The following is a 57251-nucleotide window of genomic DNA, read 5'->3' as shown; positions in this document are numbered from 1 at the left end:
AGGATTGCCCAACCAGATAACCAGGTCCTGAATGCCGTTACGATCGAGGTCAGCGCGATAAAATTGCGCATTACCCGCCAAATTAATCAGCCTTCCCACCGGGACAACCCACGAATTACCGGCTCTGTCTTTTCCGCTAATCCGCCATTCGTTATCTTTTTTCGGCTCCGGCAGTAGCGTCACGCCACTGACTCCGACCTGGCGAAAATGCCAGGTCTGGTCGGGCGATACAGAATAAGGCAGGGTCAACAGCGGCTTCAGCGCACGCTTTTGCGCATATTCACCGTCGCTCATCGGCAGGTAACCGACAAAACCGGTGGCCAGTGCGCGCGCGGCGAGGCAGAGAAATAGCAGTCCGCTCCATACGATAATCTTCACGTCCTTCTTACAACCTTTGCCGTGTAACACAAATTCTCCCTAAATATGTGCGCATTTTACGCCTCCGGCGCTTCCAGCGCGGCAAATCCGCCGTTTCCCAGCCAGCCTTCCAGGCGCTGATAGACGATGTTTACCGCGTCCTTAATCGGTTGAGTCATCGGATAATAAAACCCGACGATATCCGGCTGGATACCAACAAAAATCACCTCGCCGACATCCTCTTTCAGCTGATCGATAAGGTAGTTGAGCGGCATATTGTGGGTGGTCATCATAAACATTTCGGCGATATCATCCGGATCGATAATGCGGATCTCGCCCGGATTAAGTCCCATGTCGGTGGCGTCGACAATCAACAGACGCTGCGGGCGCAGTTCGCGAATCGCCACAATGTCGTTTTCCGGCGCGCTGCCGCCATCAATCACCACCCAATTCCCCTTCGGCTGCGCCGCGCACATTTCCGCCAGTAATGGGCCTGCGCCGTCGTCGCCCATCATGCTGTTGCCGACACAGAGTAAAACGTCAGTCACGAAGCCTCCTCACCATCAGGTAGATGGCGCTTTCCTGATGAATGTCATGCAGCATACTGAGCATCAGTTTGCTCCATTCTTGCTGCTGCGGGGTCTGCGCGGCGCGCGCCTCATCAAACGCGCGCGCCAGCATTTGCACATGGTTGAAATCGATAACGATCTCGCCATACTTCGGCACGCCTTCCATTTTACGCCGGGCATCGCTACCGGCTTCCAAGGTGGCGATCCACGCCAGATACTCATCCCATGGGCAGGTGAGCGCGGCCTCCAGACAATCGATAACCCCCAAGTGGTGACCAATCGCCAGGCTGTAATAGACAACCTGCTGCGCCTCGGCAGGCGTCGCATCGTTCTCATCAATAAACTTACGGCTCAGTTGACTGAACACCACCTGTTCGCTCATCGGATACGCGCCTCTTCAACAACATGATTGAGATGGGTGACAATTTCGGTTAAACGCGGATCGTTTTCCGCTTCCAGCCAACGCGCCACTTGCTGCTCGCCCTGCCCCAACTGTGTCAGGTAATCATCGGCGATCTGACGACCATAGCGATAACCCGCCAGCCGGCGCGCCGCGCGATCCACCTTCACGCGCAGCGGCTGCACCATATCCGGATGCAGGATCTCTGCGGGCTGATCGTCCAGCTCACCCGGCGCGCGGGCGTGGATTTTCTGCTCCAGCAGGCCAAGCGCCATCGCAAAGCCATACAGCGTCGCCGCAGGCGTTGGCGGGCAGCCTGGAATATACACATCCACCGGGACGATTTTGTCGGTACCGCCCCAGACGCAGTACAGATCATGGAAGATGCCGCCGCTGTTGCCGCAGGCGCCGTAAGAGATACAGATTTTCGGGTCCGGTGCCGACTGCCAGGCGCGCAGCGCCGGAGAGCGCATGGCGCGGGTCACCGCGCCGGTAAACAGCAGAATATCGGCATGACGCGGCGACGGTACTACTTTGATGCCGAAACGCTCGGCATCAAACAACGGCGAAAGCGTCGCAAAGATTTCGATTTCACAGCCGTTACAGCCGCCGCAGTCCACGCGGTAAACGTATGCCGAACGCTTAATATTTTTCAGTAAAGACGCCTTCATGCTGGCGATGGATTCATCCACCGTCATCGGTACCGGAATGCCGTTGGCGTCACGCGGGCCTAATAAATTGCTCATTAGCTGACCTCTTTCATATGGCGAGTCAGTTCAATACGATCGGACGGCACCAGGCATTTCTGACGCTTACAGTCCGGGCAGGTCTCAAAGCTTTCGCGGTGGTTTTCCGCGCGGCTGTCGCCGTTGTGCGCAAGCAGCGCAATGGCGTAGTCGATCTCTTTCTGTACCGCGAAAGGACGATTACACACGCGACAGTTGCACAGCGCGAAGCGGGACTGTTGCAGGAAATCTTCTTTCTTCCACACTGCCAGTTCGTACTCTTGCGACAGCTTGATCGCCGCCGTCGGGCAAACCTCTTCGCAGCGACCGCAGAAAATGCAGCGGCCAAGATTGAACTGCCACGCCAGCTCATTGGTCGCAAGATCGGTTTCCACCGTCAGCGCGTTCGACGGGCAGGCATTAACGCAGGCGGCGCAACCGATGCACTGCTGCGGATTATGTTCCGGCTTGCCGCGGAAGTTTTTATCAACCGCAATCGGCTCCAGCGGATAAGACGAGGTCGCCGTGCCGGTTTTGATAACTTTTTTGATAAAGGTAAACATGGCGATTCCTTATTTCAGCGGCGAGTTTTTACGCTCAATGCTGTAGCGCTCAAGTTCTTTGTACGGCACGACTTTGCTCTTCTTCTTACGCACATCGACCACGGTCATCCGGTCGGTACAGGAGTAGCACGGGTCGAGGCTGCCGATGATCAGCGGCGCATCAGAAACGGTGTTGCCGCGCAGCATATAGCGCAGCGTTGGCCAGTTGGCGTAGGTCGCCGCACGGCAGCGCCAGCGGTACAGCTTCTGGTTGTCGCCAGTCATGCTCCAGTGGATATCGTCACCACGCGGCGCTTCAGCGAAGCCGAGCGCAAAACGGTGCGGAATATAGGTAAAGCCTTCCACCATCAGCGGGCCGCCCGGCAGATTATCCAGACCGAAATCGATCATATTCAGCGAGGTGTAGACTTCGTTGATACGGACTTTCAGACGAGAAATCACGTCACAACCCTGCTCGCTATGTACTTCCATCGGCAGCAGACCGTAGCCGACAAACGGGTGGTCGGCGCGGGTGTCGCGGGCGTGACCGCTGGCACGCACCATCGGGCCGACATTACTGAAGTCGCGGGCAATTTCCGGGTCCAGACGGCCGATACCCACGGTACGCTGTTCCATATTCGGCGTGCTCAGCAGCATGTCCACCAGCTCCTGCACGTCACGACGCATCTGCTGCGCCAGTTGACGGGTCTGGATCATGTCCTCTTTGAGCAGATCGCGGCGAATCCCGCCGATCAGGTTCAGTCCGTAAGTTTTGCGCGCGCCGGTAAGGATCTCTGCCATTTTCATGGAGGTTTCACGCACGCGGAAGAACTGCATAAAGCCGGAGTCAAAACCGGTAAAGTGGCAGGCGAGGCCTAGGTTCAGCAGGTGCGAGTGCAGACGCTCCACTTCCAGCAGAATGGCGCGGATCATCTGCGCACGCTCCGGCACCTGAATGCCCATCGCGTTTTCCACGGAAGTGGTGTAGGCAGTGCTGTGCGCGAAGCCGCAGATACCACACACGCGATCCGACAGGAAGGTGACTTCGTTATAACCCATGCGGGTTTCCGCCAGTTTTTCCATACCACGGTGGACGTAGAACAGGCGGTAGTCGGCGTCGATAATGTTTTCGCCATCGACGAACAGACGGAAGTGGCCCGGTTCATCGGAGGTGACATGCAGCGGGCCAATCGGCACCACGTTATTTTTCTTGTCACCCAGCTCGTTAATGAACTCGTAGGTTTCCGCATCGGTGGTCGGCGCCGGGCGCTGACGATAATCCATACTGTCTTTACGCAGCGGATAGAGTTCATCCGGCCAGTCGTCCGGCAGCACCAGACGGCGCTCGTCCGGCAGACCGACCGGGATTAAACCGTACATGTCGCGTACTTCGCGCTCACCCCACACGGCAGCCGGCACGCGCGGCGTAACGGATGGGAATTCCAGCTTATTGGCATCCACTTCAACGCGAACGGTAATCCAGCACTTCGTGCCCTGCTCCATCGACAGCACGTAATAAACGGCATAGTGGCCGCACAACTGGCGTTCGTCATTACCGAACAGCACCGACAACCACCCACCCTGCTGGTAGTAAAGAAACTCCACCACTTCCGGCAGATAGTTCACTTTTACCGTAATAGTCAGCTGATCTTTGGTCTGCCAGGCTTCGTCCAGCACGACGCCCGGAAACGCCTGGTGCAGCGCCGCAAGGTATTGTTGACCTAATTTTTCTTCAGACATGCTCAAACTCTCTTAAATCACGCCGCCAGCAAGGAGACGAAGGCTAAAAACGCAAACCCAAAACCGGCCCAGGTCACGCGTGAAGTGGCGCAAAAACGCAGTCGCGCCATGCTGTTTTCAAACAGGGCGATCACCAGTACGCCGACAATCAGCTTGACGACGGCAATCACCAGCGCCAGCAACAGTCCGCCTGCGCTGAAGGTTTCCATCTGTCCCCACGGCAAAAACACGCCGACGAACATTTGCAGCACCACCAGTTGCTTAAGGCTGATGCCCCATTTCAGCACCGCAAAGCCGCTACCGCTGTATTCGGTCAACGGCCCTTCCTGCAACTCCTGCTCCGCTTCCGCCAGGTCGAACGGCAGCTTGCCCATTTCGATAAAGGTGGCGAAGGCGCAGGCGCACAGCGCCAGAATCAGCGGAATACTACGCGCGACAGGCCAGTGATAAATGGTATCGGCGATATTGCTGATATGAGTTGAACCCGCCACCTGCGCGGCGACCCACAGACCCAGCAGCAGAATCGGCTCCACCAGCACGCCGAGCATCGCTTCACGGCTGGCGCCGATCGCGGTGAACGGGCTGCCGGTATCCAGGCCTGCAATAGAGAAGAAGAAGCGCGCGATGGCGAACAGGTAAATCAGGGTGATTAAATCACCCAGTTGCGGCAACGGAGATCCAACGGTGACAACCGGCAGCGCGGTGGCGATAGTCAGCATCACGCCGACCATCACAAACGGCGTCAGGCGAAAAACCCAGCTGGAATCCGCAGGCGCAATACTCTGACGACCGAGCAGTTTGATAATGTCGCGGTACTCCTGCAACACGCCCGGCCCACGGCGATTGTGTAGACGGGCGCGCGCCACGCGAGTAATACCGGACAGCAATGGCGCAACGGCAAATAGCACCAGCGCCTGAATTAACGGATAAAACACACTCATTTTCAGGCTCCTCGTGAAACCACAATCACCACCAGCACCGCCAGCTCAATCAGCGCCAGACGACGGAACAGCACCGCGGCCGCCGCGTTCTGCCAGCCCGGCACCAGCGATACCGGGTTCAGCCATTTACGCAATTTGAGTACCGGGGCAAAGGCCTCTTTCACCGGCATGGCGAAACCGTGCGCGGTAATCACCATCGACTGCTCATGGTCGTAGCCGCACACCCAGGCCGCGCCGCGAGAACGCGACGGCAGACGGTTGCCTTTGAATATCGCCATAATGATGAACGGCAGTAGCGGACAGGCGACCAACAGCAGCGTGATCATCGGCTGCGATACGGTGGTGTGCGCGGTTTCCAGCAGCAACGGTACCGCAGTGGAAATCATCGGCAGTAGCCACGGCGCGGCAACCCCACCAATCACGCAGCAGATAGCCAGCGCAACCACGCTGACGCCCATCAGGATCGGCGCGCAGCTGGCGTTTTCAGCTTCCTTCGTGCGCGGCGCGCCAAGGAACGTCACGCCGTAAACTTTCGCCATACACATCACCGCCAACGCGCCGGTAATCGCCAGGCCAACCGCCAGCAGCGGTCCTAACAGACGACCAACAAACGCGCCGCTGTTGCCCAGTTTGAAGAAGGACTGGTAAATCACCCACTCGCCGGCAAAGCCGTTCAGCGGCGGCAACGCAGCCATCGCCATCAGACCGACCAGCATGGCGATAGAAATAACCGGCATCCGTTTACCAATACCGCCCAGTTTTTCGATATCGCGATGACCGGTACGGAACCAGATGCTGCCCGCGCCCAGAAACAGCACGCTTTTGAACAGGCTATGGTTCAGCAGGTGATAGAGCCCGCCGGTCAGACCCAGCGCGATCAGTACCGGCTGATTGAGAGCAATCCCGGTAACGCCTGCGCCCAGACCGAGCAAAATGATGCCGATATTTTCCAGCGTGTGATAGGCCAGCAGGCGCTGAATGTTATGCTCCATCAGCGCGTACAAACCACCGACAAAGGCGGTGATCATCCCAAGCACCAACAGCGCCACGCCCCACCACAGCGGCGCATTGCCGCCAAGCAGAGATAGCGTGAGAATGCCCAGCAGCCCGATTTTCATCACCACGGTCGAGAACAGCGCGGCGGCGGGAGCGCTGGCGTTGGCGTGCGCCTGCGGCACCCAACCGTGTAGCGGGATAATCCCGGCCAGCAGACCAAAGCCGATAACACCGAGCAGCCAGATATCGGAGCCCAGCGGCAGTTGCTGAGCGCGTTGATCCAGCAGCCCCAGATCCAGCGTGCCGTAGCGCTGCCACACCAGCCAGCAGGCGATTGCCAGCAGCAGCGTACCGAGACGGCCCAGCGCAAACCACAGTTTGCCCTCTTTGCTACCGCCGGTAAGGAACACGGCGCAGAGCGCCATGATTTCCGCCATCACCACCATCGTCCCCAGGTTACTGGCGACCACAGCGCAGACGGCTGCCGCCATCAGCAGGTTGATCAACAGTCCGTTGGCTTTTACCTGTGGATGGCGATGCCAGTCGATATTGAACAGGCTGACGAACAGACCGCACAGCCCCAGTGTAATCAGCCAGATAGCATTCAGCGGCGTAATTTGCAGCATGTGGCCGGTAAACGGCATCACGCCGCTCACCGTAACGGCGCTGGTCAGTGCGATGAACCCCGCGCCAGCCGTATACAGGCTGCCGACCGCGCCGCCGATACCGGCAATCCAGCCGCTCAGCGCTTTATGAAACGAAAACAGAAACGCCAGAACGGCGGCGGCGGCAAACCACGCGACGCCGCTAGTAATCAGTGAAAGTGAACTCATTATGCATCCCCACTCTGAGCCTGCTGAAACAAGGAGAGATCGCCAAAATCGGTATTAAACGTCAGCTCACGTTTACGTTTGCTGGCGCGGGCGATATCCGTGTTATCCACCAGGTGTAGCGCTTTAGTCGGGCACATCCGCACACAGGCCGGGCCTTGCTCGTCAAAGCTGCACAGGTCGCATTTCACCGCGATAGCGCGTACGCCCGGCACCCAGTCGAGCAACGTACTGACGCGCGCAGGCGCTGGCGGCGCGGGCGGCGCTTTCGGCGTATTGGCGTTCGCCGGAATATGCAGCGGACGGCTGCCGGAAAACTCAATAGCGCCAAACGGACAGGCAATACCACACAGTTTGCAGCTCACGCACAGGCTTTCATTAAGCTGGACAGCGCCGTCAACGCGATTAATCGCGTTAACCGGGCATACCGTGGCGCATGGCGCATCTTCACAGTGGTGACAAAGCTGCGGCGCAGATTCTTTTTCATTCAGCATCACTTTCAGGCGCGGCATTGACTGCAGGCCATGCTGGCGATGCGTCTCTGAACAGGCGGCCTCACAGGTGTGGCAGCCGATACAGAGAGTGGAGTCAGCAATTACAAAACGATTCACCAGGCATTCCTCAGGTGATTGTCATTTTTGACGAAAACATGCCGTTGAAATGTCATTTTCGACACTTATCGACACGCCCATCCCCAAAACATTCATGACATGGCGCAACGCCACATCGCGAATCAAAGCGGGCAACGCCTCAGGCTTATACCGCCGGGCTGTGTCCCTTTACCAATTGACGCAAATTAACCGGCGAGTTGGTTTCTACAGCGGTATAGAGGCTGTCGTAAACGCTGGCGATTTTTTCCAGATAGTGCTCCAGCACCTGCTCGCGATCGCGGTTGTTAACCCGTTCATCAACCTTGCCGTCGATATCGAGCTGCGCCTGTGCAATCAATTGTTTATCTTCGCCATCTTTGGTTTCAACGTAGTACTCAATGGTGTGGCTGTTAAAACCATCCGCCAACGCGACGTAAATACGAAAGTGCTCAAACAGGACAAAGCAAAGATCCCTTTCCGGCGCGCAGCTCATTGCGTGATGCAGGCGCGCTTTCGAGAGGGTGATCCCCTGAACCAGCGAGTTGCAGTAAATATGCCACTGGTCCTGTAGGCGACGATGCCGTTGCGCGATGTAATCGGCCTTTTCGCTTATTTCCCAAATAGTCATGTCAGGTTACCCGTTTAACAGAGATGCCTGCGTTAAGCATTTTCCATGCCAATTTTTAACTTATTGTTTTTAATGGCAGACGAGCACAGTCACTGCCGTTTCGACGCGGTGACGACATGTCATTTCGTCATCGTCGACATTAACCTGCCAGGGGATAAAAATATTGGCATAAATATTGCTTTACAGGGGCAACCACTACGGGAGGCGATATGCACGAAATCACCCTCTGCCAACGGGCACTGGAATTGATTGAACAACAGGCTTCAGCATACGGTGCAAAACGTGTGACAGCCGTCTGGATCAAAATTGGCGCATTTTCTTGCGTGGAAACCAGCGCTCTTTCCTTTTGTTTTGATCTGGTATGCCGCGGCACGATAGCAGAAGGTTGTAAACTGCACCTCGAAGAACAGGAAGCCGAATGCTGGTGTGAGCATTGTCAACAATATGTCACGTTGTTAACCCACCGTGTACGTCGTTGTCCGCAATGTCATAGCGATACGCTGCGAATTGTGGCCGATGACGGCTTACAAATTCGGCGCATAGAGATTGATGAAACTGAAGATTAATGCCGGATAGACGCTCGCGTCGCCATCCGGCAGAAAGCCTGTAACAAGAAAAAGATCAGGAGTAAGCGATGTGTACGACTTGCGGTTGCGCTGAAGGCAACCTTTATATAGAAGGCGATGAACATAATCCGCACTCAGCGTTTCGTAGCGCGCCCTTTGCCCCAGCGGCTCGCCCGGCGCTGAATATTACCGGCATTAAAACGCCTGACTTTGCCCCAAGTCAGACCGCAGAAGGCGATCTGCATTACGGCCACGGCGAAGCCGGAACCCACGCGCCTGGTATGAGTCAGCGGCGGATGCTGGAGGTTGAAATCGACGTGCTGGACAAAAATAATCGTCTGGCTGAGCGCAACCGCGCCCGTTTCGCCGCCCGCCAGCAACTGGTGCTCAACCTGGTGTCCAGCCCCGGGTCCGGTAAAACCACCCTGCTGACTGAAACGCTAATGAAATTGAAAGACCGTGTACCGTGCGCGGTGATTGAAGGCGACCAGCAGACAGTGAACGACGCCGCCCGCATCCGCGCTACCGGCACGCCCGCCATTCAGGTCAACACCGGTAAAGGCTGCCATCTTGACGCGCAAATGATCGCCGACGCCGCGCCGCGCCTGCCGCTGGATGACCACGGTATTCTGTTTATCGAAAACGTCGGTAATCTCGTCTGCCCGGCCAGCTTCGATCTGGGCGAAAAGCATAAAGTCGCAGTGCTTTCCGTGACCGAAGGTGAAGATAAGCCGCTGAAGTATCCCCATATGTTTGCCGCTGCGTCGCTCATGCTGCTCAATAAAGTCGATCTGCTGCCCTACCTCAATTTTGACGTTGAGAAGTGCATCGCCAGCGCGCGTGAAGTGAACCCGGAGATTGAAATTATCCTGATTTCCGCCACCAGCGGCGAAGGCATGGATCAGTGGCTGGCCTGGCTGGAGGCGCAGCGATGTGCATAGGCGTTCCGGGTCAAATCCGCGCCATTGACGGCAATCAGGCAAAAGTTGACGTCTGCGGCATTCAGCGCGACGTCGATCTCACATTAGTCGGCAGTTGTGATGAAAACGGTCAGCCGCGTCTGGGTCAGTGGGTGCTGGTTCATGTCGGATTCGCCATGAGCGTCATTAACGAAGCGGAAGCGCGCGACACGCTCGACGCGCTACAAAATATGTTTGATGTTGAGCCGGACGTCGGCGCACTGCTGTATGGTGAGGGGAGATAATGCGTTTTGTTGACGAGTACCGTGCGCCGGAACAGGTAATGCAGCTCATTGAACACCTGCGTGAACGCGCCGCCCTTCTTCCTTACACTGCCGAACGTCCGTTGCGCATTATGGAAGTCTGCGGGGGTCATACCCACGCGATTTTTAAATTTGGTCTCGATCAGTTACTGCCCGAAAACGTGGAGTTTATTCACGGCCCCGGTTGTCCGGTCTGCGTGCTGCCGATGGGACGCATCGACAGTTGCGTGGAAATCGCCAGCCATCCGGAGGTGATTTTCTGCACCTTTGGCGATGCCATGCGCGTGCCGGGGAAACAGGGTTCGCTGTTGCAGGCTAAAGCGCGCGGCGCGGATGTCCGTATTGTTTATTCTCCGATGGACGCGCTGAAACTGGCGCAGGATAACCCGACCCGCAAAGTGGTATTTTTCGGGCTGGGCTTTGAAACCACCATGCCGACTACCGCCATCACGCTACAGCAGGCAAAACAGCGTGACGTGCGAAACTTCTACTTTTTCTGCCAGCACATTACGCTGATCCCGACGCTGCGTAGCCTACTGGAGCAGCCGGACAACGGCATTGACGCCTTTCTTGCGCCAGGCCACGTCAGCATGGTCATCGGCACCGAGGCGTACCAGTTTATCGCCGCCGATTTTCATCGCCCGCTGGTGGTGGCTGGATTCGAACCGCTTGATCTACTGCAAGGCGTGGTCATGCTGGTTGAGCAGAAAATAGCGGCCCTAAGCCAGGTTGAAAATCAATACCGTCGCGTGGTGCCGGATGCCGGAAACATGCTGGCGCAGCAGGCCATTGCCGATGTGTTCTGCGTTAATGGCGATAGCGAGTGGCGCGGTCTGGGCGTGATTGAATCCTCCGGCGTCCACCTGACGCCGGAGTATCAGCGCTTTGACGCCGAAGCGCATTTCCGCCCAGCGCCGCAGCAGGTCTATGACGATCCGCGCGCCCGCTGCGGCGAAGTGCTGACCGGCAGATGCAAGCCGCATCAGTGCCCGCTATTTGGTAAAACATGTAATCCAGAGACCGCGTTCGGCGCGCTGATGGTCTCTTCCGAAGGCGCATGCGCCGCCTGGTATCAGTATCGTCAGCAGGAGTGTGAAGTTTGAACAATATACAACTCGCCCACGGCAGCGGCGGCCAGGCTATGCAACAGTTGATTAATAGCCTGTTTATGGAGGCCTTTGCCAACCCGTGGCTGGCGGAACAAGAAGATCAGGCGCGTCTGGAGCTGGCGCAGCTGACGGCGGAGGGCGACCGTCTGGCGTTTTCTACCGATAGCTATGTGATCGATCCGCTCTTTTTCCCCGGCGGCAATATCGGCAAACTGGCGATTTGCGGTACGGCGAACGACGTTGCGGTGAGCGGCGCGATCCCCCGCTATCTCTCCTGCGGCTTTATCCTTGAAGAAGGGCTGCCGATGGAGACGTTAAAAAGCGTGGTCAATAGCATGGCGGCGACCGCGCGGGAAGCGGATATCGCCATTGTAACCGGCGACACCAAAGTTGTGCAGCGCGGCGCGGCGGATAAATTATTTATCAACACTGCCGGCATGGGGGCGATTCCCGCCGATATTCGCTGGGGCGCGCAAACGCTGAGCGTTGGCGATGTGCTGTTAGTCAGCGGTACGCTTGGCGATCACGGTGCCACTATCCTCAACCTGCGTGAGCAACTGGGACTGGATGGCGAGCTGGCGAGCGACTGCGCAGTATTAACGCCGCTTATTCAGACGCTGCGTCATATTGACGGAGTGAAGGCATTGCGTGACGCCACGCGCGGCGGCGTGAATGCGGTCGCCCATGAGTTTGCAACGTCCTGCGGTTACGGTATTGAATTGTCCGAATCCGCACTGCCGCTCAAACCTGCCGTGCGCGGCGTCTGCGAGCTGTTGGGGCTGGATGCCCTGAACTTTGCCAACGAAGGAAAACTGGTGATTGCCGTTGAACGGCAGGCCGCAGATCGGGCGTTGGCGGCATTACGCGCGCATCCGCTGGGACGTGATGCAGCGCTGATTGGCGAAGTCGTGGAACGCAAAGGCGTTCGCTTAGCCGGACTCTATGGCGTGAAGCGAACCCTTGATTTGCCACACGCCGAACCATTACCTCGTATATGCTAGCAGCCTGTTGGCAGCATACTGTAGGCCGGATAAGACGCATTTGCGTCGACATCCGGCATTAACGCTGCATGAACGCCTGATGGCGCTTTGCTTATCAGGCCTACGGAGTGTGTGACCAGCGAGTTTGCGGTCAGCCATCCGGCAATAACTTACGACTTATACCTATAATTCATTTACCGTTTTCGCACCGTTTTGCGGTATTTTCCTGGAAAAGCAACATGTCGTATACACCCATGAGCGATCTTGGACAGCAAGGCTTGTTCGATATCACTCGTACCTTATTGCAGCAGCCCGATTTGGCGTCGCTCAGTGAAGCGCTTTCGCAACTAGTAAAGCGTTCAGCGCTCGCCGACAGCGCCGGCATTGTGCTATGGCAGGCGCAGTCGCAACGCGCACAATATTATGCGACGCGAGAAAATGGCCGTCCTGTTGAATATGAAGATGAAACCGTACTGGCGCACGGCCCGGTACGTCGCATCCTTTCTCGCCCCGATGCATTGCACTGTAATTTCCATGAGTTTACCGAAACCTGGCCGCAGCTTGCCGCGAGCGGCCTCTACCCTGAATTTGGTCATTACTGTCTGCTTCCTTTAGCCGCGGAGGGCCGTATTTTCGGCGGCTGCGAATTCATCCGTCAGGAAGATCGCCCCTGGAGTGAAAAGGAATATGACCGTCTGCATACGTTTACCCAAATTGTCGGCGTGGTCGCCGAGCAAATTCAAAACCGGGTAAACAATAATGTCGATTATGATCTATTGTGCCGCGAACGCGATAACTTCCGTATTCTGGTTGCGATTACCAACGCCGTCCTGTCGCGTCTGGATATTGATGAGCTGGTAAGCGAAGTCGCAAAAGAGATCCACCACTATTTCAATATCGACGCAATCAGCATCGTGTTGCGCAGCCATCGCAAAAATAAGCTGAATATCTACTCCACCCACTACCTTGATGAGCATCATCCGGCGCACGAACAGAGCGAAGTCGACGAAGCCGGCACGCTCACGGAGCGCGTCTTTAAAAGTAAAGAGATGCTGCTTATCAACCTCAACGAACGCGATCCGCTTGCCCCCTACGAACGCATGCTGTTCGATACCTGGGGCAATCAGATCCAGACGCTTTGCCTGCTGCCGTTGATGTCCGGCAAGACGATGCTTGGCGTGCTCAAACTGGCCCAGTGCGAAGAAAAAGTGTTTACCACTGCCAACCTCAAGCTGCTGCATCAGATTGCCGAACGGGTAGCCATTGCCGTGGATAATGCGCTGGCCTATCAGGAAATCCACCGACTGAAGGAACGCCTGGTCGACGAAAACCTGGCGCTCACAGAGCAGCTTAATAACGTCGACAGCGAGTTTGGCGAGATCATCGGACGCAGCGAAGCGATGTACAACGTGCTAAAGCAGGTTGAGATGGTGGCGCAAAGCGACAGTACCGTGCTAATTCTGGGCGAAACGGGAACCGGTAAAGAGTTGATTGCCCGCGCCATTCACAACCTGAGCGGACGTAGCGGGCGCAGGATGGTAAAGATGAACTGCGCCGCGATGCCGGCGGGGCTGCTGGAAAGCGATTTGTTTGGTCATGAGCGCGGCGCGTTTACCGGCGCCAGCGCGCAGCGGATTGGCCGTTTCGAGCTGGCGGATAAAAGCTCGCTGTTTCTGGATGAAGTGGGCGACATGCCGCTGGAGCTACAGCCTAAGCTGCTGCGCGTCCTTCAGGAGCAAGAGTTTGAACGTCTCGGCAGCAATAAACTGATCCAGACCGACGTGCGGCTGATCGCCGCGACTAACCGCGATCTGAAAAAAATGGTCGCCGATCGCGAATTCCGTAACGATCTCTACTATCGGCTGAATGTTTTTCCGATCCAACTTCCTCCGTTACGCGAACGTCCGGAAGATATTCCACTACTGGTCAAAGCGTTCACTTTCAAAATCGCCCGCCGAATGGGGCGTAATATCGACAGCATTCCCGCCGAAACGCTGCGCACGCTCAGCAGCATGGAATGGCCGGGGAACGTTCGCGAGCTGGAGAATGTCGTCGAGCGCGCCGTGCTGCTGACGCGCGGCAATGTGCTACAACTGTCGCTGCCGGATATTACCGCCGTAACGCCCGATACCTCGCCTGTTGCGACTGAAAGCGCCAAAGAAGGCGAAGATGAATATCAGCTTATTATACGCGTGCTGAAAGAGACCAATGGCGTAGTGGCTGGACCAAAAGGCGCGGCGCAGCGTCTGGGGCTTAAACGAACCACCCTGCTGTCGCGTATGAAGCGATTGGGTATTGATAAAGACGCGTTAGCGTAACGGGTTGCCGGATCTGATCCGGCCTGGAGATGATGCGCGCCGTAGGCCTGGCGCTTCCCCTTCACTTCTTGCGCTGATATTTTTCCGGCAATTCCGGAACGGGGCGCTTATCGTCGATAAGGTGCCGCACGGTCAGGATAGGATGCCGCCAAAGCATTCGCGGACCTGCCCAACGCATAATCTGCTTCATCTCCTCGCGTTTAGCCGGCTGATAGCAGTGCACCGGGCACTGCTTACAGGCGGGTTTTTCCTCGCCAAATACGCATTTATCAAGACGTTTTTGCGCGTAGGCGAACAGCGCCTCGTAATGCCCCTGCACCGCTGACGCCTGTGGGCACTGGCTTTCATACAGCGCGATCATTTTTTTGATCGTCAGTTTTTCACGAGCGATACGTTTACCAGGCATCGTGCTCTCTCCGAACATTAAGGTGTATTTATTTTACACCTTATCCCTCTTTAGCACTATCACTGCATATCGTCGCCATTTCGCAAATAAGAATTATTTTCATTTATTCATGCCTTGTGCTATATAACATAGCAAAGGCTATATTCGATGATTAATTAACCACATTGTTGCGAGGGATACTATGACGAATCTACATCGTCTGAAAACACTCCTGATTGCCGGTATTGTTGCGATACTCGCGCTATCGCCAGCCTATGCAAAAGAGAAATTTAAAGTCATCACCACGTTTACCGTTATTGCCGACATGGCGAAAAACGTGGCGGGCGACGCAGCGGAAGTCAGCTCAATTACCAAGCCCGGCGCTGAAATCCATGAGTATCAGCCAACGCCCGGCGATATTAAACGAGCGCAGGGGGCACAGCTTATCCTCGCGAATGGTCTGAACCTAGAGCGATGGTTCGCCCGCTTTTATCAGCACCTTTCCGGCGTGCCGGAAGTCGTCGTCTCCACCGGTGTCAAACCGATGGGCATTACCGAAGGCCCGTATAACGGTAAACCGAACCCGCACGCCTGGATGTCGGCAGAAAACGCGCTGATTTATGTCGATAACATTCGCGACGCCCTGGTGAAGTACGATCCGGATAATGCGCAGATCTATAAGCAAAATGCCGAACGCTATAAAGCGAAAATTCGCCAGATGGCCGATCCGTTGCGTGCCGAACTGGAAAAAATTCCCGCCGATCAGCGCTGGCTGGTCACCAGTGAAGGCGCGTTCTCTTACCTGGCGCGCGATAACGACATGAAAGAGCTTTATCTCTGGCCAATTAACGCCGATCAACAGGGGACGCCAAAACAGGTGCGTAAAGTGATTGATACCATTAAAAAGCACCATATTCCCGCCATCTTTAGCGAGAGTACGGTTTCCGATAAACCCGCCCGCCAGGTCGCGCGTGAATCCGGCGCGCATTATGGCGGCGTGCTGTATGTCGATTCTCTGAGCGCCGCTGACGGCCCTGTGCCAACCTATCTGGATCTGCTGCGCGTCACGACCGAAACCATCGTCAACGGCATTAACGACGGACTGAGGAGTCAACAATGAGTCAATCTGCGATTACCGTTGATCAAGTCACGGTGACGTATCGCAACGGTCATACCGCCCTACGGGACGCCACTTTTCAGGTGCCTGGCGGTTCAATCGCCGCGCTGGTAGGCGTAAATGGTTCCGGTAAGTCTACGTTATTTAAAGCGTTAATGGGCTTTGTGCATCTTGCGCGGGGCGATATCACTATCCTGCAACAGTCAGTCAACAAGGCGCTGAAAAAAAACCTCATTGCTTATGTTCCGCAATCGGAAGAAGTGGACTGGTCATTTCCGGTGCTGGTAGAAGATGTGGTGATGATGGGACGCTACGGCCATATGGGCTGGCTACGCCGTCCCACTGCGCATGATCACGCCTGTGTTGACGCCGCGCTGGCGCGGGTGGATATGCAGGAGTATCGTCACAGGCAGATTGGCGAGCTGTCCGGCGGGCAGAAAAAACGTGTGTTTCTTGCCAGGGCCATCGCTCAGGATGGACAGGTAATCCTGCTGGATGAACCTTTTACCGGCGTGGATGTAAAAACCGAAGCGCGAATCATCGATCTACTGCGGGAACTGCGCGATGAAGGCCGCACGATGCTGGTCTCAACGCATAATCTCGGCTCCGTCACCGAGTTTTGCGACTATACGGTAATGATTAAAGGAACCGTACTGGCCAGCGGCCCTACCGAAACCACGTTTACCGCCGCGAATCTGGAACAGGCGTTTAGCGGCGTTCTACGTCATATCGCGTTAAGCGGAGGTGAAGAGCACATCATCACCGATGACGAGCGCCCCTTTATTTCCCGGCGCGTGGCCAGCGGAGGAAAATCGTCATGAACTGGCTTGTTGAGCCGTTTGGCTACCAGTATATGCTCAACGCGATGTGGGTCTCCGCGATGGTGGGCGGTCTGTGCGCGTTTCTCTCCTGCTATTTGATGCTCAAAGGCTGGTCGCTCATTGGCGATGCGCTATCTCACTCTATTGTGCCTGGCGTCGCTGGCGCCTGGATGTTAGGGCTGCCCTTCTCGCTCGGCGCGTTTCTTTCCGGCGGACTGGCGGCAGGCAGTATGCTCTTTCTTAACCAACGCTCACGCCTGAAAGAAGACGCGATTATCGGGCTTAACTTCTCCTCTTTTTTTGGCGTCGGCCTTTTTATGGTGTCGCTCAATCCGATGTCGGTGAATATCCAGACGATTATTCTCGGCAACGTGCTGGCGATCGCGCCAGCGGATATTGCGCAACTGGCGATTATCGGCGCAGTCTCGCTGACGATTCTGCTGTTAAAGTGGAAAGATCTGATGGTCGTCTTTTTCGATGAAACCCATGCGCGCTCTATCGGGCTTAATCCGGGTCGACTAAAGCTGTTGTTTTTCACTCTATTGTCCGTCTCTACCGTGGCGGCCCTGCAAACCGTTGGGGCGTTCCTGGTGATCTGTCTCGTCGTCACGCCGGGCGCGACAGCCTGGTTACTCACCGACCGTTTTCCACGTCTGCTCATGATTGCCGTCGTGATTGGCAGCCTGACCAGTTTTCTGGGCGCATGGCTTAGCTACTGGCTGGATGGCGCCACTGGCGGAATTATTGTCGTCATGCAAACCTTACTGTTCATCACGGCCTTTATTTTCGCCCCGAAACACGGTCTGTTAGCCAACCGTCGACGCGCCCGCCTGCAGAAGGAGCCGACATGTTCTTAACAACGTTACTGGAACCCTTTCAGTTTGATTTTATGGTGAACGCCCTTATGGTTTCGGTCATTGTAGCGATTCCCTGCGCCTTACTGTCCGTGTTTTTAGTGTTAAAAGGCTGGGCGTTAATGGGCGACGCAATGAGTCATGCGGTATTCCCCGGGGTCGTGCTGGCATATATTGTGGGGATCCCCCTGGCGATTGGCGCTTTCATTGCCGGATTATTTTGCGCTATCGCCACCGGCTATCTGGACGATAACAGCCGCATCAAACGTGATACGGTGATGGGCATCGTCTTTTCCGGGATGTTTGGCGCAGGTCTGGTGCTCTATGTTTCTATTCAATCGGAAGTGCATCTGGATCACATCCTGTTTGGGGATATGCTGGGCGTATCGCTGGGGGATATCGTACAAACGTCGGTTATTGCACTGGGTATTGCGTTAATCATAGGACTGAAATGGAAAGATCTCCTGCTACACGCTTTTGACCCGCACCAGGCGAAAGCCAGCGGGCTGAATACGACGCTACTGCATTATGGCCTGCTATGTATGATTGCGCTGACTATCGTCGCCACGCTGAAATCGGTGGGCATTATTCTGTCGATCTCACTGCTTATCGCCCCCGGCGCAATTGCCATTTTGCTGACGCGACGCTTTGCGCGCGCGCTGGGATTAGCGGTGAGTCTGTCAGTTATTACCGCTTTTGCGGGCGTCTATCTGTCTTTTTATCTTGATAGCGCGCCAGCGCCGACCATCGTGGTATTATTTGCCATCGTGTTTATTGCGGTATTTATTTACGCAACATGGCGCGACAGGCGTAATGAAATCGTACCAGAGGCGCAAGGTTAACACTTTTTTGTCTGCTATTCAGGAAACATACGGTCATAATATAGAGTAGTCTTATGGCGCTGGAAGGATTTCCTCTGGCAGGCAACCTTATAATTTCATTACGGTTTAAGTAAAGACTTATATTCAGCTATCCTTTTTTTATGAGCGGATATAGAGAGTTTTTTATCGTTTAGCATAACGGCATTGTTATCGAATCGCTCATAAAGCGTTTCATTCTTTTTGTTTACTATACTGCTTCCCGCCGCCGGATTGGCCTCCACATATTCATTTAATCGTTGTACGCCTTGAGTATGTTTGTAAAAACTCACCGGCAGATAGCGGTCTGCTTTATCGGACGGGAGAAAAGGTTCTTCACCACACAGACGTTCACAAATATTATCTTCATGAATTTTTACTAAGTTCATAAATTCAAGCTGAAGTTTTTTGGCGAGCGCCAGGCTAAAAATACCGCATTCAGAAGAGCTTCGTTGAATGTCCAGCTCGACCATAGCAAAATAACAATCAGGCAGTTGTTCACGTTCAAGAGCTGCTTTGGTCCTCAACGCCAGTAAAGCAGGTCCAAAAGCGCTACACGCTGCTGGTTCGAACAAAATCACCGATGTCTTTCCGTCCATAACTCTAAAATCGACGACTGAAATATGGATACCTGAACTTCCCATATTTACGAGAAATCGGGCAGATTCAACGCCTTCCATTCTGGTCTCCTTTATAGAGGAAACAAGCTCATGGACTGACATAACAAATTTAAGATTTAACTCTGGATACTTCTTATTGGCCTGTGCAACAAGAAAAGGCATCATTTCGAGATCGGTTTCCTCGTAACTGATATGAATCCAGCTGCCATCTATAATTTCACTTTCCAGACGCTCAACAATACAGGTCAATGCTTCGGTGTTTAGCTCCCCGCTGACGTCAGGCTGAGGCGATAAACTCGCCCCCATATTACGAGTCGTAGGACTTAGCATACTTTTCCCTCCACATGATAGCTCCTGCACCGAAAATATCATCTTTAACTTTTCAGATTCAATATATTGCCTGCAAAAATATGCCTCAATGATTGAGCCAGGCTACCAACCACCTCCGGATGATTATATATAAGAATTACTACTCAAAAAATCTTTTTTATAATAAAAGCTCAACACATGGTCATAAATGATAAAAAATATTTTAATTCATTCCTACCGCAATCGGTAACGCGCAATTATCGTCAGGTACAGCAGGGTTATGTGCAAAAGCAGTGCGCTGTAAATGCGCGTCTAGTTTCAGTCCCCGGAACAGCGATAGCGGTGAAGAGTCCATCCCCAAACGATACATAACCTTCTTACGATAAATACTGACGGTTTTTGTTCCCAGACCAAATTTTTTCGCCAGTTCAATTGCCGGATGTCCGGAGGATAATAATATCAGCAGCGCATATTTCGCCTGCGTGACACCGGGAGGTAGATTCCACCAGGCGTATTGATTGATATTAAACAATACCTCTTCCGGCGTCTCGCCGGCATTAAAAGCATACGTAGCAGCCACGGTTTTCTTTTGTGGCCTGTGGCAGAAACGCAGCCAGGCTTCCGGAAGACGGAGCTTCTCTCGCTCCGAGCGGATAGCGCAGGATAGTTCGTCTTTTAAAACATAATCCATAACGCCAAAATATTGCAGCACACAGCGATCGATATAATACAAGCGATCTGCCACTACCAAAACTTTACGGTTCTGCAACCGCGTCAGCAACGCATGAAAAAGATAAACATGCTCATGCGGGTTCAAAGCTAAAATCAGCCCGGCGTCCGGCATATCGGATAGGGAATGCAAAAGTGCAGTTAATGAGTTACACGTTTTAACGCACTTTTCCGGATATTTTTGCTTAAAAATAGACTGTAGGGCATAACAATTAGTCCAGTTAATACCGTATATAATTACATTTCTCATTTATTTATCCTTTTTTGAAAACTGACCACAGCTTCGGTAATGATTTTTCTTCCTGGGCGACTACTGCGCAAGTAGATAACGCCTTCTTACTACAAAGGTAATAAGACCAGATACGTTATTACATGCGCAATGTCGTTACCGAAATGAATTCCTTTTACAAATCTGATAATGATTAAATTTGCTGTTTTACTTTACTGTAATCTCTTAGAGTACAACGATTGCCCGGCGCCTGGTGGCCATGTATGTCTGACAATGAACGCTTTCGATTCCCTTTCATTAACTACATATCACTGGTGTAGCGATACTGAAATATACACTACGATTAAAAAAATATTTGGTATCTGTAACGCAAACAGATAGTAACGTTTAAAATAATTTCACAAATCAATGGTTCATTGTACGCATAAAGCTAAGCGGTGTAATCTTAAAATGCCGTTTAAAAATAGCGATAAAATAAGAAGGCGTATCATAGCCACACATCGTCGCGACTTGTGAAATATTTCCAGCCCCCATACGTAATAATTTTATAGCCTGATTCATACGAGCATCCAGGTATATTTTGCTAAAACTCACCTCTTCAGCGGCCAGTTTTCGCTTCAGACTTGATACGCTCATAAACAGCTTTCCTGCCACCTCAGCCTGTGACCATTTGCGGGTGAGATCGCTGATAATAATGTTATAAACTTTCTCTTTTGTCGTAATTTTTATTGCTCGCTCAAGGAAATCAAACCCACCGGGCTTACGTACAAATGCCGATATAAGATACATCAATGAGAAATATGAATAATCATGATCATCAATACTCACATTACTACAAACCCGTGGACATGCCACACCATGCAAAATAGAGTCAAAAGTATCACTCATCCCTGGCAACAAGTCCGCATGAAAAAAATACTTTGGTTTCGTTTTTAATGATAGCTCTCGATCATTATAGTTTCTTGTACTGCAAAAAACTTTGTAGAATTTTTGCATTAAGTCATAGGAAACTTCCAGTGAAGAAAAATCAATATGCCCTTCTATTTCGCTCATACTAAGCGTGATTGTTTGATCTTTTTCCAATAAAAATAAACACGGCGCAGATTGTTCGATGAACTCCCCAAATTCGTTTTCAATTCGCAAACTGCCTTTATTAAGTTTAAACAATAAGCAGTTTGCGACATAATAGTCTCTTACGTCAGCTAATCCATTTATTAATGGAAATTTGTTCGGCTGTTGAAGGTGATTATTGCTAATGGCCTCAACTGATTTATTCATTGAAGGCAATACCATATTTTATCCTGTGTGCTATAAGGAACTCAAAATCGTTATATTCTTATAAACAAATAATTAAAACTCACAGAGATGATTTAAATCCGATTTTTTTATTATTATAGCCAATAATTACATTCCAACGCGCGTTCATTTCGTCACAAAAAGATACCCTTACAAACTTTATGCACAATTTTGTAATGAAAGCTTACAATATTAATATAATCATTTCAGAATAAAACGGCTGGCAGACATCTTAATAATCCATATACATCAATAAGATAGACACACTGGCATGGTGCATTTTCTGCATTATTTGCTGATATATACACCATACCTTATCACAAATCGCCAGCAATGGGGGTTCACCAGTCAATTGCCTCTTTGTTTTCCCCGCCCGATAAAATAATCTCCTGCATCCAGGAGGTCATTTGTGACTGTGCATTCATTGTACCAACTAATACCCCGTTTAAAGCCTCATATAAATGGGTGCCCGGTTCAACTTTTGCTAACATGTTTTGTAGCATAGCCGTTTGCTGCTCAAAAGAAACAAAAGCCGAATCACCACTGTTAGGATCTTTGAAGGCATTCATCTCTTGATAAATGCTATCTTTAAGCGTTTCAGAAGAGGCTGACTCAGGAAGCGCCAAAAGTCGTTGGTAGAATGCATCATAAAGATCAACGTCGCCGCCATTGCTTAAAGGCGCGCTATCCACATTATTCAGCATAGCGGCCCTGGCACTCAACGAAACCACACCCGTCGCTTCAGTATCTGCTGTCGGGACCAAATAAGAAGTCGGAATCGTACCCGGTATCACCTTATAACCTCCGCTTGCGTTTTTGTCTTCCATTCATCAATAAGTGCGTTAATGGCGTTATCAGAAATTGTCCGGCAGTCTTGTGGAAGTTCATCAAGATGATGCTTAATGACGCCTACTGCCGTTTCAACAAATTGTTCAGGTGAAAATTCTGCGATCTGATCGCCGCAACTCATGATAAAGCGCTGTTCCTGATGATATTTAAGATTAAAAGTGCCTGGCCAGTTCTCCATAAGCAACACCATCAGTTTTTGGTGATCTTTTTTCGCATTAACTGGCAGTGTTAAAAAAAGTTGCCCCTCAGGCTTATCGAAATCCCTTAGCCACTCATCCAGGACGGTTAAAAGCGTTTCGGGATGGTCGACCGCAGCTGAAAATAACTCGCGGGCATAAATCTGTATTTTTTCCATCCACTTCCAGGCCATTGTCTGATTATCAGTAAGATAAGCGGCGACCTGCTGTAACGCGTCTATCATTCCCTGCTCGTAACCTTCCTGATAGGCGTACATCCGCAAGGTCTTTGCCTCTTCTTCCGCCTCTCGCAAAATACGCTTAGCCCGTTGATGCGCCTGCTGTTCTAATCTTTCAATAGAGAAATAACGTTCCAGCGTTTTACGCTTTATCAGTATCCCCTCAACAGGCGAAAGCGGGGACGGTATTGGGATATTTTTGAGCATATTGTAAGGCCAGTAGCAAAATTGACATTTCTACAGCATCCTGCTTCAATGCCTCCTCAATAAATGGAGGAAAAAGCAAAGGAAAACGCTGTGCTAAAGATTCAGGTAAAAATTCATTTAGGGCATTTAACTGTGCATACCCGACGCTAAGTAAAAACCGGTGATTCGGCGCCTTATTGCAGACAGATAAACTTGTTCCCTGATGCATTGCCAAAAATGCTTGCGCCCAATCCGGCAGGCCAAGCAAGGCTCCCTGCCTTGCCAGATCGGCTCTCAGTTTATGGCAACCGAGTAAATACGCTACTTGCGGCAGTCGGCGCCACTGACGCAGCCACAGCTGCGTCAGTGAGTTTTGAATACACTCCTTTTCTCCGTTCTTAAGCCGCCATGCCGCCAGTATTAACTCATTTGCCGCCGCCCTGGCGGCGGGTCTGACAATCATTTCCGGCGCTATCTGCAACCGCTGAGGATGGATATACGATAACGGATCAAAAATGATTCTTTGCCAGATAATGGGTAATGGCTGCCTATTCATTTGACGATTTCGCCTTATCATCAGCCGTTATGCCTTTCTTATTGCGGGCATAATGGTTTTTGTAATACCAGACGCCAAAGCCTGCTGACATCACGGATAACAAAATAATCAACACAATCCAACTGGTTGCAAAAGAATTACGTTTTACTGGTGTGCCGGGAGCCTGTAATTGGGCATCAGAACGTTCTGACAACACAACAGAAATGTTGTCATAATCCACATCGGCAAAACTATTCTTTAAGAAACGCTTGATATCGCTGATCTGATGCGCAAGCGGCGAACCTCGTTCATATACGGCTAATGCCGACAGATGAACAGGTTTTGGCGGGCGGCCATTTTCACCAGCATCAATATCATAACTAATATGGACCCTGGCGGAGAGCACGCCCTCCATCGTCTGTAATGACTGTTCCAGTCGCTGTTCAATAGCCGAATATAACCTGGCCTTTTCAGCTCGCGGAGACGATACCAGCGAATCCGCCGGGAACATCTGCGCTATTTCCACCCGTGGCCGGGGAGGAAGCTGATAAGTTTTAACCCAGTACACCGCAGCGGTAAAATCAGGCTCAGCAACGGTAATGCTATAGCCCAATTTTCCGCTATCAATTTTATTCGCCTCTATATTGTGCATTTGCAGAACGGCAATGACCTCATTAGCCTGTTCCTGGTCCAGTCCTTTTAAAAGATCCTTATCCTTACAGCCGGCAAGGGTCATTACCAGCAGAAAAGTATATAGATATCGACGAATCATGAGCGTAATAGCGTTTCAACAGCCCCGACTCCTTTACGAGTAAGGGTACTGACCATAGAAACATACAGGTTATAATCTGAAATCATCTCTTGCGAAATAGCCAGCTCTTTAGGATCCGTCACCAAATTAGGGTCCTCAATCCTGTTGGTAATCGTCTGTTTATCCACAGCCGTGGCAATCGCCGAACCAGAAAAAGCCTGGAGTAGCCGGTCATCCAGCGAGACAATGTCCGTTTCCATAGACCTGATATTGACCGCCTGCCCTATAACGGCATTCTCAGGGACAATAGTTGCAATCGACATAATCCACCTTATAACTGATTAACGGAAGTTCTGAATAATGGCAGCATCAATATCCTTAAAGACTTTTACCGTGTTCGATTGCGCGTTACGGTACAAGTTATATTCCGAGAGCTTACTCTGATACGCCGCCAGTAGCGCCGGATCGGAGGGTTTTGCTGCTAATTTATCCAGCGCCTCTGTTACCTGCGTTTGTAGATTATCAACGCCCGTATCAAATTTTGCTGAGACGTCATCCAGATAGCCTGACCAAGGTGTTGCCATAATGACTTCCTTATTTGCGTTAAATTAAAGTGGGCTTGGGAAATACCAATGGCCTGGGCTCATTTTGATATAACCTTCCGCCCCGTACTGAAATGAGCGCCCCTTGAGCCAGTCATCTTTTAATTCGATCGCAAACTGCACATAGCGTCCTCCCCATGTGCGGTAATAGCTATCGACAAATTGACGGGCTCTGAGTATTTCTACATCATCGAGCGCCCCCTGAATAACAAACGTTACGCCCCCCTTATGATTCCTGCGGGAATAAGGTAACGCCTGCTGTTTTAGCCCCGCTTCCGCCTGGCCTGCTGCGGTAACATCGTCCATCAACGTGATGTTAACCGAATCCGCGTAAGGCATTAGCGCTCTCAGCTTTTGACTTAACACCTCGAGCTCTTTCTTGCTCATCGTGTTTCGCTGGCGGCTTAGCCAGAAAACGGGTTTACGCGGCTCATCGAAATGAATCCGATAATAAGCCAGCTGCGGATAATAGGTATCCAGCCAGATAGAGATACGCTTATTTTCTTCGTTTTCGTTAATCACTCGCGCATTTTTATCATAATCGCCCCTCGCTAAAACCTGACGAGCCCACAACGTATCTCTTTCATTTTGCGCAGCGACATAGAGCATTTTGTCCCGGCCTGGCAACACCTGAAAACGCTCCTTCTCCTGCCCCAATAACGAATCGAGCTCTGCGGCCTGCCGCTGCGGCGAGTTAAGTATCCATAACGTCCCCACAGTCCCAATTCCCAATATAAAAAACCCGGCCAGTGCTGCTACAATTCCGTTTTTAAAACGCGGCTCGTTCTTTTTTGCAGACGTTTCTAACTTCTCAGGCTGCTCGGGCACCCACGGCTCGCTTTCCGGGCGAATCAGGATAAGCAATTCACCGACCTGTATTGGCGTATTTAATTGCACCGAACGAGATTCAGAATTTCCTTCTTTCAGCTCATGGAGTATAATTTCGGTCGTATCCGTATCCACCTGGATTTCAAAATTTACTCCGCCATGGTCCAGCGGGATAAAAAAGCTATCGGCAGGTATATCAGGGAGTTGGCCTGAAGCAGTGAGCGCATCACTCTGACCTACCACAAAGAGTGTTCGGCCTGTCAGCAATGGAAACTCACAGCCGTTCAGTGAGCTGTTAAGTAATCGAACTATGTATGGCCCAGGGCTTGTTATCGTCTTCTCTTTTGATGTTTCCATATATACTGTTAGCGATGTCTGTCGTTCTCGATAGCAGCAGATTACCGCACAGGACACAGGGATTCCTGATGAAAATAGAATGAAAAGTGAGAAATAAAATCAATTTATTCTGTATAATGCGTCTCAACACATATTAAAAGAACCATCATCCCCATTGGGGCTTAAACTACTGTAGATAAATTACCCAAATTTGGGTTCTTTTGGTGTAACAATCAGACCATTGCCAACACACGCTAATAAAGAGCATTTACAACTCAGATTTTTTCAGTAGGATACCAGTAAGGAACATTAAAACAACATCAACAAAGGGATAATATGGAAAATGTAACCTTTGTAAGTAATAGTCATCAGCGTCCTGCCGCAGATAACTTACAGAAATTAAAATCACTTTTGACAAATACCCAGCAGCAAATTAAAAGTCAGACTCAGCAGGTTACCATCAAAAATCTTTATGTAAGCAGTTTCACTTTAGTTTGCTTTCGGAGCGGTAAACTGACGATTAGCAATAATCACGATACGATTTACTGTGACGAACCTGGGATGTTGGTGCTCAAAAAAGAGCAGGTAGTTAACGTGACGCTTGAAGAGGTCAATGGCCACATGGATTTCGATATACTCGAGATACCGACGCAACGACTTGGCGCTCTCTATGCACTTATCCCAAACGAGCAGCAAACCAAAATGGCGGTACCCACAGAGAAAGCGCAGAAAATCTTCTATACGCCTGACTTTCCTGCCAGAAGAGAGGTATTTGAACATCTGAAAACGGCGTTCTCCTGTACGAAGGATACAAGCAAAGGTTGCAGTAACTGTAACAACAAAAGTTGTATTGAAAATGAAGAGTTAATTCCTTATTTTCTGCTGTTCCTGCTTACTGCTTTTCTCCGACTCCCGGAGAGTTATGAGATCATCCTTAGCTCGGCTCAGATAACGTTAAAGGAGCGCGTTTACAACATTATATCTTCGTCACCCAGTAGACAGTGGAAGCTTACGGATGTTGCCGATCATATATTTATGAGTACGTCAACGCTCAAACGGAAACTTGCAGAAGAAGGTACCAGCTTTAGCGACATCTACTTATCGGCAAGAATGAATCAGGCAGCAAAACTTTTACGCATAGGCAACCATAATGTTAATGCTGTAGCATTAAAATGTGGTTATGACAGCACGTCCTACTTCATTCAATGTTTCAAAAAATATTTTAAAACTACGCCATCGACATTCATAAAAATGGCGAACCATTAACATTTTTTGTATCTGTCACTTAAGTAAAGATTTTTATTAAAATTGTAATAATTTAAAATTCAGACTGCGCATTAACACGCTCTATCAGGATGGGAGGCTATTCAATATCATTGTTCTGTCCGGAAGACAGCTTATACTGATATCTCTGGTAATTTAAAGTAAGGCTGATTATATAACACGATTTTTGTGAACTTGTCATCGCTATGATGACTGGTAAAACGATATTGCCTTATTCACAGCGTAAGAATTCGTCCAGATGACACTATCTCCTTCCGGCTTTAACCCTGTGGATTAAGGCCGGCATTTTATTCATATTTATACATCATCCGTTCCCTCTGAGAACTATTTGCCTGAACGGTTTATACCGAAACAGTCACACTTGTTAGCTTTCTGCCAGGCATACCTCCTCTCTTCCTCCTGATATCGATATAATGCCTGGGGCCAGCCTGAGGATGATACTGCTCATAAACCCCCTGCCTTTTTGACGCTATAGCTGAAGGGAGTAAAGAAAAGACGATATCATTATTTTGCAAAAAAATATAAAAATAAGCGCACCATTAAAAACAGTCTTTCATTTATATTTTGGAACCTAAGACAAATTACACTCTTAAACTTTCAACGAATGGTCATTTAGTGGAAATCTTCGAGAAAAATGGTTCTGATGGTGTAATTATCAGACCATTAACCATGAAGATATAATAAGCAGCATTTACACCCCAAAAAAATGCAGTAAGATAGCTACAAAACTAATCTCTATTGCAATGAGGCCAAGTTAAATATGTAAATATTTAGATGCCCGGCGCTGACTCTCTCTGCACCAGGATATACGGCAGCGTCCATTCGATAATCACAGTTAGTTATAACAATATTATTACCAACATGTCAGTTATTTAAAGCACAGGCATAAGCTAAATAATCAAATGTTAAAAACATATAAACCCGAGCCCGTAGAATATGACATTAAGCTCATAATAAAAGCTCAACCTGACCGTTAGTACTAACAGCAGAATTACTGAAACAGTAGATTCTATCCTAACGACTTGTATTAGTTATTATAACTTTTCACCCTGTAAGAGAATACACTATTATCATGCCACATTTTAATCCTGTTCCTGTATCGAATAAAAAATTCGTCTTTGATGATTTTATACTCAACATGGACGGCTCCCTGCTACGCTCAGAAAAGAAAGTCAATATTCCGCCAAAAGAATATGCCGTTCTGGTCATCCTGCTCGAAGCCGCCGGCGAGATTGTGAGTAAAAACACCTTACTGGACCAGGTATGGGGCGACGCGGAAGTTAACGAAGAATCTCTTACCCGCTGTATTTATGCCTTACGACGTATTCTGTCGGAAGATAAAGAGCATCGTTACATTGAAACACTGTACGGACAGGGCTATCGGTTTAATCGTCCGGTCGTAGTGGTGTCTCCGCCAGCGCCGCAACCTACGACTCATACATTGGCGATACTTCCTTTTCAGATGCAGGATCAGGTTCAATCCGAGAGTCTGCATTACTCTATCGTGAAGGGATTATCGCAGTATGCGCCCTTTGGCCTGAGCGTGCTGCCGGTGACCATTACGAAGAACTGCCGCAGTGTTAAGGATATTCTTGAGCTCATGGATCAATTACGCCCCGATTATTATATCTCCGGGCAGATGATACCCGATGGCAATGATAATATTGTACAGATCGAGATAGTTCGGGTTAAAGGTTATCACCTGCTGCACCAGGAAAGCATTAAGTTGATAGAACACCAACCCGCTTCTCTCTTGCAAAACAAAATTGCGAATCTTTTGCTCAGATGTATTCCCGGACTTCGCTGGGACACAAAGCAGATTAGCGAGCTAAATTCGATTGACAGTACTATGGTTTACTTACGCGGTAAGCATGAGTTAAATCAATATACCCCCTATAGCTTACAGCAAGCGCTTAAATTGCTGACTCAATGCGTTAACATGTCGCCAAACAGCATTGCGCCTTACTGTGCGCTGGCAGAATGCTACCTCAGCATGGCGCAAATGGGGATTTTTGATAAACAAAACGCCATGATCAAAGCTAAAGAACATGCGATTAAGGCGACAGAGCTGGACCACAATAATCCACAAGCTTTAGGATTACTGGGACTAATTAATACGATTCATTCAGAATACATCGTCGGGAGTTTGCTATTCAAACAAGCTAACTTACTTTCGCCCATTTCTGCAGATATTAAATATTATTATGGCTGGAATCTCTTCATGGCTGGTCAGTTGGAGGAGGCCTTACAAACGATTAACGAGTGTTTAAAATTGGACCCAACGCGCGCAGCCGCAGGGATCACTAAGCTGTGGATTACCTATTATCATACCGGTATTGATGATGCTATACGTTTAGGCGATGAATTACGCTCACAACACCTGCAGGATAATCCAATATTATTAAGTATGCAGGTTATGTTTCTTTCGCTTAAAGGTAAACATGAACTGGCACGAAAATTAACTAAAGAAATATCCACGCAGGAAATAACAGGACTTATTGCTGTTAATCTTCTTTACGCTGAATATTGTCAGAATAGTGAGCGTGCCTTACCGACGATAAGAGAATTTCTGGAAAGTGAACAGCGTATAGATAATAATCCGGGATTATTACCGTTAGTGCTGGTTGCCCACGGCGAAGCTATTGCCGAGAAAATGTGGAATAAATTTAAAAACGAAGACAATATTTGGTTCAAAAGATGGAAACAGGATCCCCGCTTGATTAAATTACGGTAAAATCTGAGAGAGGAGATATGCATTATTTTTTTATCATCGTAATCTGGTTGCTTAGCATAAATACAGCATGGGCTGATTGCTGGCTTCAGGCTGAAAAAATGTTCAATATTGAATCCGAACTACTTTACGCTATCGCCCAGCAGGAATCGGCGATGAAACCTGGCGCCATTGGTCATAACCGAGATGGTTCAACCGATCTTGGCCTGATGCAAATTAACAGCTTCCATATGAAAAGGCTGAAAAAAATGGGGATTAGTGAAAAACAGTTGTTACAGGACCCCTGCATTTCTGTCATTGTGGGCGCTTCCATTTTATCAGATATGATGAAAATCTACGGTTATAGCTGGGAGGCCGTTGGCGCTTATAATGCCGGGACGTCGCCGAAACGATCGGATATAAGGAAACGTTATGCTAAAAAAATTTGGGAGAATTACAGAAAATTAAAAGGAATGTCAGCAGAAGAGAAAAACAAAAGACTTTCTATCGCGTCAAACAAATAATTATACAGAAATAGCTTACTTTCAGATAGTTCTAAAAGTAAGCTATGTTTTTATCAGCGTGCCGTCGTCATAAGCAACTGGGCTTGCATTGCTTTTAGTTGTACAAACTGTGAGGCGTCTTCCAGCATTCTATTGTTCCGTGAATTCCGGAAATCTGCACGTACCTGCTCCAGATTACTATGAGGATTATCCTTAAGTACAAGGGCCGCCGCCATCGTTCCGGTTCTCCCCACTCCGCCCAGACAATGAATCATCGGTAAATGCTTATCTGATGAACTACGCCCCGGCGCGCCATTTTGGTTACTATTTTTCACCCTATCCGCCAGGTATTCTAACTGCTCCGTAGACGGTAACGGCTGGTGATCTGGCCAATTTTTCACATGCAATACCGGGATTGTATACCGCTTTTCCCCGCAGGACAGTTGCATATTGTATTGGTCTATCGCTTCTCCCTGACTGGCTGAGCTCACTTTTTGGCTGTTGGTATGCACCTCGCCAAAAGTGTAGCTCCCTCTGAAATAGGCTGGTAATTGTTTTGCCTGCATCTGATCTTCCGACGTTAACACCACCAGGCATGAGCATTCTTTTTCAAGAAGCATTTTCATATGCGCTTCCAGCGCATCCGGCGTATTTTTTGGGTACGAACCGGCTAATGCCACAGGCTTACCGTCAAAAGTTAACGTATTCACTGGCACAGGCATTCCATCGCTCAGTTTCACCTGGGTTTGCTGATTAATTGGAATGCTGCTGACCGCAAACCGTGCCAGGCCCAGTGTCGGTCCGCTCATCGTCTGTGGCATTGGCGCGCCGGCTTCTATTTTCTCAAGTTCAGCTGTAACATTTTTCAGTTCTTTAGCAATAACGTGAATTTTTTTTACAGCCTGGGTTAATTCATGAGTAGAGGCTTTATCAATCCACCTCTCAACCTCTCCTCCACAGGTTCCCCATTGTGAGAACCGGGCTACACCGACCTGAATATTTGTTAACGTTGTAACATAATCATTAAGTTGTTTAGCCTCTGGAATTTTATTTAAATTCTGTAAATTCGTCATTAATGAACGCAGCGGGCCGTTACCTGAAGCCATCTCCTGGAAGTTTTCTCGCAGGCTATTTCCATCCATTTGTTCCAGTTGCGGTAATGTTCTTTTAAGTCCCTTTAGCGCGATATCGAGTAAAGGTTGCTTACTTTCTGCTCCAACATCGTTATTTTTTTCTGCCACTTTTGTATCGCCGCCTTTTATGACTAAAGCGGCATTCCTGACACCAACATTATCCTTGCTCTTAATAAGGTTTATAAACCCTTCGTCAGCAGCTTTTACACACTCCGTGATCTGCACTGCTAAACGTTGGGTAAGGGGTTTGTTCATATTTATACGGGACATTAACAGTGCGTCATTAACCGCTGTTTCCCCATATTTTTCCGTTAGTGCATGGAGAAATGTCTGTAAAATCTTTTGGTCCTGTACTCTGATATTTTCCGTATGTTTTTGCACCACTTCAGTGTTTTTAAATAACGGCATTTTTCCAAGCCAGGTTAATACTTTTGACGAAAATTTTTCAGGCGCAACATATGCCTTATCAGTATTTTCCTTAGCAATATAAAGTCGGGCATCATTCGACACACCAACTTTTGAAAACGAAGACAACGTTAAATTATTCAATTTTCTCTCCTCATACTTTAGCATATTCCTGCAGTATGTTTTTGAGCGCTTCCTGCTGATTCACAAATGACTCAAGCTGCGATATAATATGGTAAGTATTTGTCAGATCGGTAATTGCATGTATAAGCAACAACGTCTCTGCGGCATCAATATACGCTAACGTACCTTCATTATTCGCAGCCAGTTCACCATTAATCACCATAATCTGCCGCCAGATAGAATCGCCACAAACAGGCGATAACGGTATAATCATACCGTTCAATAACCAGATATCATCTTTAGCTTCAATAGACGTAAAAATATCGCTATCGAGTAATAATAAGCACTGATTGTTGTCGTCAAAAGTGAGCGGTAAACCCAATTTCTCACCAATATTAGCGATAATATCCTGGTGTGCTTGCAATTTACTTTCCTCTTGAATTATATCTTTTATAAGATTGCTTCTTCAAATTTAATCTGGTTACACAATGTCTTGATACTTTTTCGCGCCCATCGCCGGGCGCAATATTTCTCTCCTTTAATCCAGTAGAATAGCCATTCACTACGCATCGGAACACATATCAGCAGCTCCTTCGGATCATTTTCAACATGACGTAACTTGCCTTTAATAACAAAACGCGAACTGTCAGCAATATCATCATATATTGCAGCCATACCTGAACCGGGTACTACATGTGTGATGATTTTCATAACAATTAATCTTATTCAATTGTTGTCAAGCGAGAGAAAAATACTACACCCTGGACTCAAGACTTTTTTTAACAACACGGCATATATCCGCAAAGGTCGTCATATCAGGAAGATCGTTTTCATTGCAACTAATGTCAAACTCCTCACTAAGACCAAATACAATATCAATTAAATCCAATGAGTCAGCGTAAAGATCCTCAACCAGATGGGTCTGACCATTGATACTATCAACATCAACGGCAATACAGGAGGTGATCACTTTTTTGACTCTTGCTTCAATATCCATATTCATCGCATCTTTCCCGGTTAATTAACGCTGCATGTGCAAGCCATCAACGGTAGTAATAACCCGATCCACGCCAGGTTTATTCAGGTATGACTCGTAAGCCGGGCCAGCTCGCCAGCTACCGTCTCCGATAAGTCCGTCCAGCACATTACTTAACACATAGTCAGTTTCCCCTTTTAGCCTGGTCAGCCCCGCCTCTCTGGCAAACTGCTGTGCAATCTCAGCCAGTTTTTCTTTTTGTGGATGATGAGTAATGACCTCTTTAAGCGTATCCATTTTCGCTTTCAATTCTGGGTGCTTGTCAATATCGCTACATTGCGCTTTCAACGCTGCACTCTTTATCGTGTCATTGGGTAATATTTCCGCACGCAAGCCGTCAAACGCTCTGCGTACAGGGAACGGTGTGGAGGTATCCGGCTCCAGGGCTTTACGTATCACACCCAAAAACGCCTCACGGGCGTTGAAATGTATTGAATGCATATTCGTAACGCTCGGTACTGTTGAGAGGAAACTATTTTGCTTAAACTTCAAACCAGAAAATGGGCCAGTCTTATCTGTCTGGCTATTATCATTATCGGTCGTACCGGCTTTATTACCTGTAATTACCGTCGAGTCTGATTGTAATGTATCGATTTTAACATTCTCGACGCCAGCCAGTTGACTGGCAAGCGGCTTCACATTCACAATCTCTGCCGTCTGGCTTTGCTGTTTATTATCATCAACGCCGTGCACCGTGGCCTGTACCGGCTTGCCGATAATGCTCTTGCTGGTTACGCCATCGACTTCATCAAAAGAGGGGGTTTCACCCGTAGTGCCTTTTTCTGACGTGACCATCTTTCCATTTTTACTTTCGGATGAAGCGTTGGTCACAGCCTCTGCCGTCGCATGAACCGTGACGTCAATTTTACCCGCGATGCCATGGTCAATTGCCCCTGTGCTGGCGCTGTGTGCCGTCTCCGTTTGATGCGTAGTCGAATCCACACGCGAATGACTATGACTTACGTTGCTGCTGTTAGTCGAATGGTGTGACTCGCCATGGCGTTGGCTGTTATCAATAAATGTTCGGCTATTATCAATCGTCTTCCGGCTATTATCATGGTTGCTATTATCGATATGGCGCTGGCTATTATCGACATGGCTTCGGCTATTGTTAATATGCTTACTGTTATCCACGCTATGGTTACTGCTATCAATATTAATATTGATATTAATACCCGTAGGTTCTGCTTTTTTCCCACCATCAGGTACTGGTCCAGCCGCAGGCTCCGGAATTTTAGGGTCAGGCAGTTTATCTGCAGGAATTTGTGCAAAAACATTACGTAGCAGCAGGGGTATCAACGTTTGCATTTCAAGGTGCCGGGCTTCCCGTCCTACGCTGGTACCCTGCTCTTGCGTTAATTTTTGGTGGCACATATCAAGCGCCTCAACCGCCTTCGCCGCCGCTTTGTCAACAAGGTGCGTAAGATTGCTGCGGGTTAACGGATCTAACGTACAGCCAAAGTTATGTTCAATGCAGCTGGCAATATAGGGCATCACCTCCTGCATAACAAAATTCGTCGATAATTTACTTAATTCACCGCCAGTGTTATTTTTGATAATATCTAACAGCTGCTTTTCCAGGTTTTCCAGCTTCGCTTCCGCTTTCTTTGTTTCTGGCAGCCATGGCCCAAAAGCTGACTTTTCTTTCAGGCCATCTTTTATGATTTGCGCGGTATACTCTGCCCCCACCTTCATCAGTAGCGTCTTCGCCTCAGGAGAATCACTGGTGGCGTTGAGCGCTGAACGAAAGAGCCCGGCAAACTCCATTATCGCTTTCTTACCGGCGACATTATTTGAATTGGTAAAAACTTCTTTTAACGCCTCAGCGTCTTTCCCGCATTTAAACAATGCATCTAGACTCGCCTGTTTGATCAGCGCGGGAAAATCTTCCAGTTGCGGGCCTTTAATTTCCCCTGACAGCGTCGTTGTGGCACTTTCTCTGACTGCGGAAAGATTCGCCGCAAGATTCGTGGCCTGCGTTTTGATCTCGGTCTGCATACCTGGCATTATGACGGGGGGCTGAGTCCTTACACTTGTAACCATTATTAATATCCTCTTCTGTTATCCTTGCAGGAAGCTTTTGGCGGTTTCCAGGCTGCTACTTATCGTACTGCTCAGCACTTTTACCAGGTTGTCGTACAATGAATTGGCATTGCTATATTTTTGCGTCAGCGTCTGTAATGTAGTTTTCATATTTTCTTCCTGCGCTTTAAAACCCGACTGCCAGGCTTGATATTTGGCGTTATCCATTTCGAGTTTTGAGTCTTTTCCCGGCGCGCCTAAACCATCAATATCCTGAACCATTTTTTGTAATGGCGTCAGATCAACGGTGACGACATAACCGGATCCATAAGATTTCAGGCAGCTATTCGGTAAATTCAATTCACTGAGCCACTGTCTCGCTTCCGCTTCAGTGGCTACTTTAACGCCGCTGCCTGACTGCGCTGGAAATAAAACGGTATTACTGTTTATTTGATTATATTTATTGACTAAACTGTTTAAATCATTTTTGAGTGAGGTAACATCTAGCTTAACGGTATTACCGTCCTTACCTGGTAATAACCAGCCTCCCATTTTGGAAAGAATATCACTGAAGGCCTGATAAAAATCGGTATAGACTGCGACAACGTTTTCATAAACGCCCAGATAGCTGTCACCTATCGCCGATATATTTTGGGAAACCATATCCCAAATCTCAGCATCAGAAATGGTTGTTCTCGGCTGCGCCATAGGCGAAGCGCTAAATAAGGCCGACGTCGGCGCAGAAAACGCGCTCCGCAGGTTCTCATTTTGTTCTGCGGATAATGACACGCCAGACTTCGCCAGCGCATTCAGGCTGCTGGTCAACTGCTGGCGCGCCAGCGTGCGCTCGTCATTATTCTCTTCAGAGATCGGTGGCGTTGACTGCAGCGTCTGCTGTGCCTGCTGGATTTTAGTAGCCGCCTGCGATAATGAAATGATATCTGTACCGCGATGTTCTGTGGTAGACGGTACCACGGCAGTCTCGACGTGCTCGCTCGCCGAGGGAGTCTGCGGCCGTTCGGCAACGATCCCCGGATGAGGAGAAGCGGAATAATTTTGAATATTAAGCATAATATCCCCAGTTCGCCATCAGGAGCGCGATTAAATCACACCCATGATGGCGTATAGATGACCTTTCAGATTAAGCGCGAATATTGCCTGCGATAGCAGCAAGTGCGGATGCTTTCGACTGGTTAATGCTCTCCATTGTTTTCAGCATTTCCTGAATCAGGCTGGTCGATTTACGTGAACTTTCACGGGCTTCGTCCGATGCGGTGCTGGCAACACGGTTATTCACCTGGCTAATTTGCTGCTCGGAACGTTCCTGAGTAGCGGCGTACTGCCCGGACGCCCCTGCAATACCACCGACCGTGACCGAGTTCTTCATAATCAGATCGCCCGTCATCTGCATCTTGCGCGCATCAATTCGGGTCATATCCATGGTATTCTGCTCAAGACGAATATCGGATTCGACAGACTCAAGACGTTTCGACAGAATAGCCTGATGTTCAGGGGAGATTTGTTTATTACTGTCTTTAATACCCAGACTTTCCGTGGCGCTGGTTCCGGCATTAGATTTAAGCGTCGCATCATTAAGATTTTTCGTCGCATCGGTACCGGTTTTCTTCATATTTAACGATTTCAGAGAATCGACGCCTTCAGCACCGAGTTTGACGCTATTCTGCCCGTTCAGCACGTTTTTAATACTGTGGCTTTCAGTGGTCAGTTTATCGATCTTCGCGGCATTATGTTTAAGCGCGCCTCTTTCATTCTGCAGCCCCTTATATTCCAGTTTGGCGCCCACGCCAGTGATCCCCAACTGAAGCGCGCTCTGGGAAATACTACCGGACAACGCATTCATCCCTTCGCGCATCATGGAGCTTGCCGTCGTTTTAGCTGCATCAAAGCTGACTAATGACAACTTACCAGACAGTTTGCTATCAGCCTGGTTCAACGTCAGCATTAACGTATTCGCGGCAGCCAACAGCGCAACGGCACTGGAAGACATTCCGCTAATATCAAAAAACTTTCCGACTTCTGCCTGCTGCTCACGTAACTGGGTTTGCACAACCTCATTCGCTTTAGTCGTGACATTATTTGCCAGGGCATTCAAATCCTGATTCATGTCGGTATTTTGAATACTGGCTTTTAAAAAGGACGTGATCGTTCCGGGGGTTTGCGTTAATACCCCTGGCGCAGGCGCGCTCAGTGTAGGACTCAACCCCAGGTCACTGACTTTACTGCTGCTAATACCAATACTATTCAGAATATCTTTAGCGCTAACGGATTGCGAAGCTGTCTGTGAACTATTCTCAACAGAATGATTATTTAAATAAGCGGCGGGATTTATTCCCACATTACTAATTAACATATTTTTCTCCCTTTATTTTGGCAGTTTTTATGCGCGACTCTGGCGCAGAATAAAACGCGAAGCATCCGCATTTTGCTGTACCGCAGAAGACATGGCTTTTTGCAGTTCCGCCGTTACCTTCTGGTTTTCACCAAATATTTCTACGGATTGTTTAAGCCACTGCTGAATTTGATCCATGGCAAAACGGGCGAGCATAAAATCAGCAAGCGCCTCGCTGGCATTTTTAATAAATACCCCCTCGGCAACACCACCGGCTGACTGGGCTGCGGTATTCGTGACTTCCATGCCCAACGCCACTTTATTTAGGGTATTACCTACCAGCTCTTTACTTAAGGCATTCGTTTGCAGGCCCATCTTGCTACCCACATTACCCAGGCCGCTAGTAATACGTTGCATCCCCTGGGTAAAGAGTTTGCTGCCGTTTTGTGCTAACTGTTTCAGCACGTTAGGCACCAACTTCTTAATCGTTTCGCCCATCATTTTGCTCAGCGCGTTACCCAGTTTCGCCGCCGCGCCTTTCCCGACAACTGCGACCACCACAATGACCGCTACCATCGCAATAGCGGCAACAATCGCACCAACAATGCTGCCTGCCATCTCTGCCGTTTTCTTATCGACGCCTAATCCTTCCAGCGCTTTGGTAATCGCCTTGCCAATCAGCTCCATTAACGGCTTCAGCACATGCTCCATAATCGGGTTTAGCGCCTGCTGAATAAACGACACCCCCGTCGCCGCCTTCACAATTTCATCGGCAACCATTACCGCAAGTCCCACCGCAGCCAGCGCCAGACTCGCCCCACCGGTAAAAACAGCGGCCACAACGCTGACAATGGTTAGCAGCGCGCCGAGGACTTTCCCGATACATCCCATAATGCGGTTCGTTTCCTCGGCTTTGCGCGTCTCTTCCTGGAATTCAGCCGATTTCTTTTCCATCTCCGCCTGACGCCCTTCCTGCAAGGCGTTGAAAAGCGCAAGATCGTTTTGCAGGCTTTCTTCCGTATTTTTGCCCACAATCTCAATAAACATGGCCATGAGCATAGTGAGGCGGGCGACATTTGACAGATTATCCTGCTCACCCTGGGAAACCTGATTCTGAGAGGCGGCATTAGCCGTTCCCTGGAATTTGGTCAGAATGTTATCCGCTTTCTCGGCTTTCGCTTTGGCGTCTGTGCCTGCTTTAACCGTCGCATCCGTGGCCTTATCTAAGGCCTCTTTCGCCTCTGTCGCTTCTTTTCCGGCCTGTTCTACCGCGGCTTCAGCTTGTGCATAGCCGGGGTCAGCCGGGTCCAGCGATTGCAATTTATTTTGTGCCTGCGTCAGTTTTTTGGCCGCAGCGTCATAAACACTCTTGGCGGTATCCGTCTTTTTGATACTGGCTTCATAGAGATCCGTCGCCTCCTGAGCCTCTCCCAGAGCCGTCTGGAATTCTTTCGATACCTGAATCCCCATCTCTTTTTGTGACTCAATCATCGCCTGCCATACCGCCAGACGAGACTCCAGTTGAGACAGCGAAACATCACCCAGTAGCGTCATTAACTTGCCAAGCAGTAATGTCAATTGCCCTTCGCTGGAGAGTTTTTCCCGGGCGGCGTCCGTAGGCGGCTTCAGACCCACCGTATTAATAGCGCTCTCGCCGGACTTTGTTCCGGCTTTAAGGTCGCCCGCTTTCGTTGCCACCACATCTTTAAAAGCTTTATCCGCCGCTTTTAAAAAGTCCGTGTTCTTACGAACGCCTTCAAAAGCCGCCTCAGCGAGGCGCGGATTTTGGGTATATCCGCTACGGCTAATGCTACTTGCGTCATTTACCATAATTATTCCTTTTCTTGTTCACTGTGCTGCTCTGTCTCCGCCGTTTTTAGCGCCTCCAGATAGACCAACGCTTTTGCCCGCAGAGACTCATCTTCAGTACGTTCATTGACAAGTTCAAAACACTGTCTGGCTTTTGCCGCCTTACGCATTAATAATTGACACTGCCCGGTAAAAAAAACGGGGCGATAATCATTTTTAAGTAACGTAAACGCTACTGCATAAAGGTCACATGCTTTCTGAAATTGTTTTTTCAGTTGGCATACTGCCGCCAGTCCCATGGTGTAATCGGGATTGTAAAAATCATAAATGCATAAGAAACGAAAGAACGTCTCAGCTTCATCCAGTCGTCCCTGGTTATAAAACTCATAAGCATGAGCATATAAACCGTCCATCATATCTTGAGGGATCCCATGAACGTCTTTTAGCGTGGCGCCTTCACTAACGGCATCCCAAATCATTTCCGCAACACGTTCTTCGCTGACATTATTTTGATAATCCATTACTTACTCCTGTTATCTGTCACCGACTTTGTAGAACTTAACGACTGCGTTTATCTGATGCAGTTATTAAACCCCGACGGTGGTTAGTGAACATTCAAAAAACGCCCAATGAATACATCGCTACTGCTTTACGCGGCTCAATGCCGTACCTCGTTTTCTTGTGGCTGAATAACGTCTTTGCCCGCGTTTTCTACCTCTTCCAGCCAAACCAGAAGACGTAAAACTTCATCAATTTCTTCCAGACTCACCAGATCATAACGGCGATGGGTTTTGAAAAGACTGCGCGCCAGTTTGATATCGACGATCACAGGTACGCCAACCTTCTCCGCATAGGCGCGGACGGCCAGCGCGCGCTGATTCGTTTCATACACCGAGATCATCGGAATCGGCATCAATTCGGGTTTAAAATAAATCCCGATCGTAATATGCGTGGGGTTGGCAACAATCAGGCGTGAGTTTTCAATATCGGATTTCACCTGTTCAGACAGAATTTCCATATGAACTTCACGTCTTTTAGATTTAACCTCTGGGTTCCCTTCCTGCTCCTTCATTTCACGCTTCACTTCTTCCTTATCCATTTTCATATCTTTCATGGTCAGGAAATATTCCGCAATAGCATCCAATAATAAGACAATCAATGCGCAAGCAAGGCAAGTTAATACCAATGCGAGGAGAAGTTCACGCCAAATGACGGCAATATCCACAACATTGCCATTTAACTGAGAAAAGATTTCAACCTTATATTTCTTCCAGCAAATGATGGCGGCCACCACAAAGGATGAGAGATACAGTAGGGTTTTGACCGTATCTTTAACCGTGCGCATACTAAAAAGTTTTTTCGCCCCTTCTACCGGGTTTAACGCCGATAAATTAGGTTTTAATGCTTCTGTCGCCAGCACGAAACCGGCCTGTAATAACGCCGGTAATGCGGAACACACTAAACAGAGCAGCATAAATGGAATCAGATATTTTAATCCTATCCCAAAAACGGCCAAACTGTAATCAGCCATGCTCTGATCAAAATTATCCGCAATAATGATCTTAATTATCCCCATAAACTCATTAAATGAGCCATACGACACCAGATAGGCAATTCCTCCCAGCGTCAGGCAGGCGATAATGAGATCTTTACTTTTAAATGACTGGCCTTTTTTAGCAGAGTCTTCCAGCCGTTTTTTAGTCGGTTTTTCTGTTTTATTCGAGGACATGCGTCGCCCCTCGCTCGTAAAACCAACTGCTTAACCCTGTGGCCTGGAAAGAGAGTCGCAGTACATTGTCCGGTAGTACCGGAGAGAAATAAAGCAGCATAATTAAAACGGCAATGCCGCTTTTTACCGTCAGTGAAATCGCAAAAGCGTTCATTTGCGGAGCAAAGCGCGACAATAAACCCAGGAATACTTCTGACAGCAACAGCACTAATACCACCGGGCTGGCCAGAACCAACGCGTTTTGAGCCACCTGATTAATAAACGTTAATAGCGGCGGTAATGAAGGCGTGCACTCGTTCATCGGATCGCATAGCTGATAGCTTTTATTTAACACGTCAACCATCGTGACCAGACCGCCGTTTTGTAAATAAACGACAGCGGCAAACATATTCAGGAAATTAGCCATTTCCGAGGTATCAATACCGTTTGCCGGATCGATACTACTACTTAGCGTTGCCCCTCGCTGGTTATCGATAATACAACCCAGCGCATGCATAACCCAAAAAGGCCATGACAGCAGACAGCCCAGCATGACGCCTACCGCCGCTTCTTGCAGAACTAACGGGATCATCGCCACCGATAAAAACGGCGGCGCCTCGTTCAATGCATGCGGCCATACTCCCAATGCCACCAGGATGATAATGGCGTTTCTCGGCGCACCGCTTAATACCCCGCTATTCAAAAACGGCAGGAAGAAAAAAATCGGCGCCACGCGAGCAAACCCTAGCGCCGCAGACGCAACCAGGTGATGAATTTCAAAGTACAACGCGTAAAACATTTTTTACCCCTTAGCCAACGCCAGGAATATCACCTGACGCCCGTAAGAGAGTAAAACTTCGCCATACCAGCCAGACAGTAAAAACAAGCATAAACACACGCCAAGTAATTTAATGCCAAAAGGCAGCGTCTGTTCCTGTAATTGCGTTACCGTCTGGAATAACCCTACCAGGAGGCCGATAATCGTTGCGACAATCGTCGGCCACCCTGACAGGATCAAAACAAGATAGAGCGCCTTATTACCTGCAAACACTAAATCATCCATTTAACTATCCCGTCTCGTAATGATGTCATGTTGCAATGTCCATATACTGTAATATCAATCCCTTAGACAGTAAGGTCCAGCCATCAAGCGCGACAAAAAGCACCAGCTTAATAGGTGTAGATATCGTCACCGGACTCATCATCATCATCCCCAGCGCCAGTAGCACGCTGGATACCACCAGGTCGACGACGACAAAGGGTAAATAGAGATAAAAACCAATTTTAAACGCACTTTTTATTTCGCTCAGCGCATAAGCAGGTAATAACGCAAATATTGATGGTTTTTCAATTTCATCTTTGTCACGCTTTACCGTCTCGGTATCTTCTCCATACTGACGCTTCAGTTGCGCGTTTTCAAAAAACTGAACTAACTCGCGATCTGAATATTTGATCAGATAATCGCGATAACCATCCAGACCTTCATCAACGTGTTTACTTAATGACGAAATATCATTAAAGGTGACATCTTCGTCCTCAAAATAGACGTAGGCATCATGCATTATGGGCCACATAACAAACATAGAAAGCAGCAATGCGACGCCGTTAAGCGTCATATTTGAAGGTATCTGCTGCAATCCCAGGGCGTTACGCACCATGACAAATACAATAGAAAATTTAACGAAACAGGTTCCTGACGCAATAATAAATGGCAACAGGGTGGAAAATGCCAGTAAGGCAATTAATGAGATATCATTCCCCATTACCAGACTCGCTCAGCCATTCATGGATCTCAACGCCTAAGGTGTCATTCATCTGTACCAGTTCGCCATTACCCAGCAAAACACCATTCGCCATAATTTCAACGTTAAGTTCAGCATTGGTCGGCAGTGATAATAGCTGCTGCTGCCCCATGGCTTCGAGTTCGGCGAGGGTAACGTTCTTACGATACAAAACAAATTCCAGTTTGACGGGCAATTGGTTCAAGCCAGGCAGAGTTTCTGCAGTTTCAGTTGTATTATTTTCTTCTTCGATATGTTGAATATCTAACGTTTCCACAATAATTCCCCCTTCAACACGGTTGAAATGACCTAACTTTTTCGCGTAGCAATAAACTTCCGCACGGGAAGTACGAATCAGGAGTACATCTCCGATCCCGATTCGGCCCAGCAACGAACGCTGCGTATCACTGCTACCGATTACAAAGCGCAACGGCCAGCGCAGCATTTTCGGCCTGCCGCCCCCGACTGCAGGCAGTTCAGGAAGATATTCAAACCACAGGCCGCCCCGATCGCTCATAATGTGCAACAATTTCCCTTCCGGCAGCGCGCTTCCCGGCACGGGGTTCTCTACGCATAAACGCCGACAGGACAAATGCGGCACGGGCAACTCAAACGGTCGCTCTGTTGCAGCAAGCCAGGGAACGACCAGGTGCTCAGCGCCAGCAGAAACCGCCGCCCCCGCCAGAGCGGGAGAGACATGCTCAAGCCAGTCCCCAGGTTGAATCCACGCCGACCACCGTTTTTCTGCATCGCTCAACCGAACCCACATTCCCTGTCGCGTCGGATATTCCAGCGTCGCTTCCCGGCCATGGCGCTGGCATTCTGTCGCGGTTTGCGCCAATAGCCATTCGCGACGATCAATCTGTCTCACACGCAATGACATCAGGCGTCATCCTCCTCGCCAGATTGTTGTCTGTGCTGTTGCTGCTGCGGATTTTGTTGATCGTCTCGCGTCAGGTGCCAGCGCTGGGGATTACCGTTTTGCCATTGATCATGCAAACGATGTTCAACCTGCGTATTTGACGGTATTAACGAAAACTCCCCTGCTTGCCGCGCCTGAATATTGACGGAATAGTCATTTCCCCAGCGCTGAAAACGGTAAGTCAGCGAGCTATCCTCTCCTTTCACGCCATCGGCAGTGGGAAAAATAGTCATCATCGGCTTTGATTGCGCCGCTAAAGGCATTTTTTCATCGCCGCCGGTTAATTGGCTAAGATCGGCGATAGTGGTTGGTTGCAGCGGAAGCTGAGAAACATCTTTAACCTTTTTATGATCTTTATCGTCAGGCTTACCGGTATTGGCTGCGGCCATTCGGGCAGGTGCGACATCCCGCGCCAGCGGCGCGCCCTCTTTACGAACGCCTTCGCCCGCGATGGCTTTATTATCCCCAGGCAATGCCTTGATATTATCGTCAGAGATTCCCGTGGCGTTATCGGTTACTTCACTAACGGATTCCACGGCTTTTAAATCAGCAGATAATTTTTTACCGCTTACGCTTTCTAACGGCCTATTTTTAGACGATAGCAACGCTGCGGATTTATCTACTTTGGCCTCCGCAGAGATCAAACCGACAGATTTTTCAGCAGTGACTTTCAACAGTTTTTCAGCAATCCTGAGTTCGCCTTTTCCGTTATGATGCAGACCAGAAACGTTGCCATTGTGATGTTCTGATTTCGCTGGCGCGCCATGTCGCCATGCCGCCAGTAATACCGGTAAAGCCGTTTCTTTATGCATTACGAAAGCATCGCCATAGTCGCGATCTTTTTTATCACCGGAATATTCTGTCTTATGTTTTTCCACCGCTTTTTTTAATGCTTCTGATAAACCGCCAACCTCATCCTGCTGCGGCAGTAAAATGTTCCCGGATGAACTGACAGCTGACACATCGCCCATTAAATTATCTCCTCTGACTCGGCCTCTTCCTGCTGTATCTCTCGCTGGATATAGAATCTTTTCTGACGGATTATCCAGCGTTGATAGTTCCCTTCTTTGCGCAACCAATATTTACTTTTTTTCTGAAACTCTTCCCTTTTCTTTTCCAGCTCGCTCCGTTTTTCCTGAATTTGTATAATCTGGAGTTCTAAATCTTTTATCTGCCGGCGAACAATAGACTGCTTACGTAATAACGTATAAATTTCCTCACGACTGAGCTGTCTGTTTTCTGCACGCAGCGTATCTAATAACAATTTCAGACCCGCTATTTGTTCAAGGATCGCCTCCTCCTCGGCCTGCAGCCCGCGGTCCTCATCCTGATAGCGAAGTAATATCGACTCACACTGTGAATGAAATACCGTACAGCGCCGCTGCAATACTTTAATTCTGGTCAGCGAATGCATTCATACCGCTCAACGTGTCATCAAAGGATGAATATTGCGCTACCGGCTGGCATAACCAGGCTTTCAGGCTATCCCGCATCTGCATCGCCCGATCGTTATCGATATTTTCGCCAGGACGATATTCTCCCAAGTCAATGAAAAGCTGGAGCTCTTCCAGACGCGTCATTAATTTACGCACGGCAGATGCCTGTTCAGCATGTGTCGGCGTCGTGACTTGTCCAAAAACGCGGCTTACGCTTTTCAGTACATCGATTGCCGGGTAATGTCCCTGCCCGGCCAGCTTTCTGCTCAGATACAGGTGACCGTCAAGGATAGAGCGAATTTCATCCGCCATCGGGTCCGCCTCTTCCTCGCTTTCCAGCAGTACCGTATAAAAGGCAGTAATGCTTCCCTCGCTGGTCGCCCCGGGGCGTTCCAGCAAGCGGGGCAAATTATCGAATACGGAGGCGGGATAACCTCGACGGGCCGGACGCTCTCCCGACGCCAGTGCCACGTCTCGCAAAGCACGCGCATAACGGGTCATGGAATCGATAAAAAGCACGACCCGTTTTCCCTGGTCGCGAAAATATTCCGCTACGGTTGTCGCCAGTTGCGCCGCATTGCAGCGATCGACCGAGGGGAAATCGGAAGTGGCAAAAACCAGCACGCATTTTTCTTTCTTATGCGAAGCGCGCAACATATCCACGAATTCAGTGACCTCACGGCCTCGTTCACCGATAAGACCGATAACAAAAACATCCGCCTCCGTTTGCTCGATCAGCATATGCATCAGCATGGTCTTACCGCATCCTGCGGAGGCAAAAATGCCCATTCGCTGGCCTACGCCACAGGTCAATAACCCGTCAATCGCGCGCACACCGGTAATCAGCGGTTCACGGACGCCAACGCGTGAAGCGTAAGACGGCGGTGCGACATCAATAACGCGTTCTTCGCTAATCGGCGCCACTTCAGGGGTAAAACGCTCAACGATTTTCCCTGTCGGATCCAACACCGCGCCTAATACCGAGTATCCCACCCACGCCGATAACGCACGTCCAGTGGGATAAAGCACGACATCGCGGCTCAGCCCCTGGGCATTGCCGATAAGGCTCAGCACGGTGCGTTCCCGCTGTAAGCCAACCACCTGCGCACGCGCAACAACCTGTTTTTGGTGCCAGCCACGGCGTATTTCACACAGTTCGCCAATGGCCACATCGCGCAATTCCGCCTCAATAATTGGGCCGGTTATTTTTTGTGGGTAGGCCAGATATTGCAGTAAACGAGGTGTTTTCATCTCATTAGCGACCGACTAAAAACTTCCAGATAGTTGTAAAACCCATTCAAGGCAGTAGAGAACTTTTCACCGTCAGATAAAAAATCCGGATGCACTAAGGCTTTAAGCGTTAGCTCCCCATTCTGCTCCCCCAGTAGTAATTGCCCGCCGCGGGCAAAATGGCATCCTTCCATGATGGTCATTAAGATTTCATAAGCCCGCTGTTGTAATACCACCATGCTGTCAGCACCCAATTGCGCCCAGATCCATACATCATCGTCCTTGACGCTGATACAGATACTTGGCAATGCAAATAAATCCAGAACAATTGTTGAATGGCTATCTATTCCTCCGATGAGTGAAGGATCGCAACCACTTACTTCCAGTGCGGAACGAACTAATTCAGCGATATCCAAATGTTGCATAGATCTTTTCCTTAATTAAGCCCTTATATTGTTTTTATAACATTCACTGACTTGCTATCTGCTATCTCACCGAAAGATAAAACCTCCAGATCCGGAAAACGACCTTCAATCATTTTCTTAATAAATCGACGGACATCGACAGACGTAAGGAGGACAAGATCTTTATGGGCAATCAATAAATCATCCAACTTAAGTGTAATGAGATCCATCAAATTAGCGGAGGCTTCCGGGTCAAGGCTGAGGAAGGTACTGCCAGAGGTCTGACGGATCCCTTTGCGAATAACATCCTCAACTTCAGCAGATACCATTACTGCTCGTAATTCGCCGCCATTGGCGAATTTATGGCAAATATAACGCGCCATTGCCCCACGAATATGCTCCACAAGGTTAATGACATCTTTTTCTCTTGGCGCCCACAATGCGAGCGCTTCCATAATTAATTTCATATTACGCACGGAAACACGTTCACTTAACAAACGCTGCAAAACTTCAGATATACGTTGTACCGTGGCATGTCTGAGCACTTCTTTAAGTAAATCAGGAAATTTCGCTTCCAGTTGGTCCAGCATATGTTTTGTTTCCTGAATACCGAAATATTCATTGACGTTGCGCGCCAGCGTCACCGCCAGACAGTGGTAAAGCTCATCAAGCGCGTTCCGCAACACATAGCCAAGCTCCCGGAGTTTCTCCCCCTCTTCATGCGTTACCCAGAAATACTGGCTGCTACCTTGCTGATGGATTGTTGGATTAATACCAAAGGACACGACTTCATCGGAATAATTTACCACTCGCATCAAATCAAAATAGACCGTAAATTGTTCAACACGGATCTCATTAATCAACAATACGATGCTGTTATCGTCCAGGCCCTCGCCATCGCGTAACAATACTTCCGGCAGGCGCACGCCATAATCAATAAAGAACTGACTACGTAGACGCTCCGCAAGTTGAGCTTTTTCCAGATCTTCACGCCGGCTCTTCGGCACAAGTAATATCAACGGTACGGTCTCTGTAGAGACTTTATCGAGATCGCCAATCAGTCCTAACGACGACCCTTCTTTTTCCTCAATACTGAGCGGCTGCTCGCCTTTACTGGTTTTAGGTTTGGCGGCGCTACGTTTTGCTTCACGGAATTTAAAATAGAAGAGTACGCTTAAAACCACCGATAAAATAACAAATACCGGCAGCGGGAATCCCGGCAGAGTTCCCATTGAAATGGTCAAAATAGCCGTAACAACCAATACAAATGGGTTGTTCAACAGCTGCGTCATGATATTCCGCCCCATATTATCGCTATCGCCATTTACGCGAGTCACGATAAAACCGGCACTAATCGCAATCAACAATGCGGGGATCTGGGCGACAAGACCATCACCAATGGTCAGCATGGTATAAGTAGACAGAGCGGAGGACAAATCCATACCATGGCGGGTCATCCCCACCGAAATACCGCCAATAAAGTTAACAAAGATAATAATGATGCCGGCAATAGCGTCACCTTTGATAAACTTCATCGCACCGTCAAAGGAACCGTAAAGCTGGCTTTCTCTTTCCAGTACGCTTCGCCGTTCGCGCGCGGCATCCGCATCAATAATACCGGCCTTCAAATCGGCATCAATACTCATCTGTTTACCGGGCATACCATCCAGAGAAAATCGGGCCGCGACTTCCGCGACGCGTTCTGAACCTTTGGTAATAACGATAAACTGGACCACGGTGACAATAGAGAAGACAACAAAACCCACCGCCAGGCTATCGCCAATAACGAATTGCCCGAACGTGGCGATAATTTCACCGGCATCGGCTTCAATCAAGATAAGACGGCTGGTACTGATCGATAATGCCAGACGAAAGAGTGTGGTAATTAACAGTACCGCAGGAAACGTTGAAAAACTGAGGATTCTGTCAATGTAGAACGACCCCATAAACACCAATATCGCCAGTACGATATTCAGTGCGATCAGGAAATCAACCAGATAGGTAGGTAATGGAATGACGAACATAGAAATGATCATCACCATTAGTACCAGAATCAGTAATTCAGGTCGTAAACGAGCACTGTTAAGTAGAGAAAGCAGCACTATAGGTATCCTGTTAATATTAAATTAAGACAGCTTTTCAATAGTACGACGCTGTTCTGCCATTTCATGCTTGTAGGCAATATCGGTCATACTACGTAACGCCATTAACAATTCTTCCTGCCAATATTCTTCATAAAAGAGTGAAGAGGGTATGGCTTTACATACTTGATAAAATATCTGCAAAAAGGATGCATGTTCTTTATGACTAAGCAATAACGCATTCAAACCTATAATATCGGCTAACAGCGAATCCACTTCATGTGGCTGTTGCAATAGCGAAAGCATCAGTAGTAGCCACGACGACTCCTCCGCATTAAACGCTTTGGTAAACGAATACGACAACAATGTACTCACAAACAGTAGGTCAGCGGAGCGCAACATTTTAAGTTGCGTCAGGCGTCGTAAAAGCTGGCCAAACTCCAGGCGCGAACAGCTGGCGTCATTCGCGTCAATATCGGTTAATAGCGAACCCTCGATAAAATCCAGTACCACCAGTCGACGTTGATAGCCATAACTGGCTATCCAGTCAGAGTAAATCTCCACTTCATGTGATTCACTCTGGATAAATTGCCGATAGCTGGCGCGCAATAAGCCTGGTTTTAACGATAATGTTTTCCCAAAAAGCCGGGCCTTCAACGCACAATTAATCCCTGCCTTGAGGGTCTTCGGATCGGTTTGCTCTTCAACGTGCTTAAGTAACGACTCCAGCTTTTTCCGCACGATCTCTTCCAGATCTTTACGACGAAGCAATTCGCGTAACACAAGGACTAAATCACTGGGGTCAGGAAATAAGCTACGCGCCTGACGTAAAAAATCTTCTAACGCGCCGCCATGTACGCTAATTAGCTTTAATATTTGCTTCGCCTTCGGTAAAGCCTCATCCTCCAGCACGCGTTCAAAACTGTTAGATAAATTACTGGATTTTTTTTCATAATCGCGACGGTTACGAAATTGCGCCAGCGCCGCTGACATTTCGTCCGTCGACTGGACAAATTTTTGTACTTCCGCCCCTGGAGACGAATCCTCCGCGGCCTGTTGTATTTCCGCCTGTTGCGCATCAGTATGCTGGGTCGCATCCTGGTGAGATGTCTGCCGGGACAATATTCTGGAAAATGAAATACCGGAGGTTGAGCCAGGAATCATTTAATTACCTCCTGACCTCTATCCAGATAAACACGAACCCATTTCTGTAACTTATCGTCCCCACTCCAGGCACCGCTTTGTTTCAGAATATTGTTTACCGATTCGCTGGCATCCGGCGTTAACGGGTCGACAATTTCTTTTGGTTCAATCATGAACACACGAACAACATTACTTTTATTCTTACTGGAATAACGGAACAGGCTACCAATAAGCGGTAATTTGCCTAAAAACGGAATACTTTGGACAGTATCGGTATTTGCATCCCGTGTATAACCCCCGACCAGCAAACTTTTTCCGTGCGGCACTCTCGCAATAGTGCTAATTAACGTTCGCCCGACTTCGGGTAACGCATCTACGGAGGTGGTAGTATCAGATTGCGGCGTCTTATCGTTGCCATCTTCAATGTCCAGCGACATTTCTATCTGACCATCTGCGGAAAAACGGGGCAGCACTCGGATCATTGTTCCGTATGTTACATGCTCAAGCGCCACATTACGTTCCCCAATCAGCTTGGTGTAAAACGTTCTGTTGTTATCAAAAATAGCGGGAACATTTTCCTGAGTCAGTAATACCGGGCGCGAAACCACCGTCGCCTGTTTCTTCTCTTCTAACGCATTTACCGCGGCGATGAATCGACTGCCATCGAGGGTACTTATTGAAGACTGGTTTAATGACACGCCAAGTTTGTCCCCAATAATAATGCTGCCGCTCCATGAAGTGCCCAAACGCTCCAGATCGCTTTTATTAAGATCGACAATCCACAGGGATAATTCTACGTGACGTTTGGCGACATCCAGCGCTTTAACCAGCATTTCGATAAAATGCACCTGCTCAGCCGTTCCCTTTACTAACAAACTGTTGGTATCCGGATAGGCCACGATTTTAATATTGCCCGCCGCGGCGTTTTGCTTTAAAGCTTCCTGCAGACTCATGCCACCGGCATAATTTGCTGCTTTACCTTTTTCTCCATTCGCTGAAAACGCTGGCATCGCCGGGGGTTCGCTACTGACAATATTACCTAAGGGTTGTTCCTCTCCCTGCAATAACCTTTCAATGGCCGTGGCAATACCGGGGATAACCATTTTCTGATCGCGCAGATTGTAGGTACGATCGCCCACGAAGGTATTATTCAGACGCATCACCCCTATTTTCTGGCGTCCCAGCTCAATACCATCGTTTTGCTTGTCCATCATGGTGGCGGCGTTGACCACCATATCAACATAGACGGGTGGCCCTGAAACATAGAATGTTCCTTTACGGTTATCGCCACGTAGCGGGTAATTTTTGTTATATAAACCTGAGCGTTTTAGAAAATTGTTGAACTCATTGAGTGAGACGTTGCGTAAAGAAACCACGGCATTGCGCATTTCACTGGCGTCATAAATATAGATAGCCTGCCCATCGAAATACCAAATCAGCCCCAGTTGTAGGGAAAGCTTCTCCAGTAATGCGTTAGGATCGTGAAACTCAAAGTTGCCCGTAATTTTTTTTCGTGCCGCCATTTTGCTAACAATGACAGGCTCCTTTAGCTGTAGCGCCATGGCATCGAAAAATGTCCGCAGGCTATCGTCTTTCGCAACAAACCCACTTCCCGTTACAGGTATTTTTTCACTAGAATAACCAGGTGTAACCAGAACAAGCGCGGCACATGCCAGCACTCTGGCCAAAAGAATATGTGTCTTCATTTGTCTGCCAATTGAATAATATTTGATAATTTCCGCGGCGAAACGCCGATCAGCTCTTTGATCTCACTAGAAAAATGTGAAGGCGATGAGTAACCATGATTAACGGCTAATTGGGTGATGTTCTCGTGGCCTTCTACACTATTCAGCAGCGATTGCGCCATACGCCAGTTTCGTAATTCACTCTTCGCTTTTCCGCCCAACGCTCTGCTGCACAAACGACGAAAATGGGTATAAGAAACGCCATAGTCTTCTCCCAGCATTCTCATCGTGTTGCCGCTGGTTGACTGAGCGAGTAAATAGCCAACCAACCAGTAACTCTCGCTTTTTCGTAACAGCGCCAGTACCTTATTGAAGGCCGGAGAAGGCGTAATAATTTGCTGCAAAAACCAGTACTCGCAGCGTTTACGATCTTGCCAAATAGCGCGAAACTCAGGACTTAGCAAAACCCATTTATCGGATTCAGCATATGTCGTGTCCACTAACCCTGCGCCATCGATAAATGCCAGTAATTTGCTGAGTACTTCAATTTTCAACGGTCGAAAAACCAGGTCTCCTGATACTGGTGCGACAACAGCCTGCTCGCAAAAAAGCAGCGCGCCTTCCTGAATCAGGCAGTTTTCATTGTGTCGGCCTTCAGAAAATGACATATGCAGCTTTTGCGCGGAACACGTCTGTATAAACCATGCTTCCGGGCTGCGGATTTTCCGCTTCTCTCCTTCTTTAAGTACTTCCTGCGTATTTAGCATAGTTGTCAGCACCAGTTAAAAATCATTTTAATATGTAAACAATACCGGGAGCGGGTGGCAAAATCCTGATGCAATCATTATGAAACTGTTGCCACCCGCTAATTAAATTAGCCAACTTGCACAGCGCTCGCTGATTTAAAACAGAAAATCAGCTCATAGTATATAAATTCTGGCTTATTGTTCTGCAGCCGCAAAAATTCAGATATTGTCATCGGGTTGGATGAATTAATTATTTATATCAGGAGTTTTTTTTGCTAGCATTCCTGAAACGCATTCGCCCCCTTATAGCTATTGTCAGATAACGTTCTGACGGTTGTGTAAAAACATTACGCCTCATTCTTCTGTAGTTGGAGTTAATATGAAAAAATTTTATAGCTGTCTTCCTGTCTTTTTACTGATCGGCTGTGCCCAAGTGCCCCTCCCTTCCTCCGTGAGCAAACCGGTACAGCAACCTGGCGCTCAGAAAGAGCAACTGGCCAACGCAAATAGTATTGATGAGTGTCAGTCTCTTCCGTATGTGCCGTCAGACCTTGCGAAGAATAAATCATTATCAAACCAGAACGCTGATAATTCCGCATCAAAAAATAGCGCAATCAGCTCAAGCATTTTTTGCGAAAAATATAAACAAACCAAAGAGCAGGCGCTCACCTTCTTCCAGGAACATCCACAATACATGCGTTCGAAAGAAGATGAAGAGCAACTCATGACCGAATTTAAAAAAGTTTTGCTTGAACCCGGAAGTAAGAATTTAAGCATATATCAGACGTTACTTTCTGCCCATGAAAGACTGCAAGCCTTATAAGGCCATATCACCGCTGGCTGAACTCATCATGATATAATTAAGACCATATTTTGCATTGCCACTTAATATCAATATAATTATTATAGCTATGGTCACTTTTACGGTTGGCCATTTGTCTCTTACGTTGCATTTATCAATCTGCTTTTTGATACAGCAGCACCTCGCTGCTGCTTTTTTTTATTTGCGATAAAGAACTGCCTCCCAAACTCGGGAAAATAGCCGAAACTTATACTGACAATCTATCGTCTCGTATATCGCGGTAAACTGACATCCTCCTCTTGCCCCACATGTTGGCATTCTTACGATACCCCATCCACTTTTCGCGGATAACGTTCTTTTGAACTTACCCAGCAATAGTGGACACGCAACTAAGTGAGTAAACGCTCAAGCAAGAGGTGACTCACATGACAAACCAGCATCAACCACCAAAAAGCTACGCAAGCAGCACACGCCTGAATTTCGTCAGGAAGCCCTGAAACTGGCGGAACGCATTGGGGTGGCCGCTGCCACCCGCGAGCTTAACCTGTATGAATCATAGCTCTACAGCTGGCGAAGCAAACAGCAAACTCAGCTCTCTTCTTCTGAACGTGAGCAGAAGATGTCCGCCGCTTAGGGTTGTGTCCCTATTACGCGGGTAGGATCAATCAAGCAGTTACGGCAAAAAAGAGAATCATGAATATATTTAGCAAACTCCCTGATGATACGTAATCAGTGAGATTAAAGTAATGCAATCGCGATAAACCGAAGTTAATCCCCTGTTTAAAGACAGTGAACGACCTTCTTGCCATGCCTGGACTATATCAGCCTCATATGTACGCCTTGAAAGCGTACATATATGTATTATAATTGTACATATTGTTCATAAACAGGAGGATGAAAACCATGCCTCAGATAGCTATAGAATCTAACGAAAGGCTGTCGTTGCGTGTATCGACGGATGCCAAAAAGTTGATAGTCCGCGCTGCGGCAATCCAGCAAACCAACCTGACGGATTTTGTGGTCAGTAACGTACTACCTGTCGCACAGAAGATTGTTGATGCCGCCGAACGGGTATATCTGACGGAGCGCGATACTCAAATGATCATGGAAATTTTAGATAACCCGCCAGCGCCGAATGAAAAGCTTCTTGCCGCTGCTTTCGCCCTGCCGGACATGAAGAAATGATGTTTACAGAATGGCATGAGGCCGCGATAGGGAAAACCCACAATCGAATGAATTTTGATTGTGGGGATGCCGATCTGAACCAATTCCTACAACGCCATGCACGACAAAATCATGAGAAAGGGACAACGAAAACCTATGTTGCGCTTGATAATTCGGATGTTACACGTATCCACGGCTTTTACTCAGTCAGTCCTGCATCACTGATATATGCACAGGTTCCCGGCGCAATCAGCAAAGGATTAGGGAGATATGATGTGCCAGTGTTTCGTCTGGGTCGTTTAGCCGTAGACAAATCTATGCAGGGGCAAGGGCTGGGAGCACAACTTTTGTTATCTGCCGGAAAGCGTTGCATACAGGCGGCTTTGCAGGTCGGCGGCGTAGCCCTGCTTATTGATGCCAAAAATAAACAGGTCTGCGACTGGTACAAAGGATTTGGCGCAGTACCATTAAACGATCAACCCCTTTCCTTGTTGCTGTCGTTTAAAACGCTTTATGCTGCTTTATCTGCATCTGGTAGGTTATGACAACATGAGGCTTTGTTGAATAATTCAGAATCGGCCAACGATAAGGATACAGGACTCCCATCGGAGCACTCGTTATACGAGCCTGACGCTGGTCGGCATTGCCAACAACGTCATCCGGTTCAGCGCTTTGACCATCGCCATCGCTTCACCCACCTGCGCACCATAGTTCCGCTGGCTCAGATGGCCGCCCAGCAAGGTTTTGATACGGAACATCGCTGTTTCCACTACTGAATGACGGTGATAGCCCACTTTCTTTTCCAGACCTCATTGCTGCCGCTCCGATGTTGATTCGCCACCGCGTGGTTACGCTCATGGTACTTGCCCGGCCAGTATCGCGCACCGCTTCGTGGCGGGATTAGCGGCCTGATTAATAACACATCATGGCAATAGCGCGTGTCATAAGCGCCGTCAGCCGAGGCTTCCCTGATTTTACGGTGAGTCTGGCTAATCAGCCCCGGCAGTGCCTGCGCATCTGTCGAGCCTCTGAGCGGGAAAGTATGCCTTTGCAATTAATCAGGAAAGTGTTGCGCGAGAAATAGTGCATCTTTCAAGCACATCGTCTACTTTAATTAACCGATTCATAAAATATATATTCTCTGTTCATTTCTAGCTTGTAGGCTATTTTAATAACTGTGTATTTTAAAGAATAAAAATTAATATTACCCTACTTCTTTGTTATAATACCAGCCTCCAAAATTGTGCTATAGGAACATCATGGAATTAATCCGTTATGCTGACATCAACAGCGATCTCTATCGCCACATTTGGGTCGTTGGTGATATTCATGGATGTTACTCCTTATTGTTAACCAGACTGGCTCAATTAAATTTCTCTCCTGATACCGATCTCTTGATCTCCACTGGAGATAACATTGATCGAGGAAAAGAAAACCTTGAAACACTGAGACTGTTAAATACCCCATGGTTTATTTCTGTAGTGGGTAATCATGAAGCTATGGCGCTTGACGCTTTTGAAACACAGGATGGCAATTTCTGGTATGTAAACGGTGGTTACTGGTACGACTCGGTCACCGAAAAAGACAGGCAAGAAGCCACTGAGCTATTACTAACTTTTAAGCAGCGTCCTCACATCATAGAAGTTGAAACGTCCTCAAAGAAGTACGTGATTGCCCATGCCGATTATCCAGATGACAGCTACGATTATGGGAAGCAAGTTGATATTGATAGCGTTCTATGGTCACGCGATCGTCTGCTTGGTTCGTTACAGGGGAATATCCATCCAATACGCGGTGCGGATACTTTTATCTTCGGCCATATGATTGTTGACTACACAACAACATTCGCCAATCAAATCTACATTGACACCGGTTCTTTCTGTTCAGGCAATCTGTCTTTTTTTAAATAAAGTAATCTGGAAATAGAATTATATAATATACGCAACGATAGCGTTACTTTATTTTGTATTCTGAGGATATATATTCAAACATAGAATTCTATCATAGCATATTAACCCTCCCTGCATTATGGGCAATGATATAACCTTCAATAAGTACCATTGCCCATTCGTAATAGCGTCTAAATTTCGCGTTTTTCTGCCCATTTCAGCATTAAGATCGCAGGCCAAAAAAACGAAGCCGTAATCCGACGCAGGTAGTTACCCGATCGCCTGAGACGAGTAAAGATCGCACATCTCCAGATACCTATCGGAAGAAAGCGCAATAACCGTGGTGGCGAAATGGATCGGCTTGCCTTCATGCAACACAATCTTAATACCGGCGGCGGCCGGGATGAAGTTAATGCTCTGTGAATGCCAGGTGTTTTCGGCGATATTTGTCCAGGCCGCGAATTTGCCATTACAGAAGCGAATACCTTCACGACTGATGGTGACTGCCGGCTTTGCCGCGCTTAAAAATGAGCGAGCCAGGCGCACAATAAATAACAGACTGCCGCAACAAATAAGCCCCATAAAGACGGCACCGCCAGTTTTGGGCTCCTCGGGATCGGTGGCCATACTCACCGCCAGCGCAATAAAAACTC

Annotated in this window: 61 protein-coding genes and 2 pseudogenes (2 of these 63 cut by a window edge); 18 read left to right on the top strand and 45 right to left on the bottom strand. The window is 48.6% G+C overall.

From position 1 onward, the window contains the following. The 10 genes from J4728_RS13550 to hycA form a co-directional block, all read right to left on the bottom strand. Positions 1-408, bottom strand: partial view of a hypothetical protein gene (locus J4728_RS13550; protein WP_080194054.1) — the 5' portion only. The gene continues 402 nt to the left of window position 1, outside the view; the window shows 408 of its 810 coding nt (coding positions 1-408); the start codon lies at positions 406-408; its stop codon lies beyond the left edge, outside the window. Between the two features lie 26 nt (positions 409-434). Further along, positions 435-905, bottom strand: coding sequence for a hydrogenase maturation peptidase HycI (gene hycI / locus J4728_RS13545; RefSeq protein WP_023203976.1), 471 nt, complete (start codon positions 903-905; stop codon positions 435-437). Next, positions 898-1308, bottom strand: a complete 411-nt coding sequence (locus J4728_RS13540; protein WP_000003725.1) for a formate hydrogenlyase maturation HycH family protein — start codon at positions 1306-1308, stop codon at positions 898-900. The genes hycI and J4728_RS13540 overlap by 8 nt, the downstream gene beginning before the upstream one ends. After that, positions 1305-2072, bottom strand: coding sequence for a formate hydrogenlyase subunit HycG (gene hycG, locus J4728_RS13535; protein WP_000067419.1), 768 nt, complete (start codon positions 2070-2072; stop codon positions 1305-1307). Before hycG ends, J4728_RS13540 begins: the two co-directional genes overlap by 4 nt. Further along, a complete protein-coding gene (gene hycF / locus J4728_RS13530) occupies positions 2072-2614 on the bottom strand; it encodes a formate hydrogenlyase subunit HycF (protein WP_000493767.1) in 543 nt (180 codons plus the stop codon). Before hycF ends, hycG begins: the two co-directional genes overlap by 1 nt. 9 nt (positions 2615-2623) lie before the next feature. Further along, positions 2624-4333, bottom strand: coding sequence for a formate hydrogenlyase subunit HycE (gene hycE, locus J4728_RS13525; protein WP_001288155.1), 1710 nt, complete (start codon positions 4331-4333; stop codon positions 2624-2626). A 17-nt stretch (positions 4334-4350) separates the two neighbouring features. Then, entirely contained in the window at positions 4351-5274 is a 924-nt protein-coding gene (locus tag J4728_RS13520) for a respiratory chain complex I subunit 1 family protein (RefSeq protein ID WP_000110570.1), read from the bottom strand. A 2-nt stretch (positions 5275-5276) separates the two neighbouring features. Then, the gene (hycC, locus tag J4728_RS13515; RefSeq protein ID WP_208211887.1) at positions 5277-7103 is read right to left on the bottom strand and encodes a formate hydrogenlyase subunit 3; all 1827 of its coding nucleotides are present in this window, start codon (positions 7101-7103) and stop codon (positions 5277-5279) included. Next, positions 7103-7711 (bottom strand): formate hydrogenlyase subunit HycB, encoded by a 609-nt coding sequence (gene hycB, locus J4728_RS13510; RefSeq protein WP_001079162.1) that lies wholly within the window; start codon positions 7709-7711, stop codon positions 7103-7105. Before hycB ends, hycC begins: the two co-directional genes overlap by 1 nt. A gap of 145 nt (positions 7712-7856) precedes the next feature. Continuing rightward, entirely contained in the window at positions 7857-8318 is a 462-nt protein-coding gene (gene hycA / locus J4728_RS13505; protein WP_000158074.1) for a formate hydrogenlyase regulator HycA, read from the bottom strand. Between the two features lie 209 nt (positions 8319-8527). Between hycA and hypA the strand changes: the two genes are divergently transcribed. The 6 genes from hypA (at position 8528) to flhA (ending at position 14513) form a co-directional block, all read left to right on the top strand. Further along, positions 8528-8884, top strand: a complete 357-nt coding sequence (gene hypA / locus J4728_RS13500; protein WP_000544461.1) for a hydrogenase maturation nickel metallochaperone HypA — start codon at positions 8528-8530, stop codon at positions 8882-8884. A gap of 68 nt (positions 8885-8952) precedes the next feature. Continuing rightward, entirely contained in the window at positions 8953-9825 is an 873-nt protein-coding gene (gene hypB / locus J4728_RS13495; RefSeq protein WP_000337636.1) for a hydrogenase nickel incorporation protein HypB, read from the top strand. After that, positions 9816-10088, top strand: coding sequence for a hydrogenase 3 maturation protein HypC (gene hypC, locus J4728_RS13490; RefSeq protein WP_109254235.1), 273 nt, complete (start codon positions 9816-9818; stop codon positions 10086-10088). Before hypB ends, hypC begins: the two co-directional genes overlap by 10 nt. Further along, the gene (hypD, locus tag J4728_RS13485; protein ID WP_001212958.1) at positions 10088-11209 is read left to right on the top strand and encodes a hydrogenase formation protein HypD; all 1122 of its coding nucleotides are present in this window, start codon (positions 10088-10090) and stop codon (positions 11207-11209) included. Before hypC ends, hypD begins: the two co-directional genes overlap by 1 nt. Next, positions 11206-12216 carry a hydrogenase expression/formation protein HypE gene (gene hypE, locus J4728_RS13480; protein WP_001059954.1) on the top strand — a complete coding sequence of 337 codons (1011 nt, stop codon included), beginning with the start codon at positions 11206-11208 and terminating at the stop codon, positions 12214-12216. Before hypD ends, hypE begins: the two co-directional genes overlap by 4 nt. Positions 12217-12434: 218 nt before the next feature. After that, on the top strand, positions 12435-14513 hold the full coding sequence (gene flhA / locus J4728_RS13475) for a formate hydrogenlyase transcriptional activator FlhA (protein ID WP_208211885.1): 2079 nt from the start codon (positions 12435-12437) through the stop codon (positions 14511-14513). Positions 14514-14574: 61 nt separating this feature from the next. On the opposite strand, the gene J4728_RS13470 is transcribed toward flhA, so the two are convergent. Then, complete coding sequence (locus J4728_RS13470; RefSeq protein ID WP_064013247.1) at positions 14575-14919, bottom strand: nitrous oxide-stimulated promoter family protein; 345 nt, start codon at positions 14917-14919, stop codon at positions 14575-14577. 181 nt (positions 14920-15100) lie between these two features. Here J4728_RS13470 and sitA point away from each other — a divergent pair, with 181 nt between their 5' ends. Genes sitA through sitD form a run of 4 tightly spaced genes read left to right on the top strand, consistent with a single transcriptional unit; the run spans position 15101 to position 18532 of the window. Continuing rightward, the gene (gene sitA / locus J4728_RS13465) at positions 15101-16018 is read left to right on the top strand and encodes an iron/manganese ABC transporter substrate-binding protein SitA (RefSeq protein ID WP_000182930.1); all 918 of its coding nucleotides are present in this window, start codon (positions 15101-15103) and stop codon (positions 16016-16018) included. Beyond that, the gene (gene sitB / locus J4728_RS13460) at positions 16015-16836 is read left to right on the top strand and encodes an iron/manganese ABC transporter ATP-binding protein SitB (RefSeq protein ID WP_053444864.1); all 822 of its coding nucleotides are present in this window, start codon (positions 16015-16017) and stop codon (positions 16834-16836) included. The genes sitA and sitB overlap by 4 nt, the downstream gene beginning before the upstream one ends. Continuing rightward, the gene (gene sitC / locus J4728_RS13455; protein ID WP_208211883.1) at positions 16833-17693 is read left to right on the top strand and encodes an iron/manganese ABC transporter permease subunit SitC; all 861 of its coding nucleotides are present in this window, start codon (positions 16833-16835) and stop codon (positions 17691-17693) included. The genes sitB and sitC overlap by 4 nt, the downstream gene beginning before the upstream one ends. Then, positions 17684-18532 (top strand): iron/manganese ABC transporter permease subunit SitD, encoded by an 849-nt coding sequence (gene sitD / locus J4728_RS13450; protein ID WP_000480209.1) that lies wholly within the window; start codon positions 17684-17686, stop codon positions 18530-18532. The genes sitC and sitD overlap by 10 nt, the downstream gene beginning before the upstream one ends. 98 nt (positions 18533-18630) lie before the next feature. Here the strand turns inward: sitD and avrA are convergent, their stop codons facing one another. The 10 genes from avrA to prgH all read right to left on the bottom strand — a co-directional run bounded on the left by avrA (position 18631) and on the right by prgH (position 26253). Then, the gene (gene avrA / locus J4728_RS13445; RefSeq protein ID WP_077905364.1) at positions 18631-19539 is read right to left on the bottom strand and encodes a type III secretion system YopJ family effector AvrA; all 909 of its coding nucleotides are present in this window, start codon (positions 19537-19539) and stop codon (positions 18631-18633) included. Positions 19540-19699: 160 nt separating this feature from the next. Beyond that, positions 19700-20455 (bottom strand): transcriptional regulator SprB, encoded by a 756-nt coding sequence (sprB, locus tag J4728_RS13440; protein WP_001246659.1) that lies wholly within the window; start codon positions 20453-20455, stop codon positions 19700-19702. 384 nt (positions 20456-20839) lie between these two features. Then, the gene (gene hilC / locus J4728_RS13435) at positions 20840-21727 is read right to left on the bottom strand and encodes an invasion transcriptional regulator HilC (protein ID WP_208211881.1); all 888 of its coding nucleotides are present in this window, start codon (positions 21725-21727) and stop codon (positions 20840-20842) included. A 344-nt stretch (positions 21728-22071) separates the two neighbouring features. Beyond that, complete coding sequence (locus J4728_RS13430; protein WP_000612179.1) at positions 22072-22524, bottom strand: type III secretion system effector protein OrgC; 453 nt, start codon at positions 22522-22524, stop codon at positions 22072-22074. Next, positions 22521-23201 carry a type III secretion system linker protein OrgB gene (gene orgB, locus J4728_RS13425; RefSeq protein ID WP_000916654.1) on the bottom strand — a complete coding sequence of 227 codons (681 nt, stop codon included), beginning with the start codon at positions 23199-23201 and terminating at the stop codon, positions 22521-22523. The genes J4728_RS13430 and orgB overlap by 4 nt, the downstream gene beginning before the upstream one ends. Beyond that, positions 23158-23757 (bottom strand): oxygen-regulated invasion protein OrgA, encoded by a 600-nt coding sequence (gene orgA / locus J4728_RS13420; RefSeq protein WP_001574876.1) that lies wholly within the window; start codon positions 23755-23757, stop codon positions 23158-23160. Before orgA ends, orgB begins: the two co-directional genes overlap by 44 nt. Next, complete coding sequence (prgK, locus tag J4728_RS13415; protein ID WP_001626400.1) at positions 23729-24487, bottom strand: type III secretion system inner membrane ring lipoprotein PrgK; 759 nt, start codon at positions 24485-24487, stop codon at positions 23729-23731. Before prgK ends, orgA begins: the two co-directional genes overlap by 29 nt. Next, positions 24484-24789, bottom strand: a complete 306-nt coding sequence (gene prgJ, locus J4728_RS13410) for a type III secretion system inner rod protein PrgJ (RefSeq protein ID WP_000020431.1) — start codon at positions 24787-24789, stop codon at positions 24484-24486. Before prgJ ends, prgK begins: the two co-directional genes overlap by 4 nt. Positions 24790-24807: 18 nt before the next feature. Continuing rightward, a complete protein-coding gene (gene prgI / locus J4728_RS13405) occupies positions 24808-25050 on the bottom strand; it encodes a type III secretion system needle filament protein PrgI (RefSeq protein ID WP_000235228.1) in 243 nt (80 codons plus the stop codon). A 24-nt stretch (positions 25051-25074) separates the two neighbouring features. Continuing rightward, a complete protein-coding gene (gene prgH / locus J4728_RS13400) occupies positions 25075-26253 on the bottom strand; it encodes a type III secretion system inner membrane ring protein PrgH (protein WP_000450199.1) in 1179 nt (392 codons plus the stop codon). 315 nt (positions 26254-26568) lie between these two features. Between prgH and hilD the strand changes: the two genes are divergently transcribed. From hilD to iagB, 3 genes are all read left to right on the top strand, one after another. Continuing rightward, a complete protein-coding gene (gene hilD / locus J4728_RS13395; RefSeq protein ID WP_000432695.1) occupies positions 26569-27498 on the top strand; it encodes a transcriptional regulator HilD in 930 nt (309 codons plus the stop codon). Between the two features lie 1090 nt (positions 27499-28588). Further along, positions 28589-30250, top strand: coding sequence for a transcriptional regulator HilA (gene hilA / locus J4728_RS13390; protein ID WP_001120085.1), 1662 nt, complete (start codon positions 28589-28591; stop codon positions 30248-30250). Positions 30251-30267: 17 nt separating this feature from the next. Continuing rightward, positions 30268-30750 (top strand): SPI-1 type III secretion system invasion protein IagB, encoded by a 483-nt coding sequence (gene iagB / locus J4728_RS13385; RefSeq protein WP_000558929.1) that lies wholly within the window; start codon positions 30268-30270, stop codon positions 30748-30750. Between the two features lie 53 nt (positions 30751-30803). Here iagB and sptP read toward each other — a convergent pair whose 3' ends face one another. The 22 genes from sptP to invF form a co-directional block, all read right to left on the bottom strand. Continuing rightward, a complete protein-coding gene (sptP, locus tag J4728_RS13380; protein WP_000922296.1) occupies positions 30804-32435 on the bottom strand; it encodes an SPI-1 type III secretion system effector GTPase-activating protein SptP in 1632 nt (543 codons plus the stop codon). Then, positions 32422-32814, bottom strand: a complete 393-nt coding sequence (sicP, locus tag J4728_RS13375; RefSeq protein ID WP_001147852.1) for a chaperone SicP — start codon at positions 32812-32814, stop codon at positions 32422-32424. The genes sptP and sicP overlap by 14 nt, the downstream gene beginning before the upstream one ends. 26 nt (positions 32815-32840) lie before the next feature. Next, positions 32841-33101: a hypothetical protein gene (locus J4728_RS13370; RefSeq protein WP_000692254.1), complete on the bottom strand. Its 261-nt coding sequence runs from the start codon at positions 33099-33101 to the stop codon at positions 32841-32843. Between the two features lie 43 nt (positions 33102-33144). Continuing rightward, positions 33145-33393, bottom strand: coding sequence for an acyl carrier protein (locus J4728_RS13365; protein ID WP_001055579.1), 249 nt, complete (start codon positions 33391-33393; stop codon positions 33145-33147). A gap of 18 nt (positions 33394-33411) precedes the next feature. After that, positions 33412-35469: an SPI-1 type III secretion system effector SipA gene (gene sipA / locus J4728_RS13360; protein WP_208211880.1), complete on the bottom strand. Its 2058-nt coding sequence runs from the start codon at positions 35467-35469 to the stop codon at positions 33412-33414. Positions 35470-35487: 18 nt separating this feature from the next. Further along, positions 35488-36519: an SPI-1 type III secretion system needle tip complex protein SipD gene (gene sipD, locus J4728_RS13355; protein ID WP_000932249.1), complete on the bottom strand. Its 1032-nt coding sequence runs from the start codon at positions 36517-36519 to the stop codon at positions 35488-35490. A 70-nt stretch (positions 36520-36589) separates the two neighbouring features. Then, complete coding sequence (sipC, locus tag J4728_RS13350; RefSeq protein WP_000909019.1) at positions 36590-37819, bottom strand: SPI-1 type III secretion system needle tip complex protein SipC; 1230 nt, start codon at positions 37817-37819, stop codon at positions 36590-36592. 27 nt (positions 37820-37846) lie between these two features. Next, positions 37847-39628, bottom strand: a complete 1782-nt coding sequence (gene sipB / locus J4728_RS13345; RefSeq protein ID WP_000245782.1) for an SPI-1 type III secretion system needle tip complex protein SipB — start codon at positions 39626-39628, stop codon at positions 37847-37849. A 2-nt stretch (positions 39629-39630) separates the two neighbouring features. Further along, positions 39631-40128: a SycD/LcrH family type III secretion system chaperone SicA gene (sicA, locus tag J4728_RS13340; protein ID WP_000386309.1), complete on the bottom strand. Its 498-nt coding sequence runs from the start codon at positions 40126-40128 to the stop codon at positions 39631-39633. A gap of 137 nt (positions 40129-40265) precedes the next feature. Then, complete coding sequence (spaS, locus tag J4728_RS13335) at positions 40266-41336, bottom strand: SPI-1 type III secretion system export apparatus protein SpaS (protein ID WP_000097721.1); 1071 nt, start codon at positions 41334-41336, stop codon at positions 40266-40268. After that, positions 41323-42114 carry an SPI-1 type III secretion system export apparatus protein SpaR gene (gene spaR, locus J4728_RS13330; RefSeq protein ID WP_000498965.1) on the bottom strand — a complete coding sequence of 264 codons (792 nt, stop codon included), beginning with the start codon at positions 42112-42114 and terminating at the stop codon, positions 41323-41325. Before spaR ends, spaS begins: the two co-directional genes overlap by 14 nt. Before the next feature lie 3 nt (positions 42115-42117). Next, a complete protein-coding gene (spaQ, locus tag J4728_RS13325) occupies positions 42118-42378 on the bottom strand; it encodes an SPI-1 type III secretion system export apparatus protein SpaQ (RefSeq protein WP_000342503.1) in 261 nt (86 codons plus the stop codon). Positions 42379-42403: 25 nt separating this feature from the next. After that, the gene (gene spaP, locus J4728_RS13320) at positions 42404-43078 is read right to left on the bottom strand and encodes an SPI-1 type III secretion system export apparatus protein SpaP (protein ID WP_000526014.1); all 675 of its coding nucleotides are present in this window, start codon (positions 43076-43078) and stop codon (positions 42404-42406) included. Beyond that, the gene (gene spaO, locus J4728_RS13315; protein WP_000058741.1) at positions 43068-43979 is read right to left on the bottom strand and encodes an SPI-1 type III secretion system protein SpaO; all 912 of its coding nucleotides are present in this window, start codon (positions 43977-43979) and stop codon (positions 43068-43070) included. Before spaO ends, spaP begins: the two co-directional genes overlap by 11 nt. Then, positions 43979-44989, bottom strand: coding sequence for an SPI-1 type III secretion system protein SpaN (spaN, locus tag J4728_RS13310; protein WP_000503107.1), 1011 nt, complete (start codon positions 44987-44989; stop codon positions 43979-43981). The genes spaO and spaN overlap by 1 nt, the downstream gene beginning before the upstream one ends. Continuing rightward, complete coding sequence (gene spaM / locus J4728_RS13305) at positions 44989-45432, bottom strand: SPI-1 type III secretion system protein SpaM (RefSeq protein ID WP_001520714.1); 444 nt, start codon at positions 45430-45432, stop codon at positions 44989-44991. The genes spaN and spaM overlap by 1 nt, the downstream gene beginning before the upstream one ends. Further along, the gene (gene invC, locus J4728_RS13300) at positions 45410-46705 is read right to left on the bottom strand and encodes a SctN family type III secretion system ATPase InvC (RefSeq protein WP_000856766.1); all 1296 of its coding nucleotides are present in this window, start codon (positions 46703-46705) and stop codon (positions 45410-45412) included. Before invC ends, spaM begins: the two co-directional genes overlap by 23 nt. After that, positions 46702-47109 (bottom strand): SPI-1 type III secretion system chaperone SpaK, encoded by a 408-nt coding sequence (spaK, locus tag J4728_RS13295; protein ID WP_001164066.1) that lies wholly within the window; start codon positions 47107-47109, stop codon positions 46702-46704. Before spaK ends, invC begins: the two co-directional genes overlap by 4 nt. Before the next feature lie 23 nt (positions 47110-47132). Then, positions 47133-49190, bottom strand: coding sequence for a type III secretion system export apparatus protein InvA (gene invA / locus J4728_RS13290; RefSeq protein ID WP_000927219.1), 2058 nt, complete (start codon positions 49188-49190; stop codon positions 47133-47135). Positions 49191-49214: 24 nt separating this feature from the next. Then, positions 49215-50333, bottom strand: a complete 1119-nt coding sequence (invE, locus tag J4728_RS13285) for a type III secretion system gatekeeper InvE (protein WP_000612171.1) — start codon at positions 50331-50333, stop codon at positions 49215-49217. Beyond that, positions 50330-52018 (bottom strand): type III secretion system outer membrane ring protein InvG, encoded by a 1689-nt coding sequence (gene invG / locus J4728_RS13280; protein ID WP_208211878.1) that lies wholly within the window; start codon positions 52016-52018, stop codon positions 50330-50332. Before invG ends, invE begins: the two co-directional genes overlap by 4 nt. Continuing rightward, positions 52015-52665 carry a type III secretion system transcriptional activator InvF gene (invF, locus tag J4728_RS13275; protein WP_001728903.1) on the bottom strand — a complete coding sequence of 217 codons (651 nt, stop codon included), beginning with the start codon at positions 52663-52665 and terminating at the stop codon, positions 52015-52017. Before invF ends, invG begins: the two co-directional genes overlap by 4 nt. Before the next feature lie 457 nt (positions 52666-53122). Here invF and invH point away from each other — a divergent pair, with 457 nt between their 5' ends. From invH to J4728_RS13255, 4 genes and pseudogenes are all read left to right on the top strand, one after another. Next, the gene (gene invH / locus J4728_RS13270) at positions 53123-53566 is read left to right on the top strand and encodes an SPI-1 type III secretion system invasion lipoprotein InvH (RefSeq protein WP_000715099.1); all 444 of its coding nucleotides are present in this window, start codon (positions 53123-53125) and stop codon (positions 53564-53566) included. Between the two features lie 409 nt (positions 53567-53975). After that, a pseudogene (locus J4728_RS13265) lies at positions 53976-54173 on the top strand (transposase); the annotation flags it as partial. A 266-nt stretch (positions 54174-54439) separates the two neighbouring features. After that, a complete protein-coding gene (locus J4728_RS13260; protein ID WP_000855694.1) occupies positions 54440-54730 on the top strand; it encodes a DUF1778 domain-containing protein in 291 nt (96 codons plus the stop codon). After that, positions 54727-55254, top strand: coding sequence for a GNAT family N-acetyltransferase (locus J4728_RS13255; RefSeq protein WP_020899148.1), 528 nt, complete (start codon positions 54727-54729; stop codon positions 55252-55254). The genes J4728_RS13260 and J4728_RS13255 overlap by 4 nt, the downstream gene beginning before the upstream one ends. Before the next feature lie 72 nt (positions 55255-55326). Here the strand turns inward: J4728_RS13255 and J4728_RS13250 are convergent. After that, positions 55327-55742: pseudogene (locus J4728_RS13250) on the bottom strand (transposase); the annotation flags it as partial. Positions 55743-55968: 226 nt separating this feature from the next. Here J4728_RS13250 and pphB point away from each other — a divergent pair. Next, positions 55969-56619, top strand: coding sequence for a protein-serine/threonine phosphatase (gene pphB / locus J4728_RS13245; protein WP_208211876.1), 651 nt, complete (start codon positions 55969-55971; stop codon positions 56617-56619). A 249-nt stretch (positions 56620-56868) separates the two neighbouring features. Here pphB and J4728_RS13240 read toward each other — a convergent pair whose 3' ends face one another. Next, positions 56869-57251: the 3' portion of a hypothetical protein gene (locus J4728_RS13240; protein ID WP_000424947.1), read on the bottom strand. 112 nt of this gene lie beyond the right edge of the window; 383 of the gene's 495 nt are visible here — the last part of the coding sequence; the start codon falls outside the window, past its right edge — the gene reads right to left on this strand; its stop codon occupies positions 56869-56871.

This window comes from Salmonella sp. 32070601201500089SM (genome assembly GCF_017573605.1).
In the GTDB taxonomy this organism is placed as follows: domain Bacteria; phylum Pseudomonadota; class Gammaproteobacteria; order Enterobacterales; family Enterobacteriaceae; genus Salmonella; species Salmonella enterica.
Note: the sequence above shows the minus strand (reverse complement) of the source record. Positions and strands in the feature narration are given on the sequence as shown.

Bases quoted from the DNA above. Each gene is read 5' to 3' on its own strand.
- J4728_RS13540 (WP_000003725.1), bottom strand. From the start codon at position 1,308: ATGAGCGAACAGGTGGTGTTCAGTCAACTGAGCCGTAAGTTTATTGAT.
- hycG (WP_000067419.1), bottom strand. From the start codon at position 2,072: ATGAGCAATTTATTAGGCCCGCGTGACGCCAACGGCATTCCGGTACCG.
- hycF (WP_000493767.1), bottom strand. From the start codon at position 2,614: ATGTTTACCTTTATCAAAAAAGTTATCAAAACCGGCACGGCGACCTCG.
- hycE (WP_001288155.1), bottom strand. From the start codon at position 4,333: ATGTCTGAAGAAAAATTAGGTCAACAATACCTTGCGGCGCTGCACCAG.
- J4728_RS13520 (WP_000110570.1), bottom strand. From the start codon at position 5,274: ATGAGTGTGTTTTATCCGTTAATTCAGGCGCTGGTGCTATTTGCCGTT.
- hycC (WP_208211887.1), bottom strand. From the start codon at position 7,103: ATGAGTTCACTTTCACTGATTACTAGCGGCGTCGCGTGGTTTGCCGCC.
- hycA (WP_000158074.1), bottom strand. From the start codon at position 8,318: ATGACTATTTGGGAAATAAGCGAAAAGGCCGATTACATCGCGCAACGG.
- hypA (WP_000544461.1), top strand. From the start codon at position 8,528: ATGCACGAAATCACCCTCTGCCAACGGGCACTGGAATTGATTGAACAA.
- hypB (WP_000337636.1), top strand. From the start codon at position 8,953: ATGTGTACGACTTGCGGTTGCGCTGAAGGCAACCTTTATATAGAAGGC.
- hypC (WP_109254235.1), top strand. From the start codon at position 9,816: ATGTGCATAGGCGTTCCGGGTCAAATCCGCGCCATTGACGGCAATCAG.
- hypD (WP_001212958.1), top strand. From the start codon at position 10,088: ATGCGTTTTGTTGACGAGTACCGTGCGCCGGAACAGGTAATGCAGCTC.
- flhA (WP_208211885.1), top strand. From the start codon at position 12,435: ATGTCGTATACACCCATGAGCGATCTTGGACAGCAAGGCTTGTTCGAT.
- J4728_RS13470 (WP_064013247.1), bottom strand. From the start codon at position 14,919: ATGCCTGGTAAACGTATCGCTCGTGAAAAACTGACGATCAAAAAAATG.
- sitA (WP_000182930.1), top strand. From the start codon at position 15,101: ATGACGAATCTACATCGTCTGAAAACACTCCTGATTGCCGGTATTGTT.
- sitB (WP_053444864.1), top strand. From the start codon at position 16,015: ATGAGTCAATCTGCGATTACCGTTGATCAAGTCACGGTGACGTATCGC.
- sitC (WP_208211883.1), top strand. From the start codon at position 16,833: ATGAACTGGCTTGTTGAGCCGTTTGGCTACCAGTATATGCTCAACGCG.
- sitD (WP_000480209.1), top strand. From the start codon at position 17,684: ATGTTCTTAACAACGTTACTGGAACCCTTTCAGTTTGATTTTATGGTG.
- avrA (WP_077905364.1), bottom strand. From the start codon at position 19,539: ATGATATTTTCGGTGCAGGAGCTATCATGTGGAGGGAAAAGTATGCTA.
- sprB (WP_001246659.1), bottom strand. From the start codon at position 20,455: ATGAGAAATGTAATTATATACGGTATTAACTGGACTAATTGTTATGCC.
- hilC (WP_208211881.1), bottom strand. From the start codon at position 21,727: ATGGTATTGCCTTCAATGAATAAATCAGTTGAGGCCATTAGCAATAAT.
- orgB (WP_000916654.1), bottom strand. From the start codon at position 23,201: ATGCTCAAAAATATCCCAATACCGTCCCCGCTTTCGCCTGTTGAGGGG.
- orgA (WP_001574876.1), bottom strand. From the start codon at position 23,757: ATGATAAGGCGAAATCGTCAAATGAATAGGCAGCCATTACCCATTATC.
- prgK (WP_001626400.1), bottom strand. From the start codon at position 24,487: ATGATTCGTCGATATCTATATACTTTTCTGCTGGTAATGACCCTTGCC.
- prgJ (WP_000020431.1), bottom strand. From the start codon at position 24,789: ATGTCGATTGCAACTATTGTCCCTGAGAATGCCGTTATAGGGCAGGCG.
- prgI (WP_000235228.1), bottom strand. From the start codon at position 25,050: ATGGCAACACCTTGGTCAGGCTATCTGGATGACGTCTCAGCAAAATTT.
- prgH (WP_000450199.1), bottom strand. From the start codon at position 26,253: ATGGAAACATCAAAAGAGAAGACGATAACAAGCCCTGGGCCATACATA.
- hilD (WP_000432695.1), top strand. From the start codon at position 26,569: ATGGAAAATGTAACCTTTGTAAGTAATAGTCATCAGCGTCCTGCCGCA.
- hilA (WP_001120085.1), top strand. From the start codon at position 28,589: ATGCCACATTTTAATCCTGTTCCTGTATCGAATAAAAAATTCGTCTTT.
- iagB (WP_000558929.1), top strand. From the start codon at position 30,268: ATGCATTATTTTTTTATCATCGTAATCTGGTTGCTTAGCATAAATACA.
- sptP (WP_000922296.1), bottom strand. From the start codon at position 32,435: ATGCTAAAGTATGAGGAGAGAAAATTGAATAATTTAACGTTGTCTTCG.
- J4728_RS13370 (WP_000692254.1), bottom strand. From the start codon at position 33,101: ATGAAAATCATCACACATGTAGTACCCGGTTCAGGTATGGCTGCAATA.
- J4728_RS13365 (WP_001055579.1), bottom strand. From the start codon at position 33,393: ATGAATATGGATATTGAAGCAAGAGTCAAAAAAGTGATCACCTCCTGT.
- sipA (WP_208211880.1), bottom strand. From the start codon at position 35,469: ATGGTTACAAGTGTAAGGACTCAGCCCCCCGTCATAATGCCAGGTATG.
- sipD (WP_000932249.1), bottom strand. From the start codon at position 36,519: ATGCTTAATATTCAAAATTATTCCGCTTCTCCTCATCCGGGGATCGTT.
- sipC (WP_000909019.1), bottom strand. From the start codon at position 37,819: ATGTTAATTAGTAATGTGGGAATAAATCCCGCCGCTTATTTAAATAAT.
- sipB (WP_000245782.1), bottom strand. From the start codon at position 39,628: ATGGTAAATGACGCAAGTAGCATTAGCCGTAGCGGATATACCCAAAAT.
- sicA (WP_000386309.1), bottom strand. From the start codon at position 40,128: ATGGATTATCAAAATAATGTCAGCGAAGAACGTGTTGCGGAAATGATT.
- spaS (WP_000097721.1), bottom strand. From the start codon at position 41,336: ATGTCCTCGAATAAAACAGAAAAACCGACTAAAAAACGGCTGGAAGAC.
- spaR (WP_000498965.1), bottom strand. From the start codon at position 42,114: ATGTTTTACGCGTTGTACTTTGAAATTCATCACCTGGTTGCGTCTGCG.
- spaQ (WP_000342503.1), bottom strand. From the start codon at position 42,378: ATGGATGATTTAGTGTTTGCAGGTAATAAGGCGCTCTATCTTGTTTTG.
- spaP (WP_000526014.1), bottom strand. From the start codon at position 43,078: ATGGGGAATGATATCTCATTAATTGCCTTACTGGCATTTTCCACCCTG.
- spaO (WP_000058741.1), bottom strand. From the start codon at position 43,979: ATGTCATTGCGTGTGAGACAGATTGATCGTCGCGAATGGCTATTGGCG.
- spaN (WP_000503107.1), bottom strand. From the start codon at position 44,989: ATGGGCGATGTGTCAGCTGTCAGTTCATCCGGGAACATTTTACTGCCG.
- spaM (WP_001520714.1), bottom strand. From the start codon at position 45,432: ATGCATTCGCTGACCAGAATTAAAGTATTGCAGCGGCGCTGTACGGTA.
- invC (WP_000856766.1), bottom strand. From the start codon at position 46,705: ATGAAAACACCTCGTTTACTGCAATATCTGGCCTACCCACAAAAAATA.
- spaK (WP_001164066.1), bottom strand. From the start codon at position 47,109: ATGCAACATTTGGATATCGCTGAATTAGTTCGTTCCGCACTGGAAGTA.
- invE (WP_000612171.1), bottom strand. From the start codon at position 50,333: ATGATTCCTGGCTCAACCTCCGGTATTTCATTTTCCAGAATATTGTCC.
- invG (WP_208211878.1), bottom strand. From the start codon at position 52,018: ATGAAGACACATATTCTTTTGGCCAGAGTGCTGGCATGTGCCGCGCTT.
- invF (WP_001728903.1), bottom strand. From the start codon at position 52,665: ATGTCATTTTCTGAAGGCCGACACAATGAAAACTGCCTGATTCAGGAA.
- invH (WP_000715099.1), top strand. From the start codon at position 53,123: ATGAAAAAATTTTATAGCTGTCTTCCTGTCTTTTTACTGATCGGCTGT.
- J4728_RS13260 (WP_000855694.1), top strand. From the start codon at position 54,440: ATGAAAACCATGCCTCAGATAGCTATAGAATCTAACGAAAGGCTGTCG.
- J4728_RS13255 (WP_020899148.1), top strand. From the start codon at position 54,727: ATGATGTTTACAGAATGGCATGAGGCCGCGATAGGGAAAACCCACAAT.
- pphB (WP_208211876.1), top strand. From the start codon at position 55,969: ATGGAATTAATCCGTTATGCTGACATCAACAGCGATCTCTATCGCCAC.